This is a genomic window from Priestia sp. JV24 (assembly GCF_025910025.1).
Taxonomy (GTDB): domain Bacteria; phylum Bacillota; class Bacilli; order Bacillales; family Bacillaceae_H; genus Priestia; species Priestia megaterium.
Map to the genome: position 1 here is coordinate 115,343 of NZ_JAPCIN010000016.1, position 57,300 is coordinate 172,642.

64 protein-coding genes and 2 pseudogenes (2 of these 66 only partly in view) are annotated in these 57,300 nt (G+C 36.8%); 21 read left to right on the forward strand and 45 right to left on the reverse strand.

Annotation, left to right across the window (positions count from 1 at the left end; translation table 11 throughout):
* From OK414_RS12995 to OK414_RS13005, 3 genes are all read left to right on the forward strand, one after another.
* On the forward strand, positions 1-453 hold the end of the coding sequence (locus OK414_RS12995; RefSeq protein WP_034651815.1) for a TIGR03571 family LLM class oxidoreductase. 513 nt of this gene lie to the left of the window's left edge; only the last 453 of its 966 coding nucleotides appear in the window; its start codon lies beyond the left edge, outside the window; its stop codon occupies positions 451-453.
* 31 nt (positions 454-484) lie between these two features.
* Entirely contained in the window at positions 485-1,492 is a 1,008-nt protein-coding gene (locus tag OK414_RS13000; protein WP_095380676.1) for an LLM class flavin-dependent oxidoreductase, read from the forward strand.
* A gap of 156 nt (positions 1,493-1,648) precedes the next feature.
* Entirely contained in the window at positions 1,649-2,674 is a 1,026-nt protein-coding gene (locus OK414_RS13005; RefSeq protein WP_263045811.1) for an LLM class flavin-dependent oxidoreductase, read from the forward strand.
* 264 nt (positions 2,675-2,938) lie between these two features.
* Here OK414_RS13005 and hxlB read toward each other — a convergent pair.
* A pseudogene (gene hxlB / locus OK414_RS13010) lies at positions 2,939-3,451 on the reverse strand (6-phospho-3-hexuloisomerase).
* Between the two features lie 7 nt (positions 3,452-3,458).
* A complete protein-coding gene (hxlA, locus tag OK414_RS13015; protein WP_263045812.1) occupies positions 3,459-4,091 on the reverse strand; it encodes a 3-hexulose-6-phosphate synthase in 633 nt (210 codons plus the stop codon).
* Between the two features lie 413 nt (positions 4,092-4,504).
* Between hxlA and OK414_RS13020 the strand changes: the two genes are divergently transcribed.
* Positions 4,505-4,993, forward strand: coding sequence for a CBO0543 family protein (locus tag OK414_RS13020; RefSeq protein ID WP_034651807.1), 489 nt, complete (start codon positions 4,505-4,507; stop codon positions 4,991-4,993).
* A 40-nt stretch (positions 4,994-5,033) separates the two neighbouring features.
* Here the strand turns inward: OK414_RS13020 and OK414_RS13025 are convergent, their stop codons facing one another.
* On the reverse strand, positions 5,034-5,180 hold the full coding sequence (locus OK414_RS13025) for a hypothetical protein (RefSeq protein WP_155276300.1): 147 nt from the start codon (positions 5,178-5,180) through the stop codon (positions 5,034-5,036).
* Between the two features lie 467 nt (positions 5,181-5,647).
* Between OK414_RS13025 and OK414_RS13030 the strand changes: the two genes are divergently transcribed.
* The gene (locus tag OK414_RS13030; protein ID WP_165574026.1) at positions 5,648-5,803 is read left to right on the forward strand and encodes a hypothetical protein; all 156 of its coding nucleotides are present in this window, start codon (positions 5,648-5,650) and stop codon (positions 5,801-5,803) included.
* Positions 5,804-6,075: 272 nt separating this feature from the next.
* On the opposite strand, the pseudogene OK414_RS13035 reads toward OK414_RS13030, so the two are convergent.
* From OK414_RS13035 to OK414_RS13085, 11 genes and pseudogenes are all read right to left on the reverse strand, one after another.
* Positions 6,076-6,265: pseudogene (locus OK414_RS13035) on the reverse strand (ImmA/IrrE family metallo-endopeptidase); the annotation flags it as partial.
* A gap of 26 nt (positions 6,266-6,291) precedes the next feature.
* Positions 6,292-6,498, reverse strand: coding sequence for a hypothetical protein (locus tag OK414_RS13040; protein ID WP_016764253.1), 207 nt, complete (start codon positions 6,496-6,498; stop codon positions 6,292-6,294).
* A 134-nt stretch (positions 6,499-6,632) separates the two neighbouring features.
* On the reverse strand, positions 6,633-7,289 hold the full coding sequence (locus tag OK414_RS13045) for a hypothetical protein (RefSeq protein WP_263045813.1): 657 nt from the start codon (positions 7,287-7,289) through the stop codon (positions 6,633-6,635).
* A gap of 75 nt (positions 7,290-7,364) precedes the next feature.
* Complete coding sequence (locus tag OK414_RS13050) at positions 7,365-7,583, reverse strand: hypothetical protein (protein ID WP_016764255.1); 219 nt, start codon at positions 7,581-7,583, stop codon at positions 7,365-7,367.
* Between the two features lie 190 nt (positions 7,584-7,773).
* Entirely contained in the window at positions 7,774-8,796 is a 1,023-nt protein-coding gene (locus tag OK414_RS13055; protein ID WP_263045814.1) for a DUF3231 family protein, read from the reverse strand.
* A gap of 141 nt (positions 8,797-8,937) precedes the next feature.
* Positions 8,938-9,228 (reverse strand): DUF5592 family protein, encoded by a 291-nt coding sequence (locus OK414_RS13060; RefSeq protein WP_171777194.1) that lies wholly within the window; start codon positions 9,226-9,228, stop codon positions 8,938-8,940.
* 209 nt (positions 9,229-9,437) lie between these two features.
* On the reverse strand, positions 9,438-9,587 hold the full coding sequence (locus tag OK414_RS13065) for a hypothetical protein (protein WP_263045815.1): 150 nt from the start codon (positions 9,585-9,587) through the stop codon (positions 9,438-9,440).
* A 430-nt stretch (positions 9,588-10,017) separates the two neighbouring features.
* The gene (locus OK414_RS13070; RefSeq protein ID WP_263045816.1) at positions 10,018-10,731 is read right to left on the reverse strand and encodes a hypothetical protein; all 714 of its coding nucleotides are present in this window, start codon (positions 10,729-10,731) and stop codon (positions 10,018-10,020) included.
* 214 nt (positions 10,732-10,945) lie between these two features.
* Positions 10,946-11,332 carry a VOC family protein gene (locus OK414_RS13075; RefSeq protein WP_034651757.1) on the reverse strand — a complete coding sequence of 129 codons (387 nt, stop codon included), beginning with the start codon at positions 11,330-11,332 and terminating at the stop codon, positions 10,946-10,948.
* Positions 11,333-11,452: 120 nt separating this feature from the next.
* Positions 11,453-12,106 (reverse strand): Vat family streptogramin A O-acetyltransferase, encoded by a 654-nt coding sequence (locus OK414_RS13080; protein WP_263045817.1) that lies wholly within the window; start codon positions 12,104-12,106, stop codon positions 11,453-11,455.
* Positions 12,107-12,122: 16 nt separating this feature from the next.
* Positions 12,123-13,019, reverse strand: coding sequence for a virginiamycin B lyase (locus tag OK414_RS13085; protein WP_034651754.1), 897 nt, complete (start codon positions 13,017-13,019; stop codon positions 12,123-12,125).
* 223 nt (positions 13,020-13,242) lie between these two features.
* Here OK414_RS13085 and OK414_RS13090 point away from each other — a divergent pair, with 223 nt between their 5' ends.
* The gene (locus OK414_RS13090; RefSeq protein WP_034656604.1) at positions 13,243-13,494 is read left to right on the forward strand and encodes a hypothetical protein; all 252 of its coding nucleotides are present in this window, start codon (positions 13,243-13,245) and stop codon (positions 13,492-13,494) included.
* Positions 13,495-13,849: 355 nt separating this feature from the next.
* Here the strand turns inward: OK414_RS13090 and OK414_RS13095 are convergent, their stop codons facing one another.
* The 4 genes from OK414_RS13095 to OK414_RS13110 form a co-directional block, all read right to left on the reverse strand.
* Positions 13,850-14,149 (reverse strand): hypothetical protein, encoded by a 300-nt coding sequence (locus OK414_RS13095; RefSeq protein WP_171777188.1) that lies wholly within the window; start codon positions 14,147-14,149, stop codon positions 13,850-13,852.
* A gap of 170 nt (positions 14,150-14,319) precedes the next feature.
* Entirely contained in the window at positions 14,320-15,105 is a 786-nt protein-coding gene (locus OK414_RS13100) for a MerR family transcriptional regulator (protein ID WP_263045818.1), read from the reverse strand.
* Between the two features lie 1,530 nt (positions 15,106-16,635).
* Positions 16,636-17,094 carry a GNAT family N-acetyltransferase gene (locus tag OK414_RS13105; protein WP_034651726.1) on the reverse strand — a complete coding sequence of 153 codons (459 nt, stop codon included), beginning with the start codon at positions 17,092-17,094 and terminating at the stop codon, positions 16,636-16,638.
* Positions 17,081-18,514, reverse strand: coding sequence for a class I adenylate-forming enzyme family protein (locus tag OK414_RS13110; protein ID WP_263045819.1), 1,434 nt, complete (start codon positions 18,512-18,514; stop codon positions 17,081-17,083). Before OK414_RS13110 ends, OK414_RS13105 begins: the two co-directional genes overlap by 14 nt.
* 154 nt (positions 18,515-18,668) lie before the next feature.
* Here OK414_RS13110 and OK414_RS13115 point away from each other — a divergent pair, with 154 nt between their 5' ends.
* Both OK414_RS13115 and OK414_RS13120 read left to right on the forward strand, forming a co-directional pair.
* Complete coding sequence (locus OK414_RS13115; RefSeq protein ID WP_016764268.1) at positions 18,669-19,226, forward strand: biotin transporter BioY; 558 nt, start codon at positions 18,669-18,671, stop codon at positions 19,224-19,226.
* Between the two features lie 14 nt (positions 19,227-19,240).
* The gene (locus OK414_RS13120) at positions 19,241-20,335 is read left to right on the forward strand and encodes an acetyl-CoA C-acyltransferase (protein WP_263045899.1); all 1,095 of its coding nucleotides are present in this window, start codon (positions 19,241-19,243) and stop codon (positions 20,333-20,335) included.
* Between the two features lie 11 nt (positions 20,336-20,346).
* Here the strand turns inward: OK414_RS13120 and OK414_RS13125 are convergent, their stop codons facing one another.
* The 6 genes from OK414_RS13125 to OK414_RS13150 all read right to left on the reverse strand — a co-directional run bounded on the left by OK414_RS13125 (position 20,347) and on the right by OK414_RS13150 (position 28,030).
* Positions 20,347-21,003, reverse strand: a complete 657-nt coding sequence (locus tag OK414_RS13125) for an MtnX-like HAD-IB family phosphatase (protein ID WP_034651718.1) — start codon at positions 21,001-21,003, stop codon at positions 20,347-20,349.
* A 17-nt stretch (positions 21,004-21,020) separates the two neighbouring features.
* Positions 21,021-24,227: a DEAD/DEAH box helicase gene (locus OK414_RS13130; RefSeq protein WP_263045820.1), complete on the reverse strand. Its 3,207-nt coding sequence runs from the start codon at positions 24,225-24,227 to the stop codon at positions 21,021-21,023.
* A 132-nt stretch (positions 24,228-24,359) separates the two neighbouring features.
* Positions 24,360-25,577: an MFS transporter gene (locus OK414_RS13135; protein ID WP_263045821.1), complete on the reverse strand. Its 1,218-nt coding sequence runs from the start codon at positions 25,575-25,577 to the stop codon at positions 24,360-24,362.
* Positions 25,577-26,116, reverse strand: coding sequence for an NADPH-dependent FMN reductase (locus OK414_RS13140; RefSeq protein WP_034651709.1), 540 nt, complete (start codon positions 26,114-26,116; stop codon positions 25,577-25,579). The genes OK414_RS13135 and OK414_RS13140 overlap by 1 nt, the downstream gene beginning before the upstream one ends.
* A 141-nt stretch (positions 26,117-26,257) precedes the next feature.
* A complete protein-coding gene (locus OK414_RS13145) occupies positions 26,258-26,896 on the reverse strand; it encodes a response regulator (RefSeq protein ID WP_016764274.1) in 639 nt (212 codons plus the stop codon).
* 15 nt (positions 26,897-26,911) lie between these two features.
* Positions 26,912-28,030: a GAF domain-containing sensor histidine kinase gene (locus OK414_RS13150; RefSeq protein WP_095380241.1), complete on the reverse strand. Its 1,119-nt coding sequence runs from the start codon at positions 28,028-28,030 to the stop codon at positions 26,912-26,914.
* Between the two features lie 336 nt (positions 28,031-28,366).
* Here OK414_RS13150 and OK414_RS13155 point away from each other — a divergent pair, with 336 nt between their 5' ends.
* Positions 28,367-28,705: a hypothetical protein gene (locus tag OK414_RS13155; RefSeq protein WP_013083324.1), complete on the forward strand. Its 339-nt coding sequence runs from the start codon at positions 28,367-28,369 to the stop codon at positions 28,703-28,705.
* A 96-nt stretch (positions 28,706-28,801) separates the two neighbouring features.
* Positions 28,802-29,086, forward strand: a complete 285-nt coding sequence (locus OK414_RS13160) for a hypothetical protein (RefSeq protein WP_013083325.1) — start codon at positions 28,802-28,804, stop codon at positions 29,084-29,086.
* 44 nt (positions 29,087-29,130) lie between these two features.
* Here OK414_RS13160 and OK414_RS13165 read toward each other — a convergent pair whose 3' ends face one another.
* Positions 29,131-29,688, reverse strand: a complete 558-nt coding sequence (locus OK414_RS13165) for a helix-turn-helix domain-containing protein (protein ID WP_016764277.1) — start codon at positions 29,686-29,688, stop codon at positions 29,131-29,133.
* A 100-nt stretch (positions 29,689-29,788) separates the two neighbouring features.
* Between OK414_RS13165 and OK414_RS13170 the strand changes: the two genes are divergently transcribed.
* On the forward strand, positions 29,789-30,766 hold the full coding sequence (locus tag OK414_RS13170; RefSeq protein WP_216876187.1) for a multidrug resistance efflux transporter family protein: 978 nt from the start codon (positions 29,789-29,791) through the stop codon (positions 30,764-30,766).
* A gap of 46 nt (positions 30,767-30,812) precedes the next feature.
* Here OK414_RS13170 and OK414_RS13175 read toward each other — a convergent pair whose 3' ends face one another.
* On the reverse strand, positions 30,813-31,601 hold the full coding sequence (locus OK414_RS13175; RefSeq protein WP_016764279.1) for a DUF4240 domain-containing protein: 789 nt from the start codon (positions 31,599-31,601) through the stop codon (positions 30,813-30,815).
* A 295-nt stretch (positions 31,602-31,896) separates the two neighbouring features.
* Between OK414_RS13175 and OK414_RS13180 the strand changes: the two genes are divergently transcribed.
* Positions 31,897-32,325, forward strand: a complete 429-nt coding sequence (locus OK414_RS13180; RefSeq protein ID WP_034651700.1) for a GNAT family N-acetyltransferase — start codon at positions 31,897-31,899, stop codon at positions 32,323-32,325.
* Between the two features lie 66 nt (positions 32,326-32,391).
* Here OK414_RS13180 and ilvD read toward each other — a convergent pair whose 3' ends face one another.
* On the reverse strand, positions 32,392-34,068 hold the full coding sequence (ilvD, locus tag OK414_RS13185; RefSeq protein WP_047932054.1) for a dihydroxy-acid dehydratase: 1,677 nt from the start codon (positions 34,066-34,068) through the stop codon (positions 32,392-32,394).
* Positions 34,069-34,293: 225 nt separating this feature from the next.
* On the opposite strand from ilvD, the gene OK414_RS13190 reads away from it, so the two are divergent.
* Positions 34,294-35,238, forward strand: a complete 945-nt coding sequence (locus OK414_RS13190; RefSeq protein ID WP_263045822.1) for an alpha/beta hydrolase — start codon at positions 34,294-34,296, stop codon at positions 35,236-35,238.
* 17 nt (positions 35,239-35,255) lie between these two features.
* On the opposite strand, the gene OK414_RS13195 is transcribed toward OK414_RS13190, so the two are convergent.
* From OK414_RS13195 to OK414_RS13230, 8 genes are all read right to left on the reverse strand, one after another.
* Positions 35,256-36,182, reverse strand: coding sequence for a manganese-dependent inorganic pyrophosphatase (locus tag OK414_RS13195; protein ID WP_013083332.1), 927 nt, complete (start codon positions 36,180-36,182; stop codon positions 35,256-35,258).
* A 255-nt stretch (positions 36,183-36,437) separates the two neighbouring features.
* Positions 36,438-36,626 (reverse strand): hypothetical protein, encoded by a 189-nt coding sequence (locus OK414_RS13200; RefSeq protein WP_263045823.1) that lies wholly within the window; start codon positions 36,624-36,626, stop codon positions 36,438-36,440.
* A gap of 105 nt (positions 36,627-36,731) precedes the next feature.
* Positions 36,732-36,893: a hypothetical protein gene (locus OK414_RS13205; RefSeq protein ID WP_263045824.1), complete on the reverse strand. Its 162-nt coding sequence runs from the start codon at positions 36,891-36,893 to the stop codon at positions 36,732-36,734.
* Between the two features lie 105 nt (positions 36,894-36,998).
* Positions 36,999-37,280, reverse strand: a complete 282-nt coding sequence (locus tag OK414_RS13210) for a hypothetical protein (RefSeq protein WP_263045825.1) — start codon at positions 37,278-37,280, stop codon at positions 36,999-37,001.
* A gap of 137 nt (positions 37,281-37,417) precedes the next feature.
* Positions 37,418-37,645: a hypothetical protein gene (locus OK414_RS13215; RefSeq protein ID WP_016764285.1), complete on the reverse strand. Its 228-nt coding sequence runs from the start codon at positions 37,643-37,645 to the stop codon at positions 37,418-37,420.
* Between the two features lie 224 nt (positions 37,646-37,869).
* Positions 37,870-38,943, reverse strand: a complete 1,074-nt coding sequence (locus OK414_RS13220) for a branched-chain amino acid aminotransferase (RefSeq protein ID WP_095380245.1) — start codon at positions 38,941-38,943, stop codon at positions 37,870-37,872.
* A gap of 219 nt (positions 38,944-39,162) precedes the next feature.
* On the reverse strand, positions 39,163-39,648 hold the full coding sequence (locus OK414_RS13225) for a hypothetical protein (RefSeq protein ID WP_013057211.1): 486 nt from the start codon (positions 39,646-39,648) through the stop codon (positions 39,163-39,165).
* A 20-nt stretch (positions 39,649-39,668) separates the two neighbouring features.
* Positions 39,669-40,256: a lysophospholipid acyltransferase family protein gene (locus OK414_RS13230; RefSeq protein ID WP_074896425.1), complete on the reverse strand. Its 588-nt coding sequence runs from the start codon at positions 40,254-40,256 to the stop codon at positions 39,669-39,671.
* A 269-nt stretch (positions 40,257-40,525) separates the two neighbouring features.
* Here OK414_RS13230 and OK414_RS13235 point away from each other — a divergent pair, with 269 nt between their 5' ends.
* Genes OK414_RS13235 through uraH form a run of 3 tightly spaced genes read left to right on the forward strand, consistent with a single transcriptional unit; the run spans position 40,526 to position 42,741 of the window.
* Positions 40,526-41,848: a nucleobase:cation symporter-2 family protein gene (locus OK414_RS13235; RefSeq protein ID WP_263045826.1), complete on the forward strand. Its 1,323-nt coding sequence runs from the start codon at positions 40,526-40,528 to the stop codon at positions 41,846-41,848.
* A gap of 12 nt (positions 41,849-41,860) precedes the next feature.
* Positions 41,861-42,388 (forward strand): 2-oxo-4-hydroxy-4-carboxy-5-ureidoimidazoline decarboxylase, encoded by a 528-nt coding sequence (uraD, locus tag OK414_RS13240; RefSeq protein WP_263045827.1) that lies wholly within the window; start codon positions 41,861-41,863, stop codon positions 42,386-42,388.
* Entirely contained in the window at positions 42,385-42,741 is a 357-nt protein-coding gene (gene uraH, locus OK414_RS13245) for a hydroxyisourate hydrolase (protein WP_263045828.1), read from the forward strand. The genes uraD and uraH overlap by 4 nt, the downstream gene beginning before the upstream one ends.
* A 35-nt stretch (positions 42,742-42,776) precedes the next feature.
* Here the strand turns inward: uraH and OK414_RS13250 are convergent, their stop codons facing one another.
* On the reverse strand, positions 42,777-43,277 hold the full coding sequence (locus OK414_RS13250) for a GNAT family N-acetyltransferase (RefSeq protein WP_263045829.1): 501 nt from the start codon (positions 43,275-43,277) through the stop codon (positions 42,777-42,779).
* A gap of 416 nt (positions 43,278-43,693) precedes the next feature.
* Between OK414_RS13250 and OK414_RS13255 the strand changes: the two genes are divergently transcribed.
* From OK414_RS13255 to OK414_RS13265, 3 genes are all read left to right on the forward strand, one after another.
* On the forward strand, positions 43,694-44,188 hold the full coding sequence (locus tag OK414_RS13255) for a hypothetical protein (RefSeq protein ID WP_016764291.1): 495 nt from the start codon (positions 43,694-43,696) through the stop codon (positions 44,186-44,188).
* 496 nt (positions 44,189-44,684) lie between these two features.
* On the forward strand, positions 44,685-45,623 hold the full coding sequence (locus OK414_RS13260; protein ID WP_234943184.1) for a PD-(D/E)XK nuclease family protein: 939 nt from the start codon (positions 44,685-44,687) through the stop codon (positions 45,621-45,623).
* A gap of 156 nt (positions 45,624-45,779) precedes the next feature.
* Positions 45,780-47,060, forward strand: a complete 1,281-nt coding sequence (locus OK414_RS13265) for an Nramp family divalent metal transporter (RefSeq protein ID WP_013057219.1) — start codon at positions 45,780-45,782, stop codon at positions 47,058-47,060.
* Positions 47,061-47,153: 93 nt separating this feature from the next.
* On the opposite strand, the gene OK414_RS13270 is transcribed toward OK414_RS13265, so the two are convergent.
* Positions 47,154-47,411, reverse strand: coding sequence for a hypothetical protein (locus OK414_RS13270; RefSeq protein WP_230586552.1), 258 nt, complete (start codon positions 47,409-47,411; stop codon positions 47,154-47,156).
* A 500-nt stretch (positions 47,412-47,911) separates the two neighbouring features.
* Positions 47,912-48,700 carry an HAD family hydrolase gene (locus tag OK414_RS13275; protein ID WP_034651672.1) on the reverse strand — a complete coding sequence of 263 codons (789 nt, stop codon included), beginning with the start codon at positions 48,698-48,700 and terminating at the stop codon, positions 47,912-47,914.
* Between the two features lie 194 nt (positions 48,701-48,894).
* On the opposite strand from OK414_RS13275, the gene OK414_RS13280 reads away from it, so the two are divergent.
* Positions 48,895-49,347 (forward strand): MarR family winged helix-turn-helix transcriptional regulator, encoded by a 453-nt coding sequence (locus OK414_RS13280; protein WP_016764295.1) that lies wholly within the window; start codon positions 48,895-48,897, stop codon positions 49,345-49,347.
* A 36-nt stretch (positions 49,348-49,383) separates the two neighbouring features.
* On the opposite strand, the gene OK414_RS13285 is transcribed toward OK414_RS13280, so the two are convergent.
* Positions 49,384-49,818 (reverse strand): hypothetical protein, encoded by a 435-nt coding sequence (locus tag OK414_RS13285; RefSeq protein ID WP_013083346.1) that lies wholly within the window; start codon positions 49,816-49,818, stop codon positions 49,384-49,386.
* A 141-nt stretch (positions 49,819-49,959) separates the two neighbouring features.
* A complete protein-coding gene (locus tag OK414_RS13290) occupies positions 49,960-51,042 on the reverse strand; it encodes a tyrosine-type recombinase/integrase (RefSeq protein WP_047932044.1) in 1,083 nt (360 codons plus the stop codon).
* Between the two features lie 335 nt (positions 51,043-51,377).
* On the opposite strand from OK414_RS13290, the gene OK414_RS13295 reads away from it, so the two are divergent.
* Positions 51,378-51,641 carry a DUF3231 family protein gene (locus OK414_RS13295; RefSeq protein WP_263045830.1) on the forward strand — a complete coding sequence of 88 codons (264 nt, stop codon included), beginning with the start codon at positions 51,378-51,380 and terminating at the stop codon, positions 51,639-51,641.
* 151 nt (positions 51,642-51,792) lie between these two features.
* Here OK414_RS13295 and OK414_RS13300 read toward each other — a convergent pair whose 3' ends face one another.
* From OK414_RS13300 to OK414_RS13320, 5 genes are all read right to left on the reverse strand, one after another.
* Positions 51,793-52,986: a TcaA NTF2-like domain-containing protein gene (locus tag OK414_RS13300; protein WP_016764298.1), complete on the reverse strand. Its 1,194-nt coding sequence runs from the start codon at positions 52,984-52,986 to the stop codon at positions 51,793-51,795.
* 47 nt (positions 52,987-53,033) lie between these two features.
* Entirely contained in the window at positions 53,034-53,966 is a 933-nt protein-coding gene (locus tag OK414_RS13305; RefSeq protein ID WP_013083349.1) for a TcaA NTF2-like domain-containing protein, read from the reverse strand.
* Positions 53,967-54,106: 140 nt separating this feature from the next.
* Complete coding sequence (gene eat / locus OK414_RS13310; protein ID WP_263045831.1) at positions 54,107-55,456, reverse strand: ethanolamine permease; 1,350 nt, start codon at positions 55,454-55,456, stop codon at positions 54,107-54,109.
* 21 nt (positions 55,457-55,477) lie between these two features.
* Positions 55,478-56,191 carry an ethanolamine ammonia-lyase subunit EutC gene (eutC, locus tag OK414_RS13315; protein WP_263045832.1) on the reverse strand — a complete coding sequence of 238 codons (714 nt, stop codon included), beginning with the start codon at positions 56,189-56,191 and terminating at the stop codon, positions 55,478-55,480.
* Positions 56,192-56,205: 14 nt separating this feature from the next.
* On the reverse strand, positions 56,206-57,300 hold the 3' portion of the coding sequence (locus OK414_RS13320; RefSeq protein ID WP_034651661.1) for an ethanolamine ammonia-lyase subunit EutB. 276 nt of this gene lie beyond the right edge of the window; the window shows 1,095 of its 1,371 coding nt (coding positions 277-1,371); its start codon lies off the right edge, out of view — the gene reads right to left on this strand; the stop codon is at positions 56,206-56,208.

The following is a 57,300-nucleotide window of genomic DNA, read 5'->3' on the forward strand; positions in this document are numbered from 1 at the left end:
ATCGATGGTACAGATATGAGGTTAATCCCAAAGCCTGTATCTTCGATTCCGACCATGGTGACTGGATTTAGCAATCAGTCTATCAATTGGATAGCTAGGAACGGGGATGGATGGCTTCAATACCCAAGAAGCATTATTCAACAGGAGCAGCTTATCCAGGATTATCGTGCTTTAACTGAAGTTCATGCTCCAGGAGATTTTAAACCCTTCTCTCAAAGCTTGTTCATCAATTTATTGGAAAATCCCGATGAAATGCCTGTCCCCATACCCTTAGGCTATTCCGTGGGAAGAAACCGTTTAGTTGATCTACTTCATCAATTTCAAGCGATTGGTGTCAACCATTTGGCGTTTGTTCTGTATTTTTCCAAGCGTCCTCCAGAGGAAGTAATCCAGGAACTTGGAGAATTTGTTTTACCCTACTTTCCAACCCATAAAGGTACAGTCCAGCTTTAAAAAATTAAATTATATAAAAGGAAGAAGAATTATGACAAAGAAAATCGAACTTTCAGTACTAGATCCCTCCCCAATTGTCGAGGGAGGATCAGCCAAACTTTCTCTTCAAAACACGCTTGATCTAGCAAAGAAAACAGAGCAGTGGGGATATAAACGGTTTTGGCTTGCTGAACATCATAATTGGGCAGGAATGGCAAGTTCAGCATCCCCGATAGTAATTGGACGAGTGGCCTCTGTCACGGAAAAAATGCATATTGGATCAGGCGCAATGCTACTTTCCCATTATTCTCCTCTTTCCGTGGCTGAGCACTTTGGAACATTAGAAACCTTCTTCCCTGGCCGGATCGATCTTGGATTGGGGCGGGCACCTGGTACCGACCAATATACAGCAAATGTATTGCGGCAGCGGATTGCTGGTGAACCTGAATTTGATGCCCGGCTTGAGGAGCTTATCGCATATCTTTATGGTACAGGAACAGCCACTAAGAATGGTTCATTTAGCTTTCACGCCATTCCCGGCGAAAAAACAAATGTGCCAATTTGGCTGTTAGGTTCAGGGTTTTATAGTGCACAATTAGCTGGAATACTTGGGTTACCATTCTCTTTCGCGGGACATTTTGCTCCAGGTAACATGATGGAGGCGATAAAACTGTATCGAGATTCTTTTCGTCCGTCTCAATTTTTGGAGGAGCCTTATGTACTGTTAGCCGTTCAAGTGGTGGCTGCTGATGAGAAACAGGAGGCACAAAGGCTTGCCACTTCGATGTATCAAAAATTTCTTTTGTTAACCCGCGGACAGCCTTCGCCCATTTTGCCTCCTGTTGATAATATGGACGAGCTTTGGAACGATAATGAACGCAGGGCGGTTGAAGAACAGCTTTTCACTTCCATCATCGGGGACCCTGCTGACGTGAAGCATCAGCTCCATGAGTTAATAGAAAAGACTGAAGCTGATGAAATTATGGCTCATACAGAGATTTTTGATCATAAGGCACGGCTACGCTCTTATGAAATTCTGGCCCAGGCTACAGTGAATTAAACAGTGTCTAGTCTAATAAAGGATGTATTTTCTGCAGATATTAAATCAGTTAAATTAATGTAATTTAGATTGAAGCAGTAAAAGAAAACAAAGAAAACAGCCTGTAAATTCTTTTATAGGTTTGAAACGGAAATTTTAAAGAAAGAAGATGAGCATATGCCTGAAAATGATACAAAACAAATTACGGATATTCCATTCTCAATCCTGGATCTCTCTCCAATTGCAGATGGAAGTACGCCGGCTGATTCTTTTCGCAATACTTTGGAGCTGGCCCAGCTCGCTGAAAAGCTGGGGTATAACCGATATTGGCTCGCTGAGCATCATAATATGCCATTTATCGCCAGCTCTGCAACATCGGTAGTCATTTCCCATGTAGCAGCAGGTACATCAAAAATTCGGGTAGGTTCAGGCGGCATTATGCTACCGAATCATGCACCTCTTGTTATTGCTGAGCAATTTGGTACTCTGGAATCATTATATCCAGGACGTATTGATCTTGGCTTGGGCCGTGCACCAGGCACTGATCAGCTTACCGCACGTGCATTAAGACGTGACTTGAGAAGTTTGGGAGAAGATTTCCCTGAGCAGCTGGCTGAGCTCCGGAATTACTTTGACCCTTCCCTGGCACAAGGAAATAGTCATGTTAAAGCAATTCCGGGTGAAGGATTAAACATACCTATTTGGCTGTTAGGTTCAAGCGGATACAGTGCTCAGCTGGCAGGAGAGCTTGGGCTGCCGTTTGCATTTGCGAGCCATTTCTCGCCGCATAACACACTGCCGGCTATCCAGCTGTACCGCCGTTCGTTTAAGCCTTCTAAAGTACTGGACAAGCCGCATGCAATGGTAGGGCTAAACATCATTGCGGCTGACACAGATCAAGAAGCTGAGCGGCTCGCTACAACATTGCAGCAGCAGTTCTTAAATTTGATGCGCGGGAAGGAAGTCCCATTGCAGCCGCCAGTGGATAATATTAACGATATAGTGAGCGACTATGAAATAGCTGCCCTTGAGAATCAATTAGGAACTTCGATTGTCGGCAGTCCTCAAATCGTAAAAGAAAAGCTGGAAAAGTTTCTGGATGAAAGTCAAGCCGATGAAATCATGGCAATCGCCCAGGTTTATGATCATAAGGCCCGCCTCCATTCCTATGAAATATTGGCAGAAATTACTCAGCTAAAATAGGTCAAAACTGGACGAGCCTTATGGCAAGCTTTTAATGTATCTCCATAAATTTTTTGTATAGAATATAAAAAAGTGCCGGTCAAAGAAATTTTTGTACTCTATGTTATCCAGTTGCTCAATAGCAAAACCCTTTAAATTACTTTAACACCTTGTAATAGATTTAAATATCTCATCCGCAAACGAACGTATAGAATAAAGGGAGATTATACAGAAAAGACCACAAATTAAAAAGTGTGGTCTTTTCTATATATTTTAAGCTATTTTCTATTCGAGATTAGCATGTTTACTATACATTTTATTAGAATCTATGCTTTTTTCTCTCTAAAGCGTAAGATTAAGGCATCATAAAATAACAGCATTGTTTGCTCAAATAGAGATCCCATTGGTTGAATGGTCCTGTAATCACCTTCAGATTGATCTTTCGTGACTCCTGGTAATTTAACAGTAATATCAGCTCACTCTCCAATGGTTGATTCAGGAGAAATGGTTATAGCTGCGACTGTACCTCCTAAGCTTTTTCAGCAATGGCAACTAAGGTTTTGGTTTCTCCTGATCCTGAACCAATGATTAATAAATCGTCTTTTTCTAAATTAGCTGTTACTGTTTCCCCAACTACATAGGCATCAATCCCAATCCAGATCTGCCTGAACCAGCCACAAAGATTTTCTTGGATTCTAAAATCTGGTTTATTAATTTCTCTGCTTCTGAATCACCAATCAAGTGGATTGTTTGACTTAATTCTTGAACGACCTCGGCTACATATTGAGTAATCTTCATTGTTAAATTAACCTTGTTCAATTAATTTTTTCATTTCGCGTGCTGTAGCTTTTTTATTTTCTTTATTCGTAATTCCCCCACCTACGATAACCAGATCTGGGTGTTGTTTAATTACTTCAGGAAGTGTTTCTAATTTGATTCCACCTGCAATAGCAGTTTGCGCGTTTTTAACAACGCTTTTGATGGTTGAAAGGTCTTCGAAAGAATTCTTTCCAACTGCTTGAAGATCGTAACCTGTGTGAACGCAGATATAATCAACGCCAAGTTCATCCAGTTCTTGTGCGCGGGCTGCAATATCCTTCACAGCGATCATATCAGCAAGGATTTGTTTGCCTTGTTTTTTAGCTTCTTCTACTGCGCCTTTAATTGACTCGTCTTCTGCAGTGCCAAGAATCGTAATGATGTCAGCACCTGCAGCAGATGCTTGGCTTACTTCATATCCAGTTGCATCCATAATTTTCAAGTCTGCTAATACGGTTAAGTTAGGAAATGCAGCCTTTACTTCTTTCACTGCTTTAAGACCTTCATTGATCACCACAGGTGTACCAATTTCTACAACATCAATATGCTCTTCTACCTCTTTCACTAATTCAATAGCTCCCTGAATATTGACAAGATCTAATGCTAATTGTAATTTCATTTATATTCGCTCCTTTTAATATGATTTTATATTGTGCTATAGTCTGTCATTATACTGGTGTAAGGGTTTCCTTTCGAAAAGCTATTTACTCACCAGCACGTTTCTTAGTATACTCATTATTTTTTACAACAGATGTAAATAGTAAAGTACTTATTACAAGAGTATTTTACTATTTACATGCGTCAATATGATGCCATTCTCCTTAAACACCTGAGCCGTAAATGATAAGTACTAGCTTTTTCTTCGATGGACCACTCTCCTATTCAGTTTTTGATACAAAACAAATGTAATTATTCAAGAAAATTTTGTCATGGTTTATTTTTTTACATTTACATTAAAAAGGAAAACTGTTGCATCGTAAATCATAGACCAGCTAATACTAATTTTACGACTAAGCAAGGAGATGAAAATATATGAAAAGTAAAAAATTAGAAATACAATTTCTAAAGTGTATAACCATCATATTTTTAGGTAGCTTACCCTTTGTTTTAAAGAAAACTCCTATTAAAGATTCACTGTTGGTCTTGTTTATGAATGGATATACAAATGCTATCGTTGACAGGTTTCTGGTTAACCGTCAAATACTTGAATATCCTGTACGCTATATACCTAAAGAGTTTAAATCGAATGTTTTATTTGATTTCTTATGTTTACCAACTGTTTCTTTATGGCTTTATCATTTAACAAAAAATGATAATCCTTTTAAAATTGTATATAAGATTGTACTTACCATCAGTTCGCTATTTTTAGTTGAGTTATGGGCAGAAAAATATACGAAACTAATTAAGTGGCAAAAAGGATGGAAATGGTATTATAGCCTTATTAGCCTTAATGTAAGAGCTTTATTTAGTCGTTTAGTAATTGCAATTATTAACATTATAGAAAAGAAACAAGAAGGTTAACCTGCGCTCTTACTAGAAAAAGTAATCTTGTGTCTTCCTCTTATTTTATAGGTGGAAATCCAACTGGTTCTGCTTCTTCAAAGATAAACAAATCTAATTGTTTAGTCGCGAATGGATTACCGGATGCTTCCCAACCAGTTAATGTACCGAACAGATCTTCATTTTTCCATCCTGTTAAGTTATCCAAATAGATACTTCACTCATATGAGCATGAGAAGAACTTGGAAACGCTGCTCAGGTATTGTCACAATCATTTATAAATAAAAACCTAGTTAATGAACGATGTGTTAAGTAAACAGCACCAGAAGGTATGTCTTGCAGCAGTTCACCACTAATATTGGCCCAACCTGCTTCGATCTTTTCATTTTGTGGGTGTTTCATGAGCTTTTTGAGTTCTCGTTTATCGGAAATAAGCTTGTTAAATTCTTCAATTGAAAGAGATGTAATTTTTTTAATCGTTTATTCCTCCAATTAATTTGATTTTAAATATGAAAGAAAGGATTATTTATAAAAGAAAAAGCAGAGGTATTAACAGGATCTGCTTGTTAAATTTAATTTTGTCAGGTTAAAATCACTTCATTTTTTCCAGTATAAAATTGATCTCTTTACAGAAAATATCCTTATCTACGAATTATGAACAAGGAGGGGGAAAACTTGGGTAATAAAAATAACCCGTTAGTTGGTATTGGAATTCTTTCGATACTATTAACAACAATTTATACAGCAGTACTTGCATCACAGTTGATGGCCACTAAACACAAAGTTGATTACCTTTATTTTAAAAATAAGTTCTCTGAAAATAAAAACTAGTTCTATTGAGACGGTGATTGACCATCGTCTTTTTACTATTCTTTGTTTACACAATATTTATCTGATGTGTCGTCAAATATTCTTGCTATACTTTACCTTTCGATTTCCTGTTCTTCTTTTCTCTTCTTGACGATGCCTGTACGTTTTTGAGGGTACATTTGATTATCCACTTCAAAACGTTCTTGAAAAGTAAGAGGTTGTTCTTGAACTTGACCATTGATGATCCCCTTTTCCTTTTTAGCAATATTTGAATCGATCTGATGTTCAAGTTTGTTTAGATGTGTGTCTTTGGTGTGAAGTTTCACGTGTGCCAACTCATGTATCAAAGTCTTTACATTTTTACGTTCAGAATTACGGGGATTTAACGCAACTTCTTGTTAGAGTATAAGAAACTCCCTTTGCGGAACCTAGTTCTTCTTTAGGAGCAATAATAGAAATATCATTCTTTTCAGCAATAGCTTCACCTGTAAACAAAATACCATTTTATTCTATATTTTCTTTACCTCCGGTAGTTTCTCTTTCTTTTTTTCCTTTTCAGCCTTTGGAGGTTGTAACAGAGAAAAAGGATTCTTTTTCTTTGTTTGAGCGATCCATTTATCCATTTCCTTTTCATCAAAGAGAAGGGATTTATTTGTCTTTTTTTTCTTTAAAATAGGTTTCTCTTTTTCTAGGATTCTTTCGTCAAATAATGCCATCTATCATACCCTCCTTGTAACTTTTAAATAATCTCTACTCAAAATATTATTACCACTTACAAATAATCAAAAAGAAAGAGCACGTTTCGAAAAATATAAACGAAAACATGCTCTTAATTAAATAAAGTAAGGATTTAAATAAAATATGGATCATTTAAATTATTATTATTAATCACTACATCTGCGCTTAATTGTGGTTGATGTTCATCTAAATAGATTTTTGACGCTGCATGATACCTTTTAATAAACATTTTCTCGGCTTTTTCATAGCTTCCAAAAGTTTGCTCTTCTCGTTTGGCCCCTCTTTTCCTAGCTAATTCAAAGTCAGTACTAACGAATATTTTAAAATCATATAGGTTGCATAATTGCTTTTTAAAGAGAAAAGTTCCATCTACAATTAAAATCATGTCCTCAGTTGCTAGTTGAATAGTGGGTTTAACATATTGATCTGTCGCTAAATCTAAAGAAGCTGCTTGATAATGACCGTTACCCTTAGGTCCTAAAGGAATTAAAAGCTTATGCTTAAATGATTCATAATCATGGGCATCTTGGTAATAGCCAAGAGCTGACTCTTTTCCCTGACGGTAACGAATAGATCTCGAGTTATGAAAATGATCTATACTTGTTCTAATCACATTCTTTCCCCTATTTTGAAGTTCCTCAGTGAGTTCATTAGCAAGTGTTGTCTTTCCTGAGGATGTAATTCCACTAACTCCTACTCGTATGGGGTGTCTTGTTTTTAAGCTCAATACTTTATTAGCTAATTCAGAAATAAGTTTTTTTCTTAACATGTGATCTCCTTTCCAAACACTGATGCCTTTATTTTTCTATCTATAAGATGAATAACCTCTTATTATTCATCTCGGTCAATAGCACAATATATGCTCTTTTTCCTTACCAATGTAAGTAACTGTTAAATCGATAGTAGGAATGATATCGGCTACACTTTTCTTTACCTCCGGTAGTTTCTCTTTCTTTTTTTCCTTTTCATCAAAGAGAAGGGATTTACTTCTCTGTTTCTCTTTTTCAAAGAGCTTTACTGACTTTACTTGCTCATTTTTTAATACTTTTTCATTGAATATCACGATAGTGCGTAGCCCCCTTTTAACTTTTGAATAGAATTTGATTAAATTGTTAGTAGTAACTTGTAGCAATAGACAAAAAGAAAGAACGTGTTTCAATGAAAACACGTTCTGACTATAGGTTTTTATACTATTTGTTTAGTGAAAATATTTGTTTCTTCAAAAATACAATAACTAATAAACCATGTTTCCTTTAACTTTCTGTATTATCACGTATTAATTTATCACGATCAATAAATTGAGGAGGTTTCTCCATCCAAGAACGCTCAATTAACATATTTGCCCCATCCTCAGCATAGACTCCTGACTTCATAATAAATTTACTATAAAGAGCTGCTAAATCATGCCGTATACTTAAAGACATCGCACTCCCATATGTTGCAACTCCAAGGGCACACAATGCATTCACAAAACAAAGCATAATCTGCTCTGAATAAGGAGCGATAGTGGAGCTCGTAACACACGTATCCCAAGTCATAGAGGCAGGAATATCACTTTCATGTAACGTTTTATGAGTATTATAGAGAATATCTGAAGTGATTTTTGTGCCCCGTATAAAATGTTTTTTTATTTCACTATCCTTCGCTACTTGAGAGAAACCTAAAAGGACATCTTTCCCTAGTTCATTATTAAGTGATGTCATATATAAATGAGAGGTTTCCAGTGCAAGTAGAGATCGTTTGTGCCCAAACCATCCGGTCAGAAATTTCTGTTCTGTCACAAACTCTACTTCCTTTGGATAATCCATGTAAGGTGGCCGAATAAAGACACCCTTTTCCTTCATGACTTCTCGTGTGGCACCATTAAGCCTAATAGCCTCTTCCACATAGTTATGGAATAAATCATGGATATCTTTCCGACAGGTTAATGTGATGCCACCAGCATGTGCAGTCATCCCAAATTTACTCATGTGTAGAAGGTAGGCCATATAAAAAACATCTGTAAAAAGACGAGGCGCATTCAATTTAACATGTTTTTCTATTGGAAACCCAACGGGTTTAGGAATTTCCTCTTGTTGAAAGATCGTTTCTATTTCTACTAGATGTCCTCGAGCTACGTTAATTGTTTCTTCTAAAAGAGGTTTGACATCTAGATCCTCTACAGTTTGTAAAAAATGAGTTACCATACAGATATTTAAACTATCATTCATATAAGTATTCCACAGGTTTGAGATTTCAGCGCTTGTAAGACGCGATACTTTATTCATTTCTACCATATATTATCCTCCATTCATGTTTATCTTTTACATAAAATGGCAATAATAAACGTGAAGGCTGAGAATTTTAACTTGGACTTTCCATTCAGAACCATCCTATCTACCAGGGATGGTTTTTTCTTATTTTTAATAAGTACCTTTTTATTCTTGTTCCCTATCAATTGCACAATACGTACTCTTCTTTCGTAACAATGTAAGCAATAACGCCTCATACATCCGTTTTTTAGGGTTCGTACTTGGTCTAACGGTCATCAATAGCCCAAATATGCCCATGAAGATATAAAAGGGAATTTGAAGCGTAGGATGAATAAAAAAACGTAACATCATCGTAACCATAAGTAAGCCAATAATGAACAACAAATCAAAGAGATAAAGAGATTTATTAATCTTTAATTCCGTCGAGATTTCTTTCGGAATGTTATAGTTTTCCATACCATAACTCTTCTCATTTCTATAAAAAAGAGAAGTATCGTTTGTTACTTCTCTTCGAGTTTATTTCGCTTCTTTGAACCAAGGTTTCGTAAATCTCGCCCTGTATTTCGTCCAATTTGATAAGAGCGTTTTGTTTTAGGGATCGTTTGTGAATGATCAATAGGTTCTTTTACCTTTCCTCCACTCTCTTTGACGTTATCCCGTACCACTTATGCAATATTGCGTGTTTCTGTTCGGTGTTGATGCGGCATTAAAATATCTTCTGTAGAAGGAGGTACCGTGTTTTTTTCAATTGGTTGTTTTACTTGGGGAGTTTCCTGTGTAGCCGCCAATTGTGCTTGATCCATCCCTGTCGGCATGGAAGCAGAAGGTTCTCTTGTTGGTGTAGGGTAACTTACACTTTACAGAAGAGCTACTTTCACTTGTACTCCCACCATAACCGGAAGTTTGGATTTCCTCATGAAGAGGAGCACTTGCCTTTCCTACAGAAGAGCTGCCTCCATTTGTGCTTCCACTTTGACCAAAAGCTTGTATTTCATCTTGTAAAGATGTGCCTTGACCCGATCCTTTTCCGTCTGAAGCATTCCCTTCACTATTTAGCAAACTACTCAAGACGTTCTGCAACGTCGACCAAACATTGATTATCATTCATGAAACAGAAAAAACAATTGAACGGATCCAGTTGTTTTTTCTGTTTTTAAACTTTATATGTTATTCATTTTTAGTTAACATAATTACCATTATAAGAACCAAAAAAGCCCTCCTATAAGAGGGCTTTTTTCTATATCTTTATTTATTAAAATATGTAGTAGCACTTACACTGAATGTTTTTACTTTATCTAACTCTTTTTGAGGAATTTCTTGAGAAGATAAATCAAATGAGCTAGAATCTCCTGGTTTTAAACTGTCTTTTGACTCACCAAATGCTGTACCTATAAATTCATGGTTCTTACCATACATTCCAGCGCCTATCATCGTATATTCTGCAAATTTTTTTGTATTATTTCTAACTGTGCCAACTGCATAAATTGTTTCATCATCTTGTATATCTTTGTTAATTTTTACAGAGTTTTTATTTACTTCTAATTTTAATACATCATTTGCAGGCTTTACGTTAGGCAGCGTCATTTTAACATCATAATTCTTAAACTTAGTAAGATCAGTAAGAGCTTCTGCTGAAATATATGCCTTCTCACCTGGTTTTAAAATATACGGAGCTACTCGAACTGAGGCTTCAATATTATTTTTATCGACTTGATCTTTTTTGTTGATATAATTTATCTTCAAGTCATTAATGTTTAGAGTTTTTTTACTTTCATTTTTGATAATCGCAGAATAAGTAAATTTACCATCATACTTATACGACTTTTCTTCTACTACTTTAATGTCTTGTTTCTTTTCTTCGTTCTGTTTTTCCTTTGTGCTATCACTCATATTATCATTTGTACATCCGGCTACTGCCATGACAATTAATAGCATCCCTACTAAAATCCTTAATTTCACTTTTATTCCTCCATATAACTATTATTGGTCCAAATTCCATTATAATGCTTTTATAGGGATATCCAACAATTAAATTCTTTGCTTAAGAATAAATCTATTCCTTATAAGGATAGATATCTAGTTACCATAATATACCATATCGGTAATAGCACAAATAACTCCGTTCGAATAAATCGAAACAGAGCTACAATGAGTATAAAAATTTCCTGATTAATTACAGCATTTTATATATTTCAATAAGATTATTATCTGGATCCCGAAAATGTGCAATACGTGATCTCCATTCTTTACGATCGTGTGGTTCAGTAACAAATTCAATCCCATTTTTTCTCAGATAATCATAGGTCTTATCAACGTCTTCTACTTCAAATTGAAGCAAAAAATTTGATGTGGATTCTCCATCTGAAGACTTGTTTTCCTTTCCAATTACTTCTGTCATGGCCTTCTGAGATAAAAGCTCAATTTTCGTTTCCCCATTATTGAAAAGTGCATACTCCATTTCTTCTTCATACCAACTTATTGGAATTCTGAGTAAATCTTTATAGAATTCAACACTTTTTTTAAAATCCTTAACTAATAGCCTAATTTGTAGCAGCTTCAATTCAATCTCCTCCTCATGGTATAATTCTCTCTATTTATCAAAAGACCTTCGTGTTTTTTCATTCGTGTACCCTACACATTTTTAGTTAACCTAATAGAAATTATATATAATTGTCCTTTCTTAATTGTAATTTTTCAATTTTTCTAGCTTGTCTATGTCTCCATTAACTATTACATCAATATGTGCAGAAATAATATCGATAGTTAAATCCCACCATTTAATTTCTAATAATTTATTAATAATTTGTTTTGGGAAACGTTCTTTGATTTTCTGTGCAGGATTTCCTCCAACAATCGTGTAGGGTTCCACATCCTTTGTAATAACTGACTTGGCTGCTACAATGGCACCGTCACCTATATTAATTCCGGGCGTAATCACCGTGTCCATTCCAATCCAGACATCATTTCCAATTATCGTATCTCCCTTAAACGGCAATTGATCTAGCGTTGGGGTATGTTTTTCCCAACCTTGCCCAAAGATATTGAACGGATAAGCTGAGAAGCCATCCATCCTATGATTCGCTCCATTCATAATAAATGTTACGCCGGGGGCGATAGCACAAAACTTCCCTATAACAAGTCGATCACCAAAGAACTCATAATGATACAATACTTGATCCTCAAAGGAATCTCCCTTTATTGCATCGTAATAAGAATAATCACCTACAATAATATTTGGCCTAGTAATTGTATTTTTTATGAATTGTACAACATCATTTCCTTTAATCGGATATTTCTCTGTAGGATCTGGGCCGTTTGTTTTATTCGATTCCATAAATATTCACTGCCTCTCATGGATTTTGGACAAAACTCAATCGACCTAACTTATTACATTCCTCTGCGAACCATAAGGCATGATCAGATCCGACTGCAATACCATGTGGTTCCGCATTTTTTGTAGGTATAGGATATTCCGTAATTTTCCCATTCACTGTAATACGCCCTATTTGATTGCTTCCCCATTCAGTAAACCATAAAGCACCATCGGGACCTGTTACAATTGCATGTGGACGAGCATTCGGGGTAGGAATAGCATACTCATTTATAACTCCGGAAGTGGTAATTCTACCAATCTTATTGCCGTTAATTTCTACAAACCAAAGTGCCTCATCCGGCCCATTCGTAATCCCTACAGGCCCAGCTTGTGCTGTAGGTAACTGATAGGTAGTTACTTCTCCTTCTAACGTAATACGCCCTATTTGATTACTTTGATTTAGAGTAAACCATAAAGCATGATCAGAACCTGCCACAATAAAAGAAGGGTAGGAAGCAGGGTGCGGTAGGTCATACTCGATTGTTTCGCCTGATGGTAAAATTCGTCCTATTCTATTTCCATTCATTTCTGTGAACCAAATGTCTCCGTGATGCCCTTCAGTTATTCCAAAAGGTGCTGAATCTGGGTTTGGTAGGACATATTCCATAATCTCTCCTGTTATTGTTAGTTTTCCAATTTTATTAGCTTTATTTTCCGTAAACCAAATGTCACCCTGAGTCGTAGAAATAATGGATAGTGCCCCAGCATTAATAGTAGGGATATTAAAATGCTCCACCTTACCCTTTATAGTCATTCGCCCAATTCGATTGGTTTTGTGTTGAGTAAACCAAAGTGCGCCATCTCTTCCTGAAGTAATCCCATAAGGTCCTGAATCTGCATGGGGCAATTCGTATTCTTTAATTTTTACATTCAAATAAATTCCTCCTTTTCTTTATATAAAATCTTTTTAGTAATTCGTTATAAGATAATTAGATTCCTCTCAAAGAAGTCTTTTATAAGACGAGCAAAGTTAGTTAATATAATAGAGCTCTCCGGAAGACATGTAAAAGAAAACCCTTTGGCGTAGAAGGATTTTACCTTTGTAAGTCCAAGTAAGATAGTAATAGTGACTTATAAAGTAATTGAAGGGTGCAGAAATGGAGGGAAGTAAGTTGCCTAACAGGGAGTATCCATACTATTTTATAAAGGTAGGTACATTATATTACGTATATCATTCGTATAAGAACGTAAAAAAGAAAGAGGTATCCAGTTACGAATTTACTAATGATGAATCGTTAGCATTTCCCATTGATGAAGAGTCTGCTAAACAATTGGCGGATGAATGTGGAGGTCAAATTGTAATAAAGAATGCTACGTTTAATGATTATATTAGCCAAGGAGAAAGATGAAGTCATTTTATAGATAGTAAAAAGAAGGACATATGGAGAATCTGTATCATTAATTGAATGATAAAACCTTTTAACTACTATTTATTTTGAAGAAAAACTTCTTATTTGTCGTCATTAAGTGTAAATACTAAAATCTTAACAATACATAAAATGATTTAATATTTACTTAACTTAAGAAAAGGTTTTAAAAAGGTTATCTTCTAAAAACAGATTCGGTCAAAATATTTATTTTTAAAGTTATATGTATATGAATCTACAAATCTGGCCAGACTAATAACGTATTCCCCCTATTCCGATAAATTTGAAAACCCTTTGCCTATATGAGCGAAGGGTTCTTTTTTTATGTAAATATTTATCAAGGCGCAAACCCTTGAAAACTGACAGCGAGATAGATACCAAACGAAAGAACACATAAGGAAACAAAATGTAATGTTAAAAAAGGGATTTTCTGTTTACCTTTGATAAAGAAAGAATAAATAAACCCGAGTATTGTAACTAAAATTAAAATAGGCACAATAATCTTAATCACAGTACCAAAAATATTTGCTGTAACAACTGATAAAAGAAAAAATGCAATTATAACTATATATAAAGTTATCGATATGACTAAAGAGGCTATTGATACCTTTAAAGCATCTTTAAAGAATTTCTCCATCTAATTTCCTCCTATTTTTAGCAACACATATTCATTATAATATACAGTATAAAAGGAAATAAATACCTTTTTTCTTGGAGCATGTTATATTTCTAGGTAGCAGAAGAAACCTATAGAAAATTCTATAGGTTTCTTTAACTATCTGGGCTAATAAGTTAGCTTAAATATAATTATTTACCATTATGTTGATTAGGATTATACATTCCATTTTGAACCATATAATATTCTATCACTTGGTCTAACCATTTTTCTTCTTCCTCTGTATAAGGAGAGGCCATCATACTTTGAAAATCTCCTATTTCCTCATTCTCTAATTTTCCAAAGGCATGCATAGCCTCCTCACCAACGTATTTAAGAGATGCCTGCAAATGCTTATTTGCCAACTCTTGTACTTCTGAATCATGAACTGGTTTTCCAACTAACCTTTTCACTTCTCTCGATAAATCAATAAATTCTTTATCTAAGGACAAACTCTCCTCGTCAGATTTATTATAAACCTTATCTGCAATCTCTTTAGAAGTGAAATGTTCAAGCCATGTACGTTGATCTTCTTCATTTTGAATGTTATTAATCAAACTAATTAATATTTCACTTGGAACATCCTCTTGACCGTCTAACAAAGAAATCGTCTGATTAATTGCCTTCAGAACTTTGTCTAAGTGCTCCTTTTTCTTCTCAAATGCTTTTTGCTGTTGAATTAAAGTGTTCTGTAAGTTTAAGTTGAGACTTGTATTCGTTAGCATTAATCCTATTTCCTCTAGGTTATAACCTAAGAATTTTAATGCTACGATTTTTTGAAGTTTTACTATATGTTCCTCTTCATATAGCCGATGACCGGAATTAAGGTCTTTTTGAGCTTTGAGTAGCCCTATTTCGTCGTAATAATGCAGTGTTCTTATTGAAACACCCGTTTTCTTAGAAAATTTACCAATTGTAAAACTTAAATCATTACCCAACTTATATAACCTCCTGACAATCTAGTATTAATCTAATTAATTTCATCATAATACCTGACGTAACTGGAGGTTCAAGCATTAATTTTTAAAATTTAAGTTTTGTATTATATGATAATAAACTTAGTTAACATAAAACAATTTTAGGAAACAAAAAAAGTCATGTTCTCATTTAAAGAACATGACTAGGAAAGAGAGTAACCTCCAGGTATACCCTATATAATATGTAGTTTAAGAATGGCTTGTACTAAATAAATACCCTATTTTTTATATTAACGAATGAAATTATTCTTCTCGAACAGACTAGCCAAGACGCCGTAAGGCATCCTTTTCTTATTTAAATTCTTAAGAGAAAAAACTCCATAGGCGATCAGGAGTTTTTTTCTGTTTTTAAGCTGTATAAGATATACACCCATAGTTAACATAATGTCCTCTACATTATATACCTAAGAACTTCATCAATGAAAACTTTAAAATCGTAGGACAAACAAACAACTCAAGATGTATAAAATCATCACGACTAACTTCTAATTGCGTCACGAAAAAAGCTATTGGTCCCTGATGAGCCAGTAGTTTTTTTCTGTTTTCAATAAGGATTACCAAAACGAAAACACCCTGACTATATTTTAAATAGTCAGGGTGTTTTCCCTCTACTTTTGAAGGTTTAGTCCCAAAAGAAGATTAGCTTTTCCGAGTTCTATAGTATATGAAGATCAGAAGTAGTTAAAAACCAGTATTTATAATACAAAATGAATGTGCGTAAACTATCTACGATGCTCTAAAATGCATTAAATAAATACACCCCGTATAAAGCCAATGAAAGAACCACTTTTTCCACTGGTTTTATATATAGGTACAGGTTATAAAGAGAACAAACGTACATATTCTTATAACAAGAAGTAAAATTAACTTCGGGGTTTTATAAATGAACTAAAAGAAAGTCTACTGAGATCCCCAGTAGACTTTCTTTTTTGTTATGTATAGTTACTGACTATGTTAAGCAAACTACTCATGATGGATTGGATCATCACTTTACAACTACCTTTCAAGAAACAGAAAAAGCTGCTGTTGAGCCCAGCAGCTTTTTCTGTTTTTTAAGCTGTATACCATATACAAGTATAGTTTACATAATACCTCTTTAGAACACACGGCAAAAAAGAACCATCTTGGGAGCTAGATCAGGCCTTGTTTCTTTTTTACTCAGCTTTTTATACCTCCTTGATTTCTCAACGTTCTTTTCAAGTGCATTAGCAAAGTATATGAATAAAAAGTGCACTTTTTATTCATATACTAAACAGCTAAAGTTACTTATATATAAGGAATTGTTACAATTTCATAGGCAACGAACGCATTGAAGACATAAATTTCTATGACAATCAGTTCGGTTACTTCAAGTTGCTTCGAATAGAAGGCTTACGTTGTCTTCAACAGGCGCATAAGGCTCTGATAATAATAAAGTGGTTACTATATTTTTTTCTTTCGAACATTTAATGCCCAGTAAAGAAAATCCGTAGATAAACCCACGGATTTTCTTTACAACTCTTTTTCCAAGCAGTTAACTCGATTATGGTGCAGCGGCTTAGTGGCATACTGTGTAAAACCAAGGCGCTCCCAAAACAGCTTAGCTCTAGGATTTTGAGACAGAACCCCAAGACGTAGAACGGAAAGCCCCTCTTCTTTTAGTTTCTCTTCAAACGCTAGATATGCCTGCGTTCCGAAACTGAAATTGTGATAGGCGCTATGAATAATAAAAGCTCCAATCCACGGATGATCATCGTTAGGATTTTGTTTCATGTAATCAATAACCCCTACGTATGTATCGTCGGCTTTTATAAAATAACTGTCCGTTTTTTCATTCATATATTCTTTAAAAAGCTCTTCTTCACTCCGCTCTTTCTTGCCGTTTTCCAACGCATTGTATGCTTCGTTTGAATTGATAATCTCTGATACAATATACATCGTGTCAGCTGTAACGGGTTCAAATGAGATCATATGTCTTCCCTTCTTTCTCTGTAAAGTAGCTGTATATCGTTGCTTTATCAATTTTACCATTTTTCATTCGTGGAAAGGACGTTAAAACTCTCCATACGCGCGGGATTTTATAAGCAGATACTTGTTTTGTCAGCGCTTGTCTTACTTCAGAAAGAGAAATGTTCTCTAAAACAATTGCTGCACCTACTACTTCTGAACGTTCAGCATCTACTACGCTAAAAACGGCTGCTTCGCTAACGCCCGGTATTTGTAAAAGCAGCTCTTCAATTTCTTCAGCATATACTAAGCTTCCGCTGCTTTTAATTACATTTTTATCTCTCCCTACGATGGTAATGCTTCCGTTTTGAAGCTGAACCGCAATATCGTGCGATGTAACATATCCGTTAAAAAACGAGCGGTTCGTTTCTTCGCTGTCCTTAACAAACCCTTCAAATGCTTGAGTTGTTTTCACAAATAGTGTTCCTTTATCTCCTTTTTCAACTTCTTTTCCACGCTCGTTCAGGATTAAAACGTCTACGCTGTCAACAGGATAGCCTACTGTATGAGGCATCGTTTCAGCTGTATGTGGTGAAAGCACCGTAACAAATCCCATTTCAGAAGATCCGTAATATTCATAAAGAGAGGCAACAGGAAACGCTCGTGAAAATTTCTTTCGAACGGAAGGTGATAATTTATTGCCTACTGAAATCACGGTCTTTGGTAAAAGTCGTTTTTCATTTGGTCTGCTTTGTACATAACGAAGTAACGGAGAAATTAATGCGGGTGTAATGGACATACAGCTAGCTTCCTTGTTAAAAACAGCTGAAGGTGTAAACACTTCTAGCATGATAGCGTGCATGCCGCTGCAAAGCGCATGCAAAACCGGGTAAAGCTGGGCGGAATACGAGATATGTAAAGGAACAAGCACTTTGTCATGTTGCTCTAAAGAAAATATATCCGACCACTCTTGAAAGGATGAAGACCAAGAGTGATGCGATTTTACAAACCCTTTTGGTCTCCCAGTTGACCCAGAGGTAAATCCAAATAAAAATAAATCGGATAGTGCATTCACTTGCCGTACGGGCAGCGCCGGTTTTTCTTTTGTTATGTTAGTTAAAGAAGATGTTTTCCATAGCCAATTCGGAGATTGAATAGAAAAATAGGCATCAACTTCAGCTTCTGTTAACTCATTGTGTAAAAGCATCACCACTCCACCGGCTTTTAAAATCGCTAAAAATGACACAATAGCTTCTACATTGTTTGGCATGCTTAACGCAACGAGCTCTCCTTTTTCCACCCCTTTTTCCTGAAGCTGTTTTTCGGCTTTGCATACACAATCCCACATTTGACTGTAGCTTAGCTTATTAATAGAATCCGATAGTGCCAGTCCATCAGGCGTTTGTTGGCACTGATTAAAAATTAGTTCTTCAATTCGCTTCATTACTGCGTAAACTCCCTTTTTATTTTACTTTTAGTGTACCGTAAATGTAGATTTGAGAAAAGAAAAATGTAAACTTATATAAAAATAAAGTTTACTAATTTAAGTTTAATAAGATAAGATAGTCATGTTTTATCATATACAACGGAGGTTTACGATGAAAACAAAAGATATGACGTACGTTGCATTATTTACGGCTGTAATGGGAGCGCTAGGGCTTGTTCCTCCTATTTTTCTATCATTTACTCCCGTTCCTATTACTCTTCAAACGATGGGGGTTATGCTGGCAGGAGGTATTCTTGGGGCTAGGTTAGGCGCATTAAGCCAATTTATTTTTTTATGTTTAGTAGCTGTAGGAGTCCCTTTACTTTCTGGAGGGCGCGGTGGTATGAGCGTATTTTTTAGTCCAAGCGCTGGCTATTTAATCAGCTATATATTTGCAGCTTTCTTTATAGGATGGACACTATCCAAGTTGAAAACCCTTGCGTTTACAAAGGTATTCATAACAAATGTCCTGTTTGGAATTTTGCTAGTTTACGCTTTTGGCATTCCTGTACAAGCGATGCTACTTCACATACCGTTCTGGAAATCTCTTCAATTAAGTTTAGTCTATATTCCAGGTGACTGCATAAAAGCAATCATAGCAGCTTATTTAATTACAAAAGTCCGAAAAGTAGTAACCGTAACTGGTCGTTCCAATACAGCTTCTATGTAAGGAAGTGATGACTTATCTATCAAGCAGCAATTGTAAAAGCGAAGCGTATGGTCATTGGAAAAGAAAACGGTATACTGAAAGATTTTCATGTTCAAGAGCTAACGGCTCCTTTATTAAAACACCTTAGCGCTGGAATTGAACATGAAATTGATGACATTATTTTAGGGAATGTTGTAGGTCCAGGAGGAAACGCAGCTAGGCTATCCGCTTTAGAAGCAGACCTCCCTTTTTCTATCCCGGGAATGACCATTGATCGTCAGTGCGGAGCTGGCTTAGAAGCGATTCGAATGGCGAGCTATTTAATAAAAGCAGGCGCTGGAACGTGTTATTTAGCTGGAGGCGTTGAAAGTACAAGTACTTCTCCTTTTGAAAAAAGAGCACGTTTTTCTCCTGATAAAATTGGTGACCCTGACATGGGGATCGCAGCAGAAAACGTAGCTCAGCGATACAATATATCTAAAGATCAGCAGGACAGATATGCTCTTTTAAGTCATGAAAGAAGCTGGGAGGCTTTTGAAAAAAGGTTGTTTGAAGAAGAAACGCTTCCTCTTCCAAACGTGATGCACGATGAAGCATTTATGAAAAAACGAAACCTAACAAAGCTGCTGCAAAAAGCCAGCCCCGTCTTTTTAAAAAAAGAAGGCACCGTCACTGCAGCAAACAGCTGTGGAATTAACGACGGAGCCTGCATTACACTTGTGATGGAAGAGCAAAAAGCACGGTCCTTAGGCTTTCAGCCCGTTTTGCGTTTTATTGACGCTGATATTTCAGGAGTGTCACCTCTTTACCCTGCTATTGCACCAGTTTCTGCGATTAAAAATATCTTGAAGCGAAATTCTCTTACGGTAGATGATATTGACTTATTTGAAATCAATGAAGCATTTGCTGTTAAAGTTGTCGCTTGCATGCAAGAACTGGGAATACGAGAAGAGAAAGTGAATATTCGCGGAGGAGCATTGACTCTAGGACACCCATACGGAGCATCAGGAGCTATTTTAGCTACGCGTCTTTTTTATGAAAGCAAGCGCCGTGACATGCGATATGTCATAGCGGCTTTAGGAAGCGGAGGCGGAATAGGAACAGCGGTATTATTTGAAGTAATCAAATAATACCGCTGTTTTTATGCCTTTTTTATTACATTATGTTTCATCAAATATTGCTCAATATCTTTAAATGTTTCAATCGGAACAAACGGAACGTTTTGTCCGCGCAGTAAATCTTGCAAAGAATCTTTTGCAAATGTGACGTCTGCATATTTTGCTGGATGCGAATCCGGCTCGCTGTCTCCAGCAAAATAAATCGTTTCGTATGTCTCTTTTAGTTCTTGAATAACAGATGATTTATCGATGCCGTAGCGTTCTGAATGCCATCTGTGAGCAGGGTCTAGACGCAAGTGAACGTTGTTTTGATGGAAATATCCTTCATTTGAATAAACTTCCACTTTTTCAACACCGTATTTATCTAAAATCGGTTTAATATAGTACGTTGTTCCAGCGCTTAAAATATAAAAATCTCCGCCGTTTTTCTGAACAGCTTTAATAAAAGCGGGCACGTATTCATCAACTGGAATATTCGCTACGTCTTCTAAAATTTTCGGTTCTTCTTGGTGAATGGATTGAAAAACAGTAGATAAAAAATCAATATCTTTCATTTCTCCTGCTTTCCATCGGTGGAAAAGTTCTTCACCTTCTGGAAAATACTTTTCAATCACAATCCAATAAAAATCTTTTTTTGAAATTGTTCCATCAAAATCTGATACAAACGCCCATTTTTTCATTCCTTACACACCCTTTGCTACATACTAAGCAGTTCTCGAAGTTCTTCTTCTGCCAAACTAGAAAGCATTGTTTCTCCCGGCTGAATAACCTGTTCGATGAGTTCTTTTTTCTTTTGCTGCAAGCCGTAAATTTTTTCTTCGATAGTCCCTTGAGAAATAAGCTTGATGACCTGCACAACATTTTTTTGCCCAATGCGGTGTGCACGGCCTGCCGCTTGTTCTTCAATCGCTGGGTTCCACCATAAGTCATATAAAATAACTGTATCTGCTCCCGTTAAATTTAAGCCCGTGCCTCCGGCTTTTAACGAGATTAAGAAAATGTCTTGTTCTCCATTATTAAATCGATCCGCCATTTCCACTCGTTCTTTTGATGGCGTTTGACCGTCTAAGTAAAAGTACGAAAGGTTTTCTTTTTGAAGCTCTTCTCGAATAATGTGAAGCATGCTTGTAAACTGAGAAAAGATTAACAAACGTTTTCCGTTGGCAACCGCATTTCTTGTAATCTCAAGCAGCTGCTCTAATTTGCTTGAATACCCTTCGTAATTTTCAACGAATAGGGATGGATGACAGCAAATCTGGCGCAGTCTTGTTAATCCCGCCAAGATCTTCATTCGGTTTTTATTAAAATCTTCACCGGCTAAAGATGATTTTAACTGTTCTAAATAGCCTACATATAACTCTTTTTGTTCTTTAGTGAGCTCAGATAAATGAGTTGTTTCAATTTTATCAGGCAGTTCTTTTAATACATCCTTTTTTACTCGTCGCAGTAAAAATGGTCTTACAATTCGACTGACCTGCTCCGATGACATGTTCTTAAACTTGCGAAGCCCTGGAAATAAACCCGGAAGAATGGTCTGGAAAATTGACCAAAGCTCATCAAGTGAGTTTTCAATAGGCGTACCGCTCAGCGCAAAACGTTTTTCAGCTGAAATAGTCCTAACAGCTACTGCCGTTTTCGTTGTATGATTTTTAATACTTTGAGCCTCATCTAGAATTAAAGCATGAAAATGAAGATGCTGATACAAATCGATATCTTGACGCAGTGTTGGGTAAGATGTAATCCATACGTCAGCTGTGCTTTTTAGCTTCTCCTCACGCTCGCTCGGCGTTCCTGTAATGGTTTGAACCGTTAAATTCGGTGCAAATTTCTCCAATTCGTTGCGCCAGTTATAAATCAAGGAAGCCGGCACAACAATTAAAAAGGCACTGCTATCTTCATCAAGCTCTTTTTCAGATAGGATATAGGCAATGCTTTGAAGCGTTTTTCCAAGCCCCATATCATCGGCCAGAACGCCTCCTAAAGAGTAGTGAGCCAGAGATTTAAACCACTTAAACCCATTGTACTGATAATCACGCAATGATGCCTGCAAGGATTCCGGTACTTCCCAATCCATTTCCTCTGGAGATTTGAGCTGTGTAAGTAACCTTTTAAATGCTGAGCCGAACTTAGCCGCTGATTTATCACCCGCACTCATAATCTCTTCCACTTGCATTCCTCTGTATAAAGGTACTTGCAATGAGTTATCCTTTAAGTCTTTCTCGGTTACGTTCAGCTCACGAAACAGATTTTGAATATGCTCAAAGCCTTCGTTTTCAAGAGGAATAAACGCACCGTTATCTAGACGATGATAGCTTTTCTTTTCTAAAATAGATTTTAAAACATCTTGAACGGTCTGATGATTAATGCCTCCTAAATCAAAATTAATTTCTAATAATCCATTGCTGTTTTTGATGTCAACCGTTGTTACTGGCGCAGAAAAATCCGTATAAGCATAATCTTTCATCTCATCCGTAATATACACATCCGCTATTTCATCAAGCTTTGGAACAATATGAAACAAAAATTCATATAAAGATGATTCATCTTGATTTAAATACAGCTGGTTTTTATAAATGTTTAAAGGAGCTGTTTCAATTAAATCCATCACGCGGTCTTCTTTTTCTAAATCTCGTATTAAGATTTTATCGTACTTTTCAGGTTGAGGTGAAAATGGATTAATTGAAATCTCTCCATAATGGTACCGAAGCGTCACAAACAGCTGTTCATCTTCCTGGTCAATAAATACTTTTGCTTTTAGTTCAGGTGCAATAATCTGATGGGATACTTCTTTTGCGATATCCACTTTCCCCACTTTTTTTAGTCCTGGAACGACGTGAGATAAAAAATTTCCCATCTGCTCTTCTGCTATAGGTACGACTGGCTTCAAAGGCGCCGTTTTTCGAAGCCCTTCAAGAAGCATACGCTGATCTTGAGATAGCTCATAAAACGTCCCCTTTAAAAATAGCCACCCGTATCGATCAAAAAACGAAGCTTGATGAAGCTCCGTAAAGTCGAGTTCAAATCCAGCTGCCGGGTGCTTATTTAACTGAAACGAAAAAGGAGCTGAGCTTTCAGCAAAGATAATATTTTCATATGAGTGCCCGTCATGAATAAATGTAAAGTTCCGATCTTTGAGCAATTGAAATAACTCTTTGGCTATGATGGAGGGAATGATTAGTTCTCTGTTATTTGCAGACGAACGATACATAGAATAAGAATGTTTATAAAATGATTCATTTGTCATAATATCCATCAGCAGCTCAATGATTTTCTTATCTTCTTCTATAAAAAAATGTTCCACCGGGTCATATTCGAAGCGCTTGGTAAATTCGTGAGTTTGGAATTCTTTAGCGTCTGTTAAAAATTCTTGAATGTTTTTTACTACATACGTCCGGTCGACGCCCACTTTCATTTCAAGCGCTACGTACATTCCTTCTGAACGTAAAAATTCTTCTGAGTAAGACTTACAAATAAATTCTACTTTCAACGGATCTTTATCTGCATATTTCTTATGGTCGCTTATGGTTTGCTGATAGCTCGAAAATAAGTCGATAAAATGATTTACATTTTCGTATTCTTTGCTTTGGCGAAAAGGCTTTGTTTTGATTGGCTGCGGCTTTGCGCGCTCATCGCAAATGGTTAATAAAACAGCTACTTCGTGTTTGCATTCTGAAAACTCATGATAAGCAGGACAATCGCAGAATGAATAAAAAGAATTTCCTTTTTGTTCAACCATTACGGTATACATTTCCGCACCTCGAACGGATGCTGTCCACGTAGTGGTCTGTTCGTTGTATTCCAAATCAAGCACACGCCCCTGCTTGTAATACGTGTGTCCTCTATAGTACGTTCTGCTTGAGTACGAATCTTTTAATTGTTCTTTGTTTAATGTTTTATTTATCATCGCTTCACAATCTTCCAATCGCATAACAGTCAATGCTGTTGCTGTTTAATTTCTATTCAGAACAAATAATGTCCAACGTCATAAACGTTGAACATTATTTGTCAATTCCTCTATTATAACATGCAACAGACATTATAAAACACTCTTAAGCAGTGCAGACTGTTTTCGCTGTTTTCTTTTGTAGAGTATCCAGCCTGCTCCGGCGGATGATAATAAAAGCAGGCTAAGTCCTGAAAAAGCAAGTCCTATATGATCATTAGTCGTAACGTACGTAAAGAAGAAAATCAATAAAATACGAATTCCTAACGTAATAAAGCGAAAACAGCTGTCCACTCTTCCCACGATAGTATTCGGTATTTTCTGCATCATAAACGTATTGCGAGCTACTCTTGTACCTGCATTTGCAAAAGCAAGGAAAAATACAATAGAAAAGTAAATGGGCAGAAGCTTCATAAAGAAGATGATAGATATTCCGAGTGCAAAGAGGCTTATATTAAGCATAATGGCTAGCTCAGTGCCTGTTCTTTTCATAATAGATACGATGAATATCCCTGCGGTTAATGCTCCGAAACCATATACGGCACTCTCAATCCCATATGCTGCTGGACTTGCGTTTAATTCTTGAGTCAGATAAATAGGAAACAAATAGTTCGTCATCATTACAGCAACGAAAGGCATAAAAGAAAGCAGTAAAAAAATAGATACCGAGCGATTTTCTTTTATAAATGCTAATCCCTCTTTCATCGCAGTGTGTTTTTTATCGCTTCGTTCCCTGCTTTGTTTATATGGAATACTCAATAGAAAAAGGAATGCAGCTATATACGTAGCTGCATCGACTATTAAAATCCATTGAAGCGACCAACGAGTAATGACTAGACTGGCCAGAGCGCCTGCAAGCATACTCGATAGCTGGCCTTGTATTTCCATAATACTGTTTAATGATTGAAACGTATCTTTTGAAAAAACTTCTTGATTTAATGCAAAAATCGTTGGATAAAAAAACGTGTAGTAAAGGTTTCCGGTTCCGTACAAAATGATGTAGTGAATGGTTGAATAGTCTGTCATAAAACCAACGATCACAAATAGCATGACCGTGATAAAACCTATCAATTCTACGGTTAACAACATTTTCTTTCGTGACATTCGATCAATAAGAACACCTATATACGGAGTAGCCACAAAGCTAATCACCGTCATCATCAGCATAATCATGCCAAATAGTTTATTTCCATCTGGAGATGCAACTAACAGTAAAGGAATGGCAAGCATCGTAATACCGGAACCAATAGAAGATAAAACATTCGCAGCTACTACGGCTTGAAAGCGACGGTCCTTATAAAGCGCCTTCATCAAACATTTTGCTTAGCTTCTAAAATTTGCTTAGACACTTGTGTATACATAGTCAGCTCATTAACTAATTCATGAATTCCGTCAGCTGCGTTTTTTCGTAAAGTCCCTTTTTCCAGGATGTCTGCAGGATCTAATACCAACTGCTTAGATAGAACATTCGCATACAAGGCGCGTGTAACGGTTCTAAGGTTATTTAAAGCATTAATGCCTCCTTTTCCTCCTCCTGATACTGCTAAAAGTGCTACGGGCTTATGCGCAAAATACGCACTGTTTAAGAAGTCAAACGCGTTTTTTAACGCTCCGCTCATAGCTCCGTGGTACTCGGGCGTCGCAAGTAAAATACCATCCCCTTTTTCTATTTTTTTAATCAGCTCTTGTACTTCTTCTGTTTCATACTGATGAGGTTCACCTGTGAAGATAGGAAGTGATAATTGGCTTAAATCTAAAAAAGAACTTTGATAGCTTTTGTGAATCTCTCTCGTCACTTGTGTTGTTCGGCCTGTTTCTCTGGGACTTCCGTTGATAATAAGTATGTTCATGCTTATCTACTCCTTTGTCGTTTGATTATATATATATAGTATAGGGATGATTGAACTTTTTTTCGTCATGCTATTGGTAGAAAGAAAGCTACCAATATAGACGGAGAAGCACAGAGAAAAACCTACGACTAAAGTCGTAGGTTAGGAAATGCCGTGCTGCACAGCATATAGAGCAGCTTGCGTGCGGTCTTGAACACCGAGCTTCGATAAAATATTAGACACATGTGTTTTTACTGTTTTTTCTGTAATATGTAAGGAAGCACCAATTTCTTTGTTGCTTTTACCTTTTGCAATTTCTTTTAATACGTCTTTTTCTCGTTTCGTTAAGTGGTCAATAAAATTGACTTTCTTTTCGCTGCTTTTGGTTAACCGTGTTAGCAAGTGCGTAGTGACTTTGGGATGAAGCTGATTTTCTCCGTTCATTAGCTTTCGAATTGCGGCTACAAGTTCATCTGGATCGCTTTCTTTTAGCTGATAGCCTGAAGCTCCTGCTTCTAATGCCGGTATCACGTGATCTTGATCTGAAAAGCTTGTTAGAATCATGACTTGTATATGCGGCGCTTGTTTTTTTAGTTCTTTTGTTGCTTCGATTCCATCTAGAACCGGCATTGATAAATCCATTAACACAATATGAGGCTCTAGAGATGTCGCTAGCTTTAAAGCTTCCTCTCCGTTAGAAGCTTCTCCTACAACTTCTAAATCAGGCTGCGTTTGTAAGAAAAAGACAAGTCCTTTTCGGACGACATGGTGATCATCTGCGATTAAAATCTTTATTTTCATGTGCGCTCCTTTCCGTTATGAAAGAGGAATAGATACTTCCACAACCGTTCCGTTTCCTATACTGCTTGTAACAGATAGATTCCCATTTAATCTGTTTATTCGCTCCTGCATGGTTTTTAACCCAAGCGTCGGCAACTCTGCTGAAGGGCTATATATAAATCCATTGCCGCTATCTTGAATTTTCATAATTACCTGTTCTTTGCTTATATTTACGTTTAAATGTACCTCTGCCGTACCCGCATGCTTTCGGCAATTATTAAAAGCTTCTTGTCCGACTCTCCACAGTGTCTCTTCAATCACAGCAGGCAAAACGGACACTCCTTTAATTTGTTCTTCTATGTTAAGCCCTAGCATTTGACCATAGCTTTTTAACGCACTGACAATGCCGTTTTCTAATCCTTGAGGACGAAGCTGCCAAATTAAAGCTTTCATTTCCACTTGAGCATGCTGAGCAGTTTCTTGGATTAAGGAAAAAGTCTCTTTTAACTGCACATCTTTCGCTAGGCTGCTTCCGGCTTTGGCTGTGACATTAATTGAAAACAACAGCTGATTAACAGAATCGTGAAGGTCTTTTGCCAGCCTGTTTCTTTCTTCAATAAGTTTTACTTCCTGCTGAGATTGAGTCAGCTTAATCCGCTTGATAGCCGTGCCAATTTGAAGAGCGACGGATCCTAATAAATCAAGCTCTCGCTGTTCAAAATGAATTTTATGAGGGGCAGCTACATTTAATAATCCAAAGCGTTCATCCCCTGCTTGTAAAGGAACCGTTGCGTGATGGGTAATGTCGTGTGTATCTCCCCACTCATAAATGACGGAATCTTCAAGTCTTTTGCACTCCATAATATTAGATGCTTTTTGAAGCCGGCCATCCATATACCGATCAACACACCAGCAGCTTCCGTTACACATAGGCTGAGCGCTTTTATTTAATAAAGCTGGCGGTAAATGCTGAGCGGCAATCATCTCATGTTTTCCATTTTTATCAATAAAAAAGATCCATCCTGTTTGTAAATCTGTTATTTGCAGCAGTTTTAAAAGAGCATCGTGAAGCATTGTATGTAAATTAGTGCCTTCATTTAAAATCTCGGCAATGTCTTTTAAAATCTTAAGCTCTGAAATATGATCTTTTTCCATAGCCTCTCTCCTATATGATGTATTTTCCATTTTTTATTTTATCACAATTAAAGACGATTCCGGCTAATAGACCGTTATTTTTAAGGTGTTTTCGCTTAGGTATGTAAGAGTTTTTGACATCAATAATAAAAAATTCAAAAAGTATGTCAGGTAGTTTAACAATTAGCTAGAGTCTTTACGTAAAACGAACTATAATACAGATAATTCACGTAAGAAAAGAAAAAACGAAAGGAAATGAGAAGAGAAAAATATTAAAATTAATATGTTGAAAACGCTTCCAAAAATGAAGGCATAGTGCTATTATATAATTATTAACAGAATAGGGATGTGAGAAAGATGAATAAATTATTTTTAGAAGAGTTACGATACATTATCTTGTGTGAAGTGCCTATGACAAAGTACCGAGTAGAGCAGCTTCAAGACAAATTTGATCAAAGCCCCTACTTAATTAATGAACTTTATCAACTCCTATTCGAAAAGCGTCACATTTTAGCTTTCGTTGATGATATTGAATCATCCCTGTATGACTATATTGTGAATAAAGAAATGATGGATGCTAAAACCTATTATGGAGCTATTACACACGTAGCAAATCTTTTCAGCGAAACGCCTACATATATAAAATGCAAAATAAAAAAATATAGAGAGTCTTCGATTTCAAGTATCAGTGCCTAAAAGTTGCGCACAGCTGATTCAAATAAAAAGCAAAAAAAGAAATCCTAGCACAAGGGTTTCTTTTTTGTACCACTAACCTATAGGGAGGAAAATAAGATGAAGACATTTTTTATCACGAATCGCTATTCGTTTCTTGAAACGCAAGTAAATGAATATATGCAATCGTTACTGGTAAAAACACCTGAACAAGTTATTTTATATTTCGAAAGGCAAATTCGGAAGTATAAATTGTATTTACAGAAAAAACATCATTATCCAGAGTGTATGGTTCAATCTATCCACCGTTTGATTGAAGAATATTCATTAATTATCATTAGAGTAAAAAAATATATTAGCTATCAAAACAAGCTGATGAATAAACAGCTATTAGAGCCGCAGTAAAACGAATCATTTTTTATGGTTCGTTTTACTGCGGCTCTGCTGTTTTACTCCTCATATTTTAGCAGTAAATGCAGAACAGCTGGACGTTCTTCAAGATTTTTGTATGAGTGTACATGACTTCCTTCAAATTTTATAGAGTCAAATTGTTTTAGCTCGTATAGCTCTTCTTCTATTTTCATTTCGATTCTTCCTTCCATTACCGTGGCTACTTCAATTAATCCTTTATGATGAGGTTCAGGACAGTATGTAGCGAGAGGAGAAAGAAAGGCTCGGTACATTTCAATAGTTGAATCTATTTGATTTTGAAAAATAAATTCTACTTTCCACGCTTCGTCCGGTCCTTTGAGAGAAAAACCTTCTCCGCACTTAGATACAGCCACTGAAGGTTGTACTGACACTAATTTAGTTAAAGGGATATTTAAACCTGTTGTTATTTTCCACATTACTCCTAGGGTTGGATTAGTCTCCCCTCTTTCAATTTTCCCTAACGTGAGTTTGCTGACTCCCGTCCTATCTGCTAATTCATCGAGTGTGAATTCTCGCTGTGTTCTTATTTTTCTAAGCTCGTTGCCTACCTTTTTCATCATTTCTTCTGAATGCATTTTTACCTTCCTTTCTTTTGTATATTATGGTACACTTTTTTTATACCTAAGTATACTATAATATATATTTAGGTATTTTTATTAATTAGGAGGAAAAAGTATGAAAGCAATTTTATGGGGGCTTCTCTCGTCCATGTTCTTTTCTGCTACATTTATTGTGAATCGTGCCATGAATGTATCTGGAACAAGCTGGGCTTGGACAGCATCTCTTCGTTTTTTATTAGCACTACCTATTTTACTCATTTTAGTACTTGTACAAAAGAAGTTTACACCATTATGGATGGAAATGAAAAAACATCCTTTCGCTTGGTTAGGTTGGGGAACTCTTGCAGGAATTGGATTTTATTCATTATTAAGTTTTTCTTCGCTTTTTGGACCGTCATGGCTCATAGCTGGAACGTGGCAAGTAACGATCTTGGCAGGTGCGCTCATTTCTCCCCTTTTCTATGTAACTATTCAAACTGCAGACGGAAACAAAAAAGTAAGAGGAAGCATTCCACTCAAAACGCTTGGTATTTCAACGTTTATTTTAGCGGGTGTGATTCTCATGCAAGTTAAAGAAGCTGAAAACATCACGCTTTCACAGTTTGTGTTGGGTTTTCTCCCTGTCGTCATGGCTGCTTTTTTATATCCGCTTGGAAATCGAAAAATGATGGAAGTTTGCAAAGGGAAATTAGATACATTTCAACGTGTTTTAGGTATGGCTATCGGCAGTATACCGCTAAGTATCATCTATGCTATATATGGATTTTATACAACTGGTATGCCAACAGCTCCTCAATTTTCTCAAGCCTTTATCTTAGCAATGAGTTCAGGTGTAATTGCTACGATGACGTTCTTTTACGCAACAGACTTGGCAAAAGAAAATTTAGGTTTGCTTGGAGCGGTTGAAGCAACTCAATCAGGCAGCATGATTTTTACCGTGCTTGGCGAAGTGTTTTTATTAAATGGCCGTGTGCCAACAGGGATTGCGTTAGCTGGTATGACGATAATCGTAATTGGAATGATTATGAACAGTATGCTAAACAAAAAAACAAAACTGTCTTCGGCCGCCCCGTCACGTACTCTATCAAAATAAAAAAAGAGGAGATGAAAATCTGTTTAAAGGTTTTCATCTCCTCTTTTTAATATTCGAGATGATTGTTCCAATAGCGGCTCCAAAGCACAGGGAATCGCATCTGTAAACCATCCTCATCATCTTCATCCCAATCAAGATCCAAATCTTGCTCATCGTACCACACTGGATCAAACTGGTCATATTTATCATAATAATAGTCGTTATCTAAACCTGTCTTTTCTTCGTAAGCTTCACATGCTACAGAAAGTAATTCTTCTAATTGAGGAGCATAGCCTTCTGCTTCTAGTGGTTTAAGTACAGAAATCATCGTCTCAGGAGATTCAATCGCTTTATAATATATGTCTTTTCCCTGATATAAAAGCCACGCTCTAAAATAATCAAAACAATCATCTGAACAACCGCCCATTACAATATAAGCTGCTGCCCACAATGAAGAAGTATAGGATTGATCAAAATGCTGATTTAATAGCTGATCAAAGCGAAAAATGTCCTTTTCAGAACGCTTCGCTAGCGTGGAGCGAAGCCATTCCATTTGCTCGTCGACATCTAATTTTGTCTTCGCCTTTTTTATCAGTTCCCAAAAGAGAGCCTCTGACATCGTACTGTCTTTCATTACTTGCATCGAACAAGTTAAAGGTTTATATCCTTTCTTCAATTTTGCACGAATCAGCTTTTCAGCTTCCGCTTCACAAGCTTCTGCGGAAACAAACTCTTTCACTTGCATGCGACCGGCTGTATCAACTTTTCCAAAGTGAATGACTAACTTGCTGTCTCTTCTTTCAACTTTCCAAAATTTATTCGATTGCTCATCTTTATACACTAAGGTTATTTGCATGATACATTCCCCTTTTTCATCCTACTACTATTGTGAATATTTCTCTTTTTACAAGTTATGTAGAGCCATGGCGCTTCATAATCCCTTTTCTTTGCTTTTTAACATGTTTCAGTTGATTTTACTATTGCTGAGGTCGTTTAAATATTGAGCAATGAACACAAATTTGTGTAATATGTTCATTAGTTGTTTTTTTGTTGCATTTACAACATTTTGTTTTTCCTTTATACTCTTTTATATCAGATATCTTTATTATACAAAAAAGAATCATAAATTCGCAGCAAAGGAAGGATTTTCGATGAAAATTAAGCAAATTACAACAAAAGAGCAGCTTGAAGAAGTATTTCATATACGTAAAACAGTGTTTGTTGAAGAACAAGGCGTGCCATTAAAAGATGAATTTGATGAACATGAGAAAACGGCAAAACATATGTTGATTTACTATAACAATGAACCGGCAGCTTCTGGTAGATTCCGCATAGTAGACGATTACGCCAAAATAGAGCGGATATGCGTATTAAAGGAATTTAGAAAATACGGGCTCGGAAAAGAAGTGGTGGCCAGCTTAGAAGAAGCAGCGAAAAAAGAAGGATTAACTCAAGCTAAGCTTCACGGTCAAGTTCAGGCTGAACCTTTTTATCATAAATTAGGCTATAAGACGGTTTCAGATGTCTTTATGGAAGACGGTATCCCACACGTTATCATGAAAAAAGAATTTTCTTGTTAAAAATGCTTCTTTGCACAGTTACTTTAATAAAGAAAAAGGCTCTCAGCAGAGAGCCTTTTTGTACTATTAGATTTTCATAATTCCGCCTGTGCTAGCAGAAGTTACAAGTTTAGAATATCTTGCAAGATAGCCTTTTTTCACTTTCGGCTCAAAGCCTTTCCAGTTTGCTTTTCGTTCTTCCCAAACATCTGGAGAAACTTGAACGTTCATCGAACGATCCTCAATGTCAATCACGATGTGGTCGCCATCTTCTACAAATGCTAGCGGTCCGCCTTCAGCAGCTTCTGGAGACGCGTGGCCAATTGATAATCCACGGGAAGCCCCAGAGAAGCGTCCGTCCGTTAATAGCGCTACTTTTGCGCCTAGTCCCATTCCCATAATTTGAGAAGTTGGAGCTAGCATTTCAGGCATTCCCGGTCCGCCTTTTGGTCCTTCATAGCGGATGACTACAACATGTCCTTCTTTTACTTTTCCATTAGCAATACCGTGCAGCGCCTCGTCTTGAGACTCAAATACAATTGCTGGTCCTTCGTGGCGAGTAATGCCGTCTTGAACACCGCCTGTTTTAATGATCGCGCCGTCTGGAGCTAAGTTACCAAACAATACAGCAAGTCCGCCTTTTTCGGTGAACGGCTTATCGATTGGATGGATAACGTTATAGTCTTTTACATCGCAGCCGGCAATGTTTTCGCCTAGCGTTTTTCCAGTAACCGTCATCGTATCTAAATGAAGAGCTCCTTCTTTTTTAGATAGCTCGTTTAAAGCAGCCGATACGCCTCCTGCTTCATGTAAGTCCTCAATAAATACATCCGAAGCCGGAGCGAGTTTTGCCAGGTGAGGCACGCGTTCCGCTACTTCATTAATACGCTCTAACGGATAATCAATTTCAGCTTCATTCGCAAGAGCTAGCGTATGAAGAACTGTATTTGTAGAACCACCTAACGCCATGTCTAAAGCAAATGCGTTATCGATTGCTTTTTCCGTTACGATATCACGTGGTTTTAAATCTAATTTAATTAATTCCATAAGCTGTTTAGCTGATTTTTTAACAAATTCTCTACGTTCAGGAGCAACTGCTAAGATTGTACCATTTCCAGGTAAAGCAAGTCCTAACGCTTCAGCTAAGCAGTTCATTGAGTTCGCTGTAAACATTCCTGAACAAGATCCGCATGTAGGACAGCCAAATTGTTCTAATTCAAGTAATCCTTTATCATCAAGTTTACCAGCTTGATGAGCTCCTACCCCTTCAAATACTGAAGAAAGAGAAATCTTACGACCGTCGCTCGTTACGCCAGCCTTCATTGGTCCGCCGCTAACAAAAACTGTCGGAATATTCAGACGTAATGAAGCCATTAACATCCCAGGCGTGATTTTATCACAGTTTGGAATACATACCATTCCATCAAACCAGTGAGCAGATACTACCGTTTCAACTGAGTCAGCAATGATTTCACGACTTGGTAATGAATAACGCATACCGATATGTCCCATCGCAATACCGTCATCTACACCGATAGTGTTCATTTCAAAAGGTACGCCACCAGCTTCGCGAATCGCATCTTTTACGATTTTACCAAACTCTTGTAAGTGAACATGACCTGGTACAATATCAATATATGAATTGACAACCGCAATAAACGGTTTGCCGAAATCCTCTTCTTTTACACCCGCTGCACGCAGTAGGCTGCGGTGCGGTGCTCTGTCGAATCCTTTTTTGATCATGTTACTTCTTAATTCTGCCACAATAATTCCCTCCGTATTCATCTAACCTATTAAAAACTGAATCTTTTTAAATTGTTTAATAATTTTTAATATAAATACTAATTTAACAAATCACATAAAGGTTTGTAAAGGTTTATGACAAAATAATCATTTTTTATTTTAAAATAGTAAAATCACCTGCATAAATTAGTATAATATATACATATATCCCTTATTTTACAGGAAAGCAGAAGGTGAATGCTGAGCATGAAACAATCCTTTTACTACAGAGGTCATCAGGAAAAAGAAATATTCGCACAAAAATGGGATCTTGAAAACAATTCTGCAAAAGGCGTTGTCCAAATAGCCCATGGGATGGCCGAACATATTGGACGCTACGAATACTTTGCTAATGTATTAACGCAACATGGCTACATCGTATGTGGGAATGATCACCGAGGTCACGGTCAAACAGCTTTAAAAGATGAAGACAAGCGTTTTTTTGCTGAAGAAAATGGTTTTGATACAGTAGTCTACGACGTGATTGCTCTGACTAAGCACATTTCAACGGAACACTCCGGCTTACCAATCTTTCTTTTCGGTCACAGCATGGGGTCTTTTCTAACGAGAAGATATATTCAATTGAATACAGAGCACATTCATGGTGTGATACTCTCAGGTACTGGCAGCATTCCTTCCCTTTCACTGCAGGGCGGCATATTAGCTGCGCAAATAGAGATAAAGAGAAAAGGGTTACGATCTCCTAGCCCTTTGCTTGATAAGCTCTCTTTTGGACAATACAATAAATCATTTCATCCTGCTCGGACACCTTTTGATTGGTTAAGTCAAGATAATGAAGCTGTAGATTTATATGTAAATGACCCTTATTGCGGAGGAGTTTTCACAGCGGGATTTTTCTATGACTTATTAACAGGAATCAAACAAATCTCTAACTTAGCTAATATAAAGCTAGTCCCATCAAGCCTGCCTGTTTATTTAATATCTGGAGAACATGATCCAGTAGGCAGCTATACAAAAGGTGTACTCAAAGTATATAACGACTTTAAAAAAGCCGGATTGCAGGACGTAAGCTACCGCTTTTTTACACAGTGCCGTCATGAGTTGCTTAATGAATTAAATAAAGATGAAGTGATAGAAGATATACTAAATTGGCTTGACGTGCAAATGGACAAAAAAAAGGTTCGTGTGTAGACACGAACCTTTTTTTATTAAGCAAATACAGATGTTAATACAGGTACTACTTGTTTTTTACGTGATACAACGCCTTCTAAGACAGCTGTATTGTTTTCAAGCGTTACGTTGTATGCTTCTTCTACTTTTGAAGCAGCAGAACCTAATGCTAATGCAGTAGAGTTGCTGTTTAAAATATCTGTAACAACTAAAAGGAATAATTGTAATCCTTTTTCTTCGATTGTTTTAGTAATCGCTTCTTCCAATTCAACTTTGCGCACTAAAACGTCGTTTACGTCAATTGCATTCACCTGTGCAATTTCAACTTTGCTTGTGCCCATGCTAAATTCTTTAGCATCTAATGAAATTAATTGTGAAGCTGTTTTATCGCCTAAGTCAGCTCCAGCTTTTAGCATTGCTAATCCGTATTCTTCTGCATCTACGCCTGCAATTTCCGCTAATTCTTTAGCAGCTGCAACGTCTTGGTCTGTGCAAGTTGGTGATTTGAATAATAAAGAATCAGAAATGATAGCTGATAGCATAAGACCTGCGATGTTAGATTCGATTTCTACGCCGTTTTCTTTATACATCTTGTTTAAGATCGTTGCCGTACATCCAACTGGCTCTGCACGATAGTATAAAGGATCTGCTGTTTCAAAGTTAGCAATACGGTGATGATCAATTACTTCAAGCACACGAACTTGATCAATATCGTTTGCACTTTGCTGGCGTTCGTTGTGGTCCACTAAAATAACTTCATTTGTTTCTTTAGATACTTCATCAACGAAACGTGGTAGTTCAGCATTGAACTTTTCAAGAGCGAATTGCGTTTCGCCGTTAATATCGCCTAATCGAACTGGTTCAGCTTCTACACCTAATTTATTCTTTAAATCAGCGTATGCAATTGCAGAACAGATTGTATCTGTGTCAGGATTTTTATGTCCAAAAATTAACGTCTTTGCCATCTTAAATCTCTCTCCTTCTTACGTATGTAAATAGCATTCTTGCGTAAAGTTAGTTAATTCGTTCACGCAACATTGCCATTTTAACATAAACTTTTACATTATTTTAATTTTTTTGCGAAAAATGATGTTCATCCGCAGATATTTTGCCATTTTGTATCTTTTCCATAGTAAAAACACTTCTATTTCCGATATAAATAGAGGGTTTTATACGCTCATTATATAAAAGTTAGCGATAAAACACAAGCTCTCTCTCTATCACTTGATAGATAGCTTAAACGCAGTATCTTGCCACTTTTGATAAAGAAAAAGTAGAACAGCAATAACCATCATTAGTACAAATAATAAAAAATGATTCATTTCCTTCAGTGTATAAATGTCTAGCTTTTCAAAGATAGGACTCATGACAAGTGCCTGAAATAAATCGAAAGCTGCATTGATAATCATAAACATCCAAAAGCCAGGATAGGTAAAAAAAAATAAAAAGCGTGCCTATTATAAATATGCCAAAAGGAAAAGGCGTCATATTAACAAAGAAAAAAAGAGTTTTATTCACTTCCCACCAGTTAAAGCGATCTGCAATTTGAAAAACATCGTTAACAATACCACTCCGAATAGTGATACAGCCATATACCGCTTTACTCGCTCTTTATCAACTGCAAAAAGCAATAGCCAAGGACCAATAAAAAACACCCACATTATAATTTGCACCATCAACATTCCGCCTTTCATTTCAAAAAAAGAGAATATACATTACTCTGTCCTTATTTATGTAAAACAACCAAAAAAAGCACCCTATATGAAGGGGTGCTTTTTTGGTTATCGTCGCGGTGTAAAGGTGAAATGTTCATTTACGATAGCTCCTAGCTCTTCAAGAAACTGCTGAGCAGTCATTTCCTCTACGCTTTGGGTATACCATGCAAGCTGAGATTTTTTATGAACATTGTTGTAATATACATCTCTTGACCAATATGTTTTTGATCGGTATGTATAATTAAAGTGAATGAATAGTTCACTCCCGTCTGGAGACTGCAACAACACGCGGTAATGTGGATTACGACGATTTTTATCTAAACTCATTTCTTTGATTTGCGCTAACATTATTCACCTCTAAAGCCATTACTTAATCATTTAAAGGTAAATGCCATACCACGCTATATCCTAGCTCTGCCATCAACTAGAAAATCATATATTTTCTAAAATTCTACACGATATAGGACAAAAGAGGAAGAGATAATTTATTGAGGGACGTGTAAAGTTTCATATAAATCTTTTAGTTGCTCAGGGTATTGAGACCTTACGTAATAACCCGTAGGACGGTGCTCGATTAAATGAGAAGCAAACAAATAGCCGATGAGCACGTGCATTTGTTCATCTGAGGTTTCTTGGCTTAATTCTCTTTCGAGTCGTTCAGCTAAGTGTGAAGCCAGCTGTTTAATTTTTTCATCATGTGATAAAAAAAGCATTTTGTTCTCCCCCTTATAACGAATAAATAATGCTGTGAATTTCAATAAAGACAAAGTATTACTTTTATAAGGATAATTATATTTTATTTTACAATAAAAGTATATAAGTAGTTCTAAATATTCAAAAAATAACTTGTTTCTTTTGGACTATTTGGTAACAAACAAAAAAAGAAGCGGGAGCTGTCCCGCTTCTTTTACGTAAAAAGATATTCGATTACCGAAATTTATTCTACTTCCACTGCCCAGCCGAATGGATCTTCCACTGTACCATTTTGAATACCTGTTAGAGTGTCATACAGTTTTTGTGATATTTCTCCCGTGTTTCCATCGTTGATAACCATTTTCTCGTTATTCCAAAATAGTTCGCCAATTGGAGAAATAACTGCAGCTGTACCTGTTCCAAATGCCTCTTCTAGTTTGCCTTCGGAATAAGCTTGCTTAATTTCTTCCATAGAAATACGGCGCTCAGTTACAGGCATATCCCAGTGTTTTAGCAGCTCAATGATAGATTTACGCGTAATTCCTTCCAAAATGCTTCCGTTCACAGATGGCGTTACTACTTCTCCATCGATTTTGAAGAAAATATTCATGCTTCCTACTTCTTCAATGTATTTGCGTTCAACTCCGTCTAACCACAGTACTTGTGAATAGCCTTTTGAGTCAGAAAGCTGCTGAGCTTTTAAGCTTGAGGCATAGTTTCCGCCTGTTTTAGCCGTCCCTGTCCCTCCGGCTACAGCACGAACAAATTCGCTTTCAACCGCAATTTTTACAGGGGCAATCCCTTCTTTATAATATGAACCAACTGGAGAAAGAATAATGATAAATTGATAGCGGTCAGATGGCGCTACTCCTAAGTAAGGCTCTGTTGCGATGACAAACGGGCGAATGTATAGTGATGTACCTTCAGCAGTAGGAATCCATTCGCGGTCAATTTTAATCAGCTGTTTTAACGCTTCTAGCGCTAAGTCTTCATCAACATGAGGAATACAAAGACGATCGTTTGATTTATTTAAACGTTTGAAGTTCTCATCTGGTCTAAATAATAATACTTGCTCTTTTTTTGTTACATATGCTTTTAGTCCTTCAAAAACAGACTGCCCGTAATGAAAGATCATGGATGCCGGATCTAATGTGATAGGTTGATAAGGTACAATACGAGCATCGTGCCATCCTTGGCTTTCTGTATAATCCATAATGAACATATGGTCCGTGAAGATTTTCCCGAATTGCAATTGATCAGATTGCGGCTTTTCTTTTTTTGTTTGACTTAGTGTTACATCGATTGAATAAGTTGTCATAGTTGTTTCTCCTTGCTCTTTATATTTACGGGTTTTTCGCTTAAACCTCTATATAAGTTACATTGTACAACTTTAGGGAAGCGTGTCACAATAGTTAGAGACGAAAAATTCTAAAAATTTTATAAAAATTATAAAGAAATAGCACCTAATCGAATTAAGTGCTGAATTGAAAAGGTTTTCTTTCTAAAAAAACTATTTCTACATTTTATTTACAACTATTTATAAACCAATTTTCACTCGAAGCTTTTCATCTTGTATTGAAAATTGTTTGATTTTCCCCACTGGAATGACCTTCACTTTATCAATTTCATTGAGATTGATATGAATTTGTTTTTCTTCATACGTAGTAACAGGCGGCTTGTGAAAAATTCGATAGTTGATCCAATTTTGATTAAGAGGTTTCATTTCATGGATTTTGAATAGAAGCGTACGTTCTTTTGCCTCAAGAGGTTCTAGCACAATGGAAAATGGAATTCTCACCAGAAATTTTTTAATAATTCCATTCACGTGAATATAGGAGTCTTGAAATGAAATAGAAAATTGCTGAATTTGATCTTGCTTTGTCATTTGCTTTTGAAAAATTCGCATGAGCATAGAAGCGGATATAGGAACGGTTACCCCGCTTTCAGCCATCTTTTCTTTCATTTTTGCCTGCACATCATCACTAATTACATCGTTTAGCTTTCTCTGTACCCAATCCTTCATGGTGCACCTCCGCTATAAAGTTATCTTGCTGTTTCCTCTAACGCACGAATTGAAGATGTTAAATGGTTTGACACGTCGGCAAGGCGATCTTTTGTCAGTTTATCTTCTCCAAGGTAGATAGGTTTTCCAAAGGAGATAACAATAGGACCCTTTGAAAATAGTTCTTTTACATTTGCAGGTCCTTTGTAAACTGCGGGTACAATAGGAACCTTTGCCATGCTCGCTATAGTGACTGCTCCTTTTTTTAAGGGAACGTCTTCCTCTGTTCGCGTGCCGCTAGGGAAAATCCCGACGATATGTCCTTCTTTTGCTAATTTAATAGGTATTTTAATGCTGCTGGGTCCCGGGTTGTTACGATCTACTGGGAATGCGTTGAGTTTTTTTAATACATTACTAGTGAGTATATGATTAAAAAGCTCCTTTTTTGCCATAAAATGAATTTGGTGAGGCAAAACAGCCGCACCAAGCGCTACAACGTCTACCCATCCCTTATGCGAACAAGCGATCACAAAACCCGTGTCTGTCGGTAAAGACTCTTTATTCCTTATGTAAAGCTTCCCTCTTCTTTTTAATAAAAATTTACATACGTGAGCCGCAAGATTATACATAAACATTTCCTCTTCCCTCTATTATTTGAAAATACATACAAAATTATATCACTTGATATTAATATCTGGTACTAAAAAATAAATGTAACATCTTTTTACACAATAGCTTAGCTGCTTCTATATATATTGTAAAAAAGTAGATATTGAATCTTCTGTTTTTGGTCAACTTGACTAATGACATCCCTTGAAAAACATTTTACTATTAATGTATCACTCTAAATGTAATATTTATTAACATTACATGTGATACAATTAAAGGAGGTTTTTAGGTGAATAACCAAAATCGACCGTTTCGACTAGCTTCATTGGGATTACAGCACGTACTTGCTATGTATGCGGGTGCCATTCTCGTTCCGCTGATGGTGGGGCGCGCATTGAATTTAAATGCTTATGACTTATCCTATCTTGTGGCCATTGATTTACTAACATGCGGACTAGCTACGCTGCTGCAGGCATGGACGAACAGGTGGTTTGGTATTGGTCTTCCTGTTGTACTCGGAAGCTCATTTGTAGCGGTGACTCCTATGATTTCAATTGGAACTCAATATGGAATTAGCGCTGTTTACGGAGCGATTATTGCCGGTGGTATTTTCATCGTACTGGCAGCAAGTTTTTTAGGCAAAATTATTAAATTTTTCCCTCCCGTTGTCACCGGAACGGTTGTGACGATGATTGGTTTATCGCTTGTACCATCCGCTGTCCGAAATATGGCAGGAGGAGTGGGAAGCAAAGATTTTGGTTCTCTTTCTAATCTTCTTCTTTCTTTTGGTGTTCTAGCGCTTATTTTAATTTTAAATCGATTTTTCAGCGGTTTTCTTCGTTCTCTTTCTGTGTTGATTGGAATTGTAGCCGGAACAATAGCCGCTATATTAATGGGAAAAGTTGATTTTACTAATTTTAATGAAGCTTCTTGGCTGCACGTTCCCACTCCTTTTTATTTTGGGATGCCCACTTTTGAAATCGGGCCCATCTTAACAATGATTCTCGTATGCTTGGTCATTATTATTGAGTCTACAGGCGTATTTTTAGCGTTAGGAAAGCTGTGTGATCGGGAATTAACGGAAAAGGATTTTACAAAAGGCTACCGTGCAGAAGGAATCGCCATTGTCCTTGGAGGGCTATTTAATGCTTTCCCTTACAATACATTCGCTCAGAATGTAGGACTGGTTCAATTATCGAAAGTAAAAACAAAAAATGTAGTGGTAGTAGCCGGCTTCATTCTCGTATTACTGGGGCTTGTTCCGAAAATAGCTGCTTTTACAACCATTATTCCCACCCCTGTTTTAGGAGGAGCAATGGTCGTGTTGTTTGGTTTAGTTATTTCATCAGGCATCAAAATGCTAAGTGCTGTTGATTTGTCCAAACAAGAAAATTTGCTGATTATTGCGTGCTCTCTTTCACTCGTCCTTGGTGTAACGGTGGTACCTGATTTATTCGCTCAGCTCCCAAATGCTTTGCGCGTAATTGTAAGCGATGGAGTTATTACGGGAAGTTTAGCTGCCATTTTATTAAATCTCTTTTTTAACACATCAATTGAACGAAAAGTACCTTCTGTCTCTTTAGAGAAGACAGATTATTCAGAAATAAAATAAAGGTGGTGTAGTATGAATAACGTATCTGTGCAGTATGTAAATCAGCTTAGCAAGCAGCATTTTGTTTCACTAGTTGGTGATATATTTGAGCATTCACCTTGGGTTGCAGAAGAGGCTTATTCTAAAGGCCCTTTCTCTTCCGTTGAACAACTTCACGGCATGATGAAAGAAATTGTAGCGCAAGCGTCTGTAGAAAAACAGCTGAAGCTGCTGCAAGCTCATCCAAATCTAGGTGAAAATATTGCCATGACATCTGCTTCTGCTGAAGAACAAACCAAAGCAGGCTTACAAAACTTAACGCAAGATGAGTATGAACAGTTTTCTTCTCTTAATGGAACGTATATGGAGAAGTTTCCGTTTCCTTTTATTTTGGCAGTACGAGGTAAACAAAAAGAAGATATATACGAGGCAATGCAAAGTCGTTTACTAAATACCGAGCAAACGGAGTTTGATACAGCGTTAGAAGAAGTATATAAAATTGCTTTCTTTCGCTTAACAGATAAAATCACTGAAAATAAGGAGATAAAGAAACGAGCATGACTAAAATCACGACGCATATTTTAGATCTTACCCACGGATGTCCGGCTGCTTTTGTCAAAGTTGATTTTTATCATATACAGTCGGCAAGTAAACGAATAAAAATTTCACACGGTACTACAAATGAAGACGGAAGATTAGTAACTCCGCTCTTCTCTTCTGAAGCGTTTGAATCAGGAGATTATGAACTTCTGTTTCATATCGGGGAATATTATAAAAAACAAGAGGTCCAAACAACAAATCCGCCCTTTTTAAATCAAGTTTCTGTTCGAGTCGGATTGTCTTCTGAACAAGAACATTATCACGTCCCTTTGCTTGTGTCACCGTGGGGATACCAAATTTATAGAGGAAGCTAAAAAAAGAAACGGCGTCTTTAAACGTCGTTTCTTTTTTAGTTCAGCAATTTAGACATATAGTACTCATCAATGAACAAACCGCCAATTCGCAGTGAATGTTTTTTTGTTCCTTCAATTTCAAATCCTACTTTGTCATATAAAGAAAGAGCCTTTTCATGCTGTATAGCGACTGTAAGTTCAAGACGATGAATATGGTGTTCTCTCGCCCATTTTTCAAGTGCACCGATTAAAGCTGTCCCAATCCCTTGATTTTGAAACGTCTTTCGAATACCTAATGTTAGAGAAGCGATGTGAGCGTTTCGGTTAGCTCCCCCCCCTGTTGCCGCTATATATCCCACAAGCATCTCGTTTTCTTCTGCTACAATAATCGTAGAGTTTGGCTGCTGCTTAAAGATTTCGATGTTTTTCTCCTGCTGATCTGTGCTCAGCTTTCGCTCTCCGCTTTCAAACAGCATAAACTTACTTTCTTCTTCAATCTGTTTAAGCAAATCTACAAAGTTTGCAGCATCATGTAATTCTAGTTCTCTAATTTGCATGCTGATCCCCCTTTTTGTGTGTCCCTTTTGTTTGTATATGTATTGGTTCACCATTATAAAATATAGCTTTACAGTTTCTTACGAAAAATACGACTTTTTAAGAAGCCGAAGTAGATCAAAAAACCTACTAATCTCCCTTTTTTTGAAATGCTTTTTTCCTCTGTATAATTTTAAATCACTTATCAACTTCTGTAAATTTTTTAGATTCCCTCTTCTAATTTCCAATTATCTTCCTTTTCTGTGGGTTTGAATTGGATCTAAGGAGACCTTTTGTAGAAAACACATGACTATTATCCTGTTTTTTATGAAGAAAGAAAGCAATAAATGTAATTTTACTTGTAATCGTTTAAAATAGAAAAAGTGGAAATTTTATGTACATATCCTCCTTAATTATTGGTCTGTGAAAGGAATTTATTATGAAAGTACAACCCACAAAATGTGGTGTATATGTCTTAAGCGGTCTAGGAGCTGTTATGGTGTTCTTCTTACTTTTACTTAAGAACAGTGCTTTCTTTCTAGAGGAAGAATACGATCAAAACAAACCTGAAGCTGCGCTTGCGGTCAACGAACATACCTATCACCTTCACAAAGGTTCTATTAACTGGTCAAACGGCCGTTCAACAACAAAAAAAGAAATAAATGTATATGATTTATATACATACATATTGCAGCAAAAAAGTATCCCATTGAAGCAGCAACAATTGGTTAAGCTCCATTTTTCGAACTTAGACGGTGCTTATATTCGTAGTGTGAGTGTGCATATATGGAGAGATAACGGTGAAAAAACCAAGCTGTTTGTCAAAAATAATGAATTTAAAGTTCCTGAAAATCAAGGTTTGTACGTTGTTGATATTGCGATTAACTCTACAAGAGGAACAATGCAATATGCGGCAAATGTGCAAATACAGTAAGTTTTTATATATTTACGTTTGGTCGAGAAAATCGGATAAGAAAACTCTTGTTGCAAGCAGGAAACGATGTGTGGAATAAAAAAGAAGTATTAAAAACATAGTGAAAGCATTCAAATAACAGCCCTTAACTTTTTCGGAAAATAATCCCACAAAAAAAGAGAGCGATAGCGCTCTCTTTTTTATAAAATGAAAAAGACGTCCACGCAGGACGTCTTTGATGCGTTTGTGGCGGGGACCGTGTGACCACATTCACACGTTTAGCTCGAAAGCATGTCCTTCGACTTACACAAATTAGCTCATCGCTTTATTAATATAACATCCGCCACAGAAAAAAGCAATCAATTTTTAAATAGTTTTTTTCTATTTATACATATTTCGCGAGAATCCACAAAATAATATGCATGCATAGCTATTCACTCTCTACATTTTTAGTCTATTTTAACTCAAGTACGAATATACTAATAGACCAACCTATGCGCAGTTTTTGAAAAAGGATGTGAATAGCTTGTTTCAAATCACTGATTTCCCTGAATTTTCATGGTCATACTCCAGGCATAAAATGGTCACAGAGTGCAAACGAAAGTATGCATATCATTATTATGTCTCACATAACGGATGGCTTGACAGCGCTTCTGCTCAGTCTCAGAGCGCTTATCGTCTAAAAAAGGTTTCCACTTTATCTATGTACGCCGGACAAGCCGTTCGTCAAGTGATTACAGAGGCCATTTCTGACTATACCTCTACACAGATTGTCCCGGATGAACAGAACTTAACGGAGAAAGCGCAGCAGCTACTAAATAACGCACTGCGTGATTCTACTGACTATGGAGAGCTTTGGTATCATAAGCCTGCTCAGTATAAGATGCTTTTAGAATTCTACGAAAACGGCTATATTTCTAAAAAAGATCTTAAAGACATGCAAAAACGGGTACACATTTGTATACATCACTTTTTACAAAGTAAATCGTTTGGCGACATCGTATCTTCACCTTTTTTAGAAGTGGAGCCTCATCAGTCATTTCGTTCTATAAATGTGTATGATCATAAAGTATATGCGCCTTTTCATTCTCTTTTTAAAAATCCAGTCACAGACGAATTTACGATTGTTGACTGGAAAACAAGTAAACAAACAAAAGATGATTTGTTTCAACTGGCGATATACGCCCTCTACGTGCTAGCCGAATATAATATTTCCGTTGATCAGATAAAAGTCCGAAACGAATACTTGCTTTCAGGTAGTGCGCGTACGTATCAGCTTACTCTTCATGAAATTGAAGCTGTTCTTCAGCAAGTTGATACAAGTATTGATTATATGAAAAATTTTTTGGAAGACTCAGAGGTAAATCAGCCTCTTTCGCTTGAGCATTTCCCTCAAACAGATACGCCTGCCTCCTGTCACGGCTGTGCATTTAAAGAATTGTGCCAAACGGGATAAAAAACAGCTGAAGATGATCTATATTTTTTGCTAAACTTTTTTATTGTCAAAAGAACCTTTGCTAGCATATAATTTGCATTAAGGAAACATTTTATACTTCATATAAAAAAATTAGCTTGGGCTATTTATTGTTCATCAAAGAAAGGAGCACTAGACATGAAAGATCAAAACGGCAGTAAAGCATTATCGGCTATGCAGCTAAGTGCTCAAGACGTATTGTCGGGTAAAACAAAAGGAATTAAGCGATTATTGCCTTTCTTAGGGCCTGCTTTTATCGCAGCGGTTGCTTATATCGACCCAGGTAATTTTGCTACTAACATTGCAGCAGGCTCTCAATACGGATACATGCTGCTTTGGGTTGTATTAATTTCTAACTTAATGGCTGTCTTAATTCAATCGTTATCAGCTAAATTAGGGATTGCAACGGGCTTGAATTTACCCGAGATAGCACAGGAACACTTCCCGTCCTTCGTTTCTTTTGGACTTTGGATCCAAGGAGAATTGGTCATTATGGCGACGGATTTAGCAGAATTTATTGGGGCTGCTCTTGGAATTTATTTATTATTTCATATTCCTTTGTTCCCAGCTGCACTTATCGCAGCGGTAGGTTCTTTTGCTATTTTAGAGTTACAAAGACGAGGTGTTCGACTGCTAGAAGCAGCGATTGCGGCGATGGTTTTTATTGTGGTATTAGCTTTTGGGACTCAAATGTTTCTTGCGCATCCAGACGGCGCAAGTGTTGTCCACGGCTTATTTGTTCCTCAGTTTCACGGAACAGACAGCGTGCTGCTAGCTTCTGGGATTTTAGGTGCTACAGTTATGCCACACGCGATTTATTTGCACTCAGCTCTTACGCAGCGCCGCGTGGTAGGAACTACAGAATCGGAGAAAAAAGCGATTTTCCGCTTTGAATTTATTGATATTGTGATTGCTATGATTATCGCTGGTGCAATTAATGCAAGCATGCTGATTGTCGCAGCCGCTCTATTCTTTAAAAACGGACTAAACGTGCAAGATTTGGACGTGGCTTTTACACAATTTGAACATTTAATTGGTCCCTTTGCAGCTATTGCGTTCGGAGTTGGATTATTATCTTCAGGACTTTCAAGTTCTTCGGTCGGAACAATGTCTGGAGATGTCATCATGCAAGGATTTATTAAACGCAGAATTCCTTTATATCTTCGCCGGTTCATTACAATTATTCCGCCGCTTTTGATTATCGGGTTTGGCGTAAATCCAACAAGTGCACTAGTTGTCAGTCAAGTTATTTTATCGTTCGGAATTGCATTTGCGCTTGTTCCTCTTATCATGTTTACAAGCAACAAAAAAATCATGGGCGGGTTGGTTAATCATAAAGCAACAACTACTGTAGCTTGGGTGATAGCTGCATTAGTCATTTGTTTAAATATCTTTTTGATTTATCAAACGATAGCATAGTAAATAAATCAAACTTTCAAGAAAAAACAAAAAAGAGACCCTAAAAAGTTAGGTATAGTCTAACAATCGGGTCTCTTTTTTGTTTTTTTTTTATTAAACGATAGTAAAAATGAAGTAGACGAGAGTTCCAATAATGGCCGACAGTACTAAGCAACCCAGTGGATATAAATAAGAGTAGTTTTTTTTACGGATTGAAAGAATACGATCAACAATAAAAATAAGAATGACGCCTATCATTCCGAATTCAAACATTAACAACCCAAAAATGGCGTGGAATATGAATGACATGATAAAATCAATTTTTTTACTACGGTCTTTTACAAACGCACTGACTAATAAATCAACGATCACCGTGCCTAAAGTCCCCATTATTAAAAAAAAGGGTGTAAAAAATAAAAGGTATAAAGGAAATAAATCAACGAAATGCGGACTGGTTTTTTTAATAGAAAAATTGGGAATTGACTCTTTTATACCTGGTATAAAACAAAAAAGCAAAGCGAAAAGAACCATAGCTATAATAGCCGCTGATAGCTTTCTATTTAAATGCATGTTTATTTTTTTATTACTAAATTCAGTAGTTGTTTTTGTATTATTATGATTCATATGTCTTTAACGTGATGTACGCACCTTTTCCTTTCTCATAACTTTTTTATTTATATTTTGTGTCTATCGTTTGCTCTTTCTATGAGAAACAAGATAGTTTTATAAAAAACGTCTTCTTTTTCTATAAAACAAAGGACAGGCGTTTTTTTCTGTATGTAATTAATAATCTTGTTTGGCTTCTTCAAACTTAAACACATCCGCTCTATAACAAAAAGAGACGATTTCCGCCTCTTTTTTGTTTGTTCGTATTATGAATTTAGTTCATCTAAAATTGAATGCAGTTCACTTAAATGGGTAATTTCATAAGTAGGAATAACTTCATTTCGCTCTTTATCGTGACGATTAATCCATACAGATTTCATTCCAACGCGAGAAGAACCCAGTATATCTGTCATTAAATTATCTCCAACCATAATCACTTCATCTTTCTTTAAATCCATAAGTGATAAAGCATGGTCGAAAATAGACGGATCAGGTTTACCGCGGCCAAATGCACCTGAAATCACAATCTCATCAAAATATGGAACTAGTTCTGATGTAATATCCAATTTGGTATTTTGTAAGTCAGGTGAACCGTTTGTTAACAGCAGCAGCTTGTACTTTCCTTTTAATTGATCAAGCACTTCAAACGTTTCTTCGTATACAAAAGGTGTTTTGCGGCGCTCTAACGGAAAACGCTCAGCTAGCTCTGCTCCAAAAGCATCATCGTGAATTCCTAGGGCACGAAGACCTCGAGTCCAAGCTTCTTTGCGATAAGTAGGAACAATATCTTTCATTTTGCGGAATTCATCATGATCGTCTAAAAAATTTCCCCATAATCCTTCAAATGGATTAATGCCAATCATTTGCGTAAACTCATAGGTTTCATACGAAGCATATAATTCTCTTGCTTCCTTACGCACCGCTTCTTCTAGTTTTTCAGGTTTTAAATTATATTTCTCACTTGCATATGTACATGTTGCAACGAATGCTTCTTTTACGCTTTTTTGATCCCAAAGTAGCGTGTCATCTAAGTCGAAAAATACCGCTTTAATCATGGATGTGTGTACCCCCTACTGTTTTTGAAAAAGTTTAACTATTCTTACACTAGATTACAAGGATACACACAATAAGTCTAGTGTATTTGCAATTTATTCTGTAAATTTATTTTTATAAAGCGTCCTCTTTACAAACAAATTTACAGAAATAAAAACAGCTGATATAATCACTGTATATATGCAGGAGGTTTTATATGGAATCGTTAGAAGAAATGTTCGGCATTCCCACCGTTCGTACAAGTAAGCGCTTAAGCAGAGTAGTTGCCGCACGCTTGCGCCCTTTTGGGATTACACCAGAACAGTGGACCGTTTTAAAACGCGTATCAGAAGCTGAATATAGTACACAGAAGCAATTAGCTGAGCGAGCAGATAAAGATCAAGCGACGCTGACTAAAATTTTAGATTTACTAGAAAAACAAAATTGGATTCAGCGTGTTAGAAACCCAGAAGATCGCCGCTCGTTTTTTATTCAAATAACAGAAGACGGCCTGCGTTTAAAAACAGAAGTGACGCCTGCTGTAGAACAGGTATTTTCCGAATTAACATCTCAGCTAAACGAGCAGCAGGTAAAGATTTATACCGACACTTTACAAAAACTTGAATACCGCGCCGAACAATTGCTTCAAGACGCAGAAGACCTGCGTTAAATACCCAAAACCCCACAGCTAACATTCTGCGGGGTTTTAAACGTAGTTGGCGATGCATAGCACTTCTTTGATTTTTGAAATCACTTGTTTGGTTTCATCTGTTAAAGAGGTAAATTTAAACGCGATGGATTCTGCATTTGGATTAATGAAGGGTTCTTTGTTCGTGTCTTTGCGGTAGTCTTCAATTTGTTCTAAACAATATTTTAAAATAAACGACAAGTTCGCACGTCGAAATCTCAAACTGACGGTAGAAGGCCATCTTTTTTGAAACTGATTGCTTCCCTCATACTGAATCGCTCCGATGTAGCGTTCTCCGGATAAAAAAGATTCTTTGCTTCGATATAGCTGAACGGTTTGGGCTGTTCCGCTCCAGTCAATATAAATTCCTGCTGTTTCACAAACTTCGTATATGTAATGAAAAAGCTCCGTTACTTCTCCGAAATGGTAGTGAAGCGGATGTTTAGCCGTCATAGGTAGCTCCCTCCTTTATCGACTTTCTACCATTATATTGTAGGAAAAGTAACTTATTCATTTATACAACTTATTTCATACGCATAAGCAGTAAAAATGAAAATATATGTTTTTTAGTTTACATAAAAATATTATAAGTAATTAGCGATAACCCGATTTTCGAAACGCGTCGTATACCGTATCTTCTTGAAGTTTTTCAAGATAAACGTTCGTTGTAGCAATAGAAGAATGCCCTACTACTTGCTTCACAACCGCAAGCGGAACGTCATTAGCTAAACTGTTTGTAATAAAGGTATGACGAAACCAATGAGGAGAAATAGACGCGTTTCCTTTTACTTTATAAACAGCTGATTTAATCGTTCGATACAACGTTGTATAGGATAATCGCTTCTTTTCGCCGGTACGATAGTACTCTTTAATGGAGTAAAAAAGCGGGTCGGTGTCAAAAGGACTTAGTTCAGTGCTTTCATTTAACGCTTGCCGGTAAGTGAAAAGCGTTTCTTTCACATCATCAAACACAGGAATCGTTCGTTCTTTTTTTCCTTTACCAATCACATCTACAACCAAATTTCCGCGGCGGTCTTCGCGGAAGCTTCCCCAATTTAAACTCAGCAGTTCACTTGAACGCATTCCACTCATATACAAAAGCATTCCCATTAAGCGATTGCGCGCTTTGAATTCCTTTTCATGCTGACGAATGCGCACGACTGATTCTAACGCATTTACAATCACCTGGGCTTCCCGGTCGGTTAGCTCTCGGTACTCGGTGCGATTTTGTTTTTCCTTGTCGCTGTAATGTCCTTTTGCAATAGATGGTTTTTCAATCCACGTCGTATACAGCGAAGGATAAAAATGAGTAACGTGTCCAAACTCTAGCATTCTTCTAAAAAATTCTAGCTTTCTTGCAGCGGTGCGATTGGCATATTGATTCATCATTTCTTCATTAAATAATTTGACTTCCATAAATCCAATCGATTTTAATGTAATCTCTCGTTCGTAGAAAAAAGACAGAATCGTTTTCATGTCTTGATTGTAAGATCTGATCGTATGAGGAGAAAGTGATTTTTTGATAATCCGCATTGAAAAAAAGAGCTGAATAAACTCTTCATCTGAAACGTGCTTCAAATTCAAATTGTTATCTTCATCTAATAGCTCTGCCTCTTCCCACTGCTCTTTTAGCTGGCGAAACGAATTTTTCACAGGCGACAATTCAAATTCTTCCATTTTACCCCTCCTAATGATTAAAAACAAAGGTATCCCTTTCAAATGATCCAGAATGGAATATAAAGATTTTTTATCAATTCGCAACAAATTCCATTAAAAGTTTTTAAAAACCTCTCAAAACTCAATTTAAAAAGCCTGTTTTTAAAGACTTTAATAAAAAAATCCATTATATGTAAACTAAATTCTATTTTCTGCTTATTTCTCTACTTTATCATATGAACGCTTGATAAGGAAGAGTTATCTTGCGTTAGTTAATTAAAGGATTTTGAATGTTTTAGACAGCAATGTTTTAGGGACACTAGTAGGAGTTTAAGTAATAATTGGAGGTGCCGAATTTGGATAATCAGAAAAATAGATTGACGTCATCAGAAATTACAAGTTTATGGGCACAATACATCCAAGACACCATGTCTGTTTGTATTAGTAAATATGTGTTAGCAAAGGTTAAAGATTCTGAGGTTTATTCTCTTTTTGAATTTACTTTAGAACTGGCTGAAAAACATTTGCACGTGCTTAGAGATATTTTTAAAGCTGAAAAATTAGATTTACCGATTGGCTTTACTGATAAAGGTGTAAATCTAGCTGCTCCTCCTTTTTAAGGGATTTAAAAACCATCTCTTCCTTTGGGCGAATAATGATCAAAAAGGGATGGATCGAAAAACTGCCAAGAGCAGATGATCGGAAAGAATTATCTTGATATCCTGCGAACTTATCTATAAATAAAAAACATCACGCAGAGCGTGATGTTTTTTAAAGTGATTCAATTTTAGTCAGGTGCAGCTGTTTATTGCTGTAGGAAACGGTATAGGTTCGATAATACTCTTTTTCCTGACTTTGACCGTTCGTTGTAATTGAAATGACTTCTTTCGTTTGAATTGTATAGACCGCTTCGTTCTCTTCTTCACTCACAGATTCCACGTCTAATACCGAATAATCAACGAGTTCTTCTCGAATGTCTCTTTCGTACAGCATTTTCACAAGCTGCTTTTGATCATTCCACAAAACACTATCCCGCTGGATATAAGGCTGTACGTGTTCAAATTTATTCGTGTTAATGGACTTTGTTAAATCTCGTAAATAATGTTCAATGAAAATATCCGCTGTTTCTTGGTCAACTTTTTGGATGTTTTTTAAATTAAAATCTTTTTCTTCCGCCTCTTCTTTTTCTTTTTCACCTTCTTTAAAATCGTCGATTCGCTGAGAACTATTTTTGCTGATGGCATACGTTTTATTATTCTCTTTGAAAACGAAGATTTCTTCCTTTTCGCCTTTTTCATTTGTGCGGGTAGATTCACCTTGATACGAAATATCACTAGAAGGATTAATTGACTTTACGTATTTGATATATTCATCGGCCGTAATGTTGAGGTATTTTTGATGATAGGTAACTTCATCCCATTCGTTTAATTTCCAGTGCTTATTAACGTATTTAAAATTCATGTAAATGGTCAGTCCGCCGCTTCCTTCTTTACTAATTGGCTCAATAGCCGAGACCGAAAATTGTCCAGCGTGATTGTTAATAAGTTCAAATCGAATAAGATGAGTTACATCAGGAAAAAAGCTCATATTGCATTCTTTGCAGTAATAATTAGTAGAAATACTTTTTAGCTTTGTTGCAATTAAAGATGAAGTTGCGTATGGCGTTAACGCTTTTTTTAGCGTTTCATAATCAGCAGGGTTAGATTCATTTTCCCATTCGTACTCTTCGCCTAATTCTTTATAGGTACTTGAAATTTTGTTCATCGTCTCAACCGCAGTTTTTTCTGCTTTTTTTTCTGATACAAGATCAGGCGGAAGAGATGACTTAGCTTGATCTTTTGGGATCACTTCATCTGAGGAAGGTTCGGTTGGTTTGGATAACTTAACTGTTTCTTTTTCTTCACAGGCCGTCAAAACCATTAGCAGCAGTAGAACGAATGCAATCGTCCATTTTTTTTTATGCATAAGGTGTCCTCCTCAATGCCGAATTTAGTCTGTTTTTAAAATGATCTTTAATTCTCAAACGTATCGAGCACGTAATCACCGCTTGGAATTCCCCACTTTGCCTTTTTATTTTGATCTGTTTTAGCAAGTAATGAAATGGAATTTTCTTTGAGCGTAATGACAATGGTTCCTTTATTTCCTTGTCCATCATTTTCATATTCAATGGCTGCTTGGTTATTTTCGAAGCGAATATTTTTTTGTTCAACGGTTGACACGCGGATTTTGCTAGGTGGCTGGTACGAATTTATTTTAATCGTTGCTTCCGAGTTTGATGTAGCAAGAAATTGAATGATAGGAGATCCGTTATCATTGCCAGTGGTCCATTTTCCATCGTAGTCGTGTAAATCTGTTGTTTGTGTAGTGGGAGTTTCAGTGCTTGCATTTGGTTTAGATGAAAAGTCAAATGGTTCTACACTCGATAACTTTAACGTATCGTTTTGATAAACGGCTGTATAAAGGCGGTCACAAATTTTAGTATAAGGATCTTTACCCGGCTGTTTTAATAAGCTTTCCTCGTGGGTTTGTATTTTGAACACATGGTTAGGTTCTTCATACCAATTGACAATATGAAACGTTTGCTTCTTCTGCTCGATGCCTTGGCGTGTGAAATTTTCAACAAGAAGGTTTTGCTCTTTATAAAAAGAACTGTCCGCTTTCAAAAAAGCTTTTAAATCATCAAAAGAGTTTTGATCCACTGCTTTTCCAAACGCTGAAAAGTAATCAGTCATCCAGGCTGTAATAAATTTCCCGCTCATTGCTTCTTTATTTAAATCAATCGATTGAATGCTTTCTACCTGTGTTTTTGGTTCGTTTAGTACTTTTTTTGCATCTTTTTCTACTATCATTGTATTTCCGTCTTTTAATGTTTCTTCTTGCTGACAGGCTGATAACAGAATAGATGAAACAACCGTGATAATGATTGTATTACGTTTGTTCATCATAATTGCCCCTTCTTTATCTAATATAAATGTATGTATATTCTTCCAACAAACAGACCTAGTATATCATTCTACAAAAAAACGCTCAACCCTTTAATTTCACAAGAAAAACGGCTTGCCTTTACAGCGAGCCGTTTTTCTTCCTATTTAATGGATGCTTCTTGACATGAATTGGCTGCTTCTTTTTTGAGCTGTCTAGAGCCATAAAAGACATAGTAAATAATTGAAAGAAGGAAAATTCCAAGAATCACGTACATTAAAGGTAGAGAAACACCAAACAGCATTAAATTTGTTGTAAGAACACTGTATTTTATAATGCTGTATAAGCACAGAATCCCTAATACTAAGGCAACGCTTGGCACTACCGGGTAATTTACTTTAAAAGGACGAGACAGGTTAGGTTCTTTTTTGCGTAAAATAAAAAGAGAAACTAAACTGATGCAGTACATCATCATTGCTCCGAATACAGACAAGATAATAAGAGCATTGGCAAACGTGGCAGATCCAGCACAAATCACACCGATTGCTCCTGGAATCAACAAACCGCCGACAGGAACTCCTTTTTTATTCGTTTTGGCAAGAAATTTAGGAAAGTAACCATCTCGTGCAAGCGCATAGGTTTGTCTTGAAAATCCCATGATGATTCCATTTAAGCTAGCAATCAAGCCGAATAGCCCGATAATAGCAACAACGGTTGAAATGCCGTTTCCGTATACAGAAGACAGCGCCTGTGGAAGTGGATAATCAGCTAGCTTCCCGCTTCCTCCGCCAAGTCCTGCTGTTACAAATAGTGTAAACAACGTTGCGGTTGCTAGAGTAATAATCGCTCCAATAAATCCTTTAGGAATGTTTTTCTTAGGATTTTCCACTTCTTCCGCTGCCATTGCTCCGCCTTCTATTGCCAGATAAAACCAAACAGCGAATGGAATAGCTGCTAGTATCCCTGTTGGCCCGTTAATAAATGAATGATCATTAAAAATATTTGATGTTTGTACATGAGGCAAACCAGCTACATAAAAAATAGATAAACCAATTAGTGCAACAATGGTAGCTGTAAGCTCAATCACCGCTACTTCTTTTACCCCGATTAAATTTAATAAAACAAAGAAAATAAAGGCACCTACCGTTGCGTATACAGGGTTAACGGCTGGAATGAGAAAATGCAGGTATGCTCCTGTTGATACGGCAATAGCAGGAGGAGCAAAAATAAATTCAAGCAAGCAGGCAATTCCTGCGATATATCCCCCAAAAGGTCCAAGTGCTCTTCTTGCATAGGCTGAAGGTCCACCAGCTTGCGGGATAGATGTTGAAAGCTCTGCATAACTGAACATAAACGTTGTGTAAAACACAGTTACAATTAAGGTTGCAATTGCAAGCCCAATAATCCCGCCTTGTTCAAACCCGTAATTCCACCCAAAGTATTGTCCTGAAATAACCATGCCCACTGAAATAGCCCATAAATGAATAGGTTTTAATTGTTTTTGTAACGCCATACGTTCTCCTCCTTTTGATGTTTAGACAATAAGATGTACACCGCTTGTTTGCTGCTTAATCATTTTGTCAATCATGGTACCGATATGTGCGGCTGCCTCAATAGGAGGCGTCCCTCTTTTATGAATATTAGAAATGACCATACGATCAGACTCTTTTTTGCCTTTACTGGGTTCATAGCACATGTAAGCACTCATTGATTCAGCACTGACCAGTCCAGGTCGCTCTCCAATCAATAGCACAAGTGCTTTTGGCTTTATGATCTCGCCAATTTCATCCATACACGCAACCCGTCCCCCTTTTACAAAAAATGAAGTCCCGATATGAAGTCCATATGATTGCAGGGAGTCAATTAAAGCTGGATACACGTCGCTTATGTTTTCTTCGATTGCCTTGGCACTCAGTCCATCTGAGACTACTACTTGTACATCAGGCTGCCGCACGCAGTTTTTAAAAATTTCTTTCTTAGCGTTATCTGCTAATAACCTTCCTTGATCCGGCCGTTTTAAATAATGTTCTTTTGACTCCACGCGTGTATTCACAGAGAAAAGGTTAAACTCGGCTAAAATATCTTCTGCAACTACTCCATATACAGAGTCTACGGCTGCAGCATGATCCGTGCGAAAAGATAAAACGTCTTTTGTTAGCGGCCTTGTTCCTGTACGGCCGACACCTATGCGGGCAGGGGTAAATTGTTTAAGTGTTTCAAGCGGATCGCGATTTGACTTTAGTATCATAGTAAGCACCTTCCTTAAATCAAATTCATAAAAATAGTTGGGTCTCCGGCTCTAGATGTAAAGCGCCCGTTGTCCATAATACGCTGATCTTCAAGCCACTTTTGAAATAACGGCGTTGGGGTACGCCCTAACACATTACGTACCGTTGCAATGTCATGATAACTAAGAGACTGGTAGTTTAGCATGCAGTCATCAGCCATGGGCACTCCTATGACAAAGTTCACTCCAGCTGTTCCCAGAAGCATACTTAAATTATCCATATCATTTTGATCAGCATCCATGTGGTTGGTGTAACATACGTCTACTCCCATAGGCAGGCCGTGCATTTTACCCATGAAATGATCTTCTAACCCAGCTCGTAGAACTTGTTTGCTGTTATATAAATATTCAGGTCCAATAAATCCAACAACCGTATTAACTAAGAAAGGTTTATAGTGACGGGCTAAGCCGTAGCATCTAGCTTCAAGCGTTACTTGATCAATATTATTGTGAGCTTCCGCTGACAGTTCAGAACCTTGTCCTGTTTCAAAATACCAGCGGTTTGGACCGTTTGCCGTTCCTTTTTCATGAATTAGCGCTGTCGCTTCATCAAGCATAGACAGTGAAATTCCAAATGAATCATTACCGGCTTCTGTTCCTGCTAAACTTTGAAAAATCAAGTCGGCGGATGCTCCTTTTTCAATTGCTCTCATCTGACTCGTCACATGTGATAACACACAGTTTTGAGTAGGGATTGCCCATTCATTGATTATATTTTTTGTTTCATTTAAAAGTGCGTAAATATTATCTGTTGTATCAATAACAGGGTTAATTCCGATAACCGCATCTCCAATTCCATAGCTTAACGCTTCGTATAAAGATGCTCTCATTCCCTTTAAGTTATCTGAAGGATGATTAGGCTGAGCTCTAGAAGCCAATACTCCTTTTTGGCCGATAGTCGTTTGACAAGTAGTTTGCACTTCTATCTTGGCAGCTCCTTGAATTAAATCTAAATTGGACATAATTTTAGTAGCTGCCGCAATCATTTCGCTGCTTAATCCTTTGCTAAGTCCAAGAAGGTCTTCTCCGCTATGCTGATCGGATAAAATGTATTCTCTTAAATCCCCTAC

Coding starts and splice junctions, on each gene's coding strand:
- OK414_RS13215 (WP_016764285.1), bottom strand. CDS start 37,645: ATGCTTTTTTTATCACATGATGAAAAAATTAAACAGCTGGCTTCACAC.
- OK414_RS13105 (WP_034651726.1), bottom strand. CDS start 17,094: ATGATCTCATTTGAACCCGTTACAGCTGACACGATGTATATTGTATCA.
- OK414_RS13230 (WP_074896425.1), bottom strand. CDS start 40,256: ATGTATAATCTTGCGGCTCACGTATGTAAATTTTTATTAAAAAGAAGA.
- OK414_RS13000 (WP_095380676.1), top strand. CDS start 485: ATGACAAAGAAAATCGAACTTTCAGTACTAGATCCCTCCCCAATTGTC.
- OK414_RS13225 (WP_013057211.1), bottom strand. CDS start 39,648: ATGAAGGATTGGGTACAGAGAAAGCTAAACGATGTAATTAGTGATGAT.
- OK414_RS13095 (WP_171777188.1), bottom strand. CDS start 14,149: ATGGAGAAATTCTTTAAAGATGCTTTAAAGGTATCAATAGCCTCTTTA.
- OK414_RS13175 (WP_016764279.1), bottom strand. CDS start 31,601: ATGCAAATAACCTTAGTGTATAAAGATGAGCAATCGAATAAATTTTGG.
- OK414_RS13180 (WP_034651700.1), top strand. CDS start 31,897: ATGAAAATTAAGCAAATTACAACAAAAGAGCAGCTTGAAGAAGTATTT.
- OK414_RS13150 (WP_095380241.1), bottom strand. CDS start 28,030: ATGGAAAAAGATCATATTTCAGAGCTTAAGATTTTAAAAGACATTGCC.
- OK414_RS13125 (WP_034651718.1), bottom strand. CDS start 21,003: ATGAAAAAATGGGCGTTTGTATCAGATTTTGATGGAACAATTTCAAAA.
- OK414_RS13160 (WP_013083325.1), top strand. CDS start 28,802: ATGAAGACATTTTTTATCACGAATCGCTATTCGTTTCTTGAAACGCAA.
- OK414_RS13275 (WP_034651672.1), bottom strand. CDS start 48,700: ATGATTAAAGCGGTATTTTTCGACTTAGATGACACGCTACTTTGGGAT.
- OK414_RS13285 (WP_013083346.1), bottom strand. CDS start 49,818: ATGACGGCTAAACATCCGCTTCACTACCATTTCGGAGAAGTAACGGAG.
- OK414_RS13155 (WP_013083324.1), top strand. CDS start 28,367: ATGAATAAATTATTTTTAGAAGAGTTACGATACATTATCTTGTGTGAA.
- OK414_RS13250 (WP_263045829.1), bottom strand. CDS start 43,277: ATGCAAATTAGAGAACTAGAATTACATGATGCTGCAAACTTTGTAGAT.
- eat (WP_263045831.1), bottom strand. CDS start 55,456: ATGGCGTTACAAAAACAATTAAAACCTATTCATTTATGGGCTATTTCA.
- uraD (WP_263045827.1), top strand. CDS start 41,861: ATGAATAACGTATCTGTGCAGTATGTAAATCAGCTTAGCAAGCAGCAT.
- OK414_RS13080 (WP_263045817.1), bottom strand. CDS start 12,106: ATGGAATCGAATAAAACAAACGGCCCAGATCCTACAGAGAAATATCCG.
- OK414_RS13115 (WP_016764268.1), top strand. CDS start 18,669: ATGAAAACAAAAGATATGACGTACGTTGCATTATTTACGGCTGTAATG.
- OK414_RS13170 (WP_216876187.1), top strand. CDS start 29,789: ATGAAAGCAATTTTATGGGGGCTTCTCTCGTCCATGTTCTTTTCTGCT.
- OK414_RS13165 (WP_016764277.1), bottom strand. CDS start 29,688: ATGCATTCAGAAGAAATGATGAAAAAGGTAGGCAACGAGCTTAGAAAA.
- OK414_RS13205 (WP_263045824.1), bottom strand. CDS start 36,893: ATGGTGCAAATTATAATGTGGGTGTTTTTTATTGGTCCTTGGCTATTG.
- OK414_RS13005 (WP_263045811.1), top strand. CDS start 1,649: ATGCCTGAAAATGATACAAAACAAATTACGGATATTCCATTCTCAATC.
- OK414_RS13200 (WP_263045823.1), bottom strand. CDS start 36,626: ATGATTATCAATGCAGCTTTCGATTTATTTCAGGCACTTGTCATGAGT.
- OK414_RS13045 (WP_263045813.1), bottom strand. CDS start 7,289: ATGTTAAGAAAAAAACTTATTTCTGAATTAGCTAATAAAGTATTGAGC.
- OK414_RS13110 (WP_263045819.1), bottom strand. CDS start 18,514: ATGAAGCGAATTGAAGAACTAATTTTTAATCAGTGCCAACAAACGCCT.
- OK414_RS13265 (WP_013057219.1), top strand. CDS start 45,780: ATGAAAGATCAAAACGGCAGTAAAGCATTATCGGCTATGCAGCTAAGT.
- uraH (WP_263045828.1), top strand. CDS start 42,385: ATGACTAAAATCACGACGCATATTTTAGATCTTACCCACGGATGTCCG.
- OK414_RS13190 (WP_263045822.1), top strand. CDS start 34,294: ATGAAACAATCCTTTTACTACAGAGGTCATCAGGAAAAAGAAATATTC.
- OK414_RS13130 (WP_263045820.1), bottom strand. CDS start 24,227: ATGATAAATAAAACATTAAACAAAGAACAATTAAAAGATTCGTACTCA.
- OK414_RS13210 (WP_263045825.1), bottom strand. CDS start 37,280: ATGTTAGCGCAAATCAAAGAAATGAGTTTAGATAAAAATCGTCGTAAT.
- OK414_RS13065 (WP_263045815.1), bottom strand. CDS start 9,587: ATGCCGACAGGGATGGATCAAGCACAATTGGCGGCTACACAGGAAACT.
- OK414_RS13040 (WP_016764253.1), bottom strand. CDS start 6,498: ATGGCATTATTTGACGAAAGAATCCTAGAAAAAGAGAAACCTATTTTA.
- OK414_RS13060 (WP_171777194.1), bottom strand. CDS start 9,228: ATGGAAAACTATAACATTCCGAAAGAAATCTCGACGGAATTAAAGATT.
- OK414_RS13300 (WP_016764298.1), bottom strand. CDS start 52,986: ATGCATAAAAAAAAATGGACGATTGCATTCGTTCTACTGCTGCTAATG.
- OK414_RS13135 (WP_263045821.1), bottom strand. CDS start 25,577: ATGAAGGCGCTTTATAAGGACCGTCGCTTTCAAGCCGTAGTAGCTGCG.
- OK414_RS13140 (WP_034651709.1), bottom strand. CDS start 26,116: ATGAACATACTTATTATCAACGGAAGTCCCAGAGAAACAGGCCGAACA.
- hxlA (WP_263045812.1), bottom strand. CDS start 4,091: ATGAAATTACAATTAGCATTAGATCTTGTCAATATTCAGGGAGCTATT.
- OK414_RS13020 (WP_034651807.1), top strand. CDS start 4,505: ATGAAAAGTAAAAAATTAGAAATACAATTTCTAAAGTGTATAACCATC.
- OK414_RS13280 (WP_016764295.1), top strand. CDS start 48,895: ATGGAATCGTTAGAAGAAATGTTCGGCATTCCCACCGTTCGTACAAGT.
- OK414_RS13055 (WP_263045814.1), bottom strand. CDS start 8,796: ATGGTAGAAATGAATAAAGTATCGCGTCTTACAAGCGCTGAAATCTCA.
- OK414_RS13090 (WP_034656604.1), top strand. CDS start 13,243: ATGGAGGGAAGTAAGTTGCCTAACAGGGAGTATCCATACTATTTTATA.
- OK414_RS13220 (WP_095380245.1), bottom strand. CDS start 38,943: ATGACAACTTATTCAATCGATGTAACACTAAGTCAAACAAAAAAAGAA.
- OK414_RS13195 (WP_013083332.1), bottom strand. CDS start 36,182: ATGGCAAAGACGTTAATTTTTGGACATAAAAATCCTGACACAGATACA.
- OK414_RS13145 (WP_016764274.1), bottom strand. CDS start 26,896: ATGAAAATAAAGATTTTAATCGCAGATGATCACCATGTCGTCCGAAAA.
- OK414_RS13305 (WP_013083349.1), bottom strand. CDS start 53,966: ATGATGAACAAACGTAATACAATCATTATCACGGTTGTTTCATCTATT.
- OK414_RS13255 (WP_016764291.1), top strand. CDS start 43,694: ATGAAAGTACAACCCACAAAATGTGGTGTATATGTCTTAAGCGGTCTA.
- OK414_RS13290 (WP_047932044.1), bottom strand. CDS start 51,042: ATGGAAGAATTTGAATTGTCGCCTGTGAAAAATTCGTTTCGCCAGCTA.
- eutC (WP_263045832.1), bottom strand. CDS start 56,191: ATGATACTAAAGTCAAATCGCGATCCGCTTGAAACACTTAAACAATTT.